This is a genomic window from Pseudomonas sp. ANT_J12 (assembly GCF_008370045.1).
Classification (GTDB): Bacteria; Pseudomonadota; Gammaproteobacteria; order Pseudomonadales; family Pseudomonadaceae; genus Aquipseudomonas.
Genome location: NZ_VOBN01000017.1, coordinates 57,672 through 112,292, shown reverse-complemented (window position 1 = coordinate 112,292; position 54,621 = coordinate 57,672). Strand labels below are relative to the sequence as shown.

The window sequence follows — 54,621 nt, the reverse complement described above, 5'->3', positions numbered from 1 at the left end:
GTTGCTTACATGAAGCATTTGCTGGACTCCAACACGCTGATTGAAGCTAAAAATCGTTACTACGGCATGTCCATCTGCCCGGGCTATTGGTCTTGGCTGATTCATCAGCACCAAGCACTGGAGATCGCCAGTATCGTCCAGGTGCGAGACGAGTTATCGAAAGGTAACGATGAACTGACTCAGTGGGTGAAAGAGAATGCTGAAATTTTCGATGAGGCCAGTGATGCCAATACGCAGGCTGCCTTCGCAAGCATCGCATCGAAAATGGCTGAACAAATCCCGCTTATGAAACCCGGCGCACTAGAGGACTTTCTTGCAGGCGCTGACCCGTGGCTCATAGCCAAGGCCATGTCGACAGGAGCAGTGGTCGTGACGCATGAAGCCTATAACCCGCAAATCAAACGCAAATTCACTATTCCAAATGTTTGTGAAGTATTTGGAGTTCCCTACATGAACACCTTTGAGTTATTGAACAAGCTTGAAGCCCGGTTTGTGATGCATTCCTGAAGGAGGTTTACTCCACCGATCTGACGCAACGTTCACAGAGGCTCCGTCGCCATTATTTTTGTAGGACAACCCTCAACCACTCTTCAGAAAATATCCACAAGGCCGATGGCTAGGCTGCATCCCGCTTTCTTTCCCTGCCTATCGGTGCCTTCCCATGTTCAACAAACGCTTGAAGCAGGAGCTGTCCGCTCTTCGCGAAGAACTCTCCAGCCTCCTGCAAGTGAAGGACAGCCTGGAAAGCGAGATGATGGTCCTGACCCTCGATCCTGATGGGCGGGTGCAATCGGTCAATCAGAATTTTCTTGGCGAGATGCTCTACAAGAGCAATGACCTGATCGGGCGGCACATCGAAGACATCGTGCCGACGCATGTGAAGTCCGACGAATTCCATCGGCGCTTCAAAAATGCGCTGACTCGCGGTGAGCATTTCGCCGGTACCGTGCGTTTGTCGCGCGGCAATGGTGCCGAGGCGTGGCTGCGCTCAATCCTGCAGCCGGTGCGCTCGGCGGACGGGCGGATCAAGCATTTCTCGATTTACTCCAGTGACCTGACCCGCACCATCGAAGCGTCTCGCGAACACGAGAACCTGATCGGTGCGCTGGTGCGTTCGACGGCGGTGATCGAGTTCGACCTCAACGGCAATGTGCTGAGCGCCAACGAGCGCTTCCTTAACGGCATGGGTTACAGCCTGGCGCAGATCCAGGGCAAACATCACCGCACCTTCTGTACACCTGAGGAGTACAACAGTGCCGAGTATCAGAATTTCTGGCGCCGTCTGAACAATGGCGAGTTTATCGCCGACCGTTTCAAACGCATCGACAGTCACGGTCGCGAGGTCTGGCTGGAGGCGTCCTACAACCCGGTGGTCGACGCCAACAACAAACTCTACAAAGTGGTGAAGTTCGCCACGGTGATTACCGATCAGATCAATCAGGAGCAAGCCGTCGCCGAGGCCGCCAACATTGCCTACAGCACGTCGCTGCAAACCGATAACTGCGCCCAGCGCGGCACGGCGGTGGTGACTCAGGCGGTGGACGTGATGCGCGACCTGGCCAAACACATGCAAACCGCCGGTGAGGGCATCGAAGCGCTGAACGAGCAATCGTTGGTGATCGGCACCATCGTCAAGACCATCAGCGGCATTGCCGAGCAAACCAACTTGTTGGCGCTCAACGCGGCCATCGAAGCGGCGCGGGCCGGTGAGCAGGGCCGAGGGTTTGCGGTGGTGGCGGACGAGGTCCGGCAACTGGCGTCACGCACCAGCCAGGCCACCGATGAAATTGTCGGCGTGGTGCGGCAGAACCAGGACATGGCGCGCAATGCCGTCAGCCTGATGACCGACGGCAAAGTCCAGGCAGAACAAGGTCTGGCGCTGGCGGCGGAGGCGGGCACGGTCATCGTCGAGATTCGCGACGGCGCGCAGAAAGTGGTGAACGCGGTGGGCCAGTTTGCCAATCAATTGGCGACTTGATGTTTGCCCGGGGGATCCCGCTACAATCGGCGCTTTTCCCAGGAGCAGACACCCATGACCGTTTCCCATCGCCGTCCGGTTCCGTTGTCCAAGGCCTATCGCCTGCTCAATCACGGGCCGACCGTGCTGGTCAGCGCGGCCCACGACGGCCAGCGCAATATCATGGCCGCGGCTTGGGCCATGCCGCTGGACTTTGAACCGCCGAAAATCGCGGTGGTGCTGGACAAGTCCACCTGGACCCGACAACTGCTGGAAGCCTCGGGGACATTCGTGGTGAACGTGCCCTGTGCCGCGCAGGCCGATATCGTGCAAACCGTGGGCTCGACGTCGGGCCTGGAATTGAAGCAAGGCCAAGGCCAGGACAAGTTCCAGGCCTATGGCTTGCAGACCTTCAGCGGCGAGCTGATCGATGCGCCGATGCTGGAAGGTTGCGTCGCATGGCTGGAATGCCGGCTGCTGCCGGAGCCGCACAATCATCAGCAATACGACCTGTTTCTGGCCGAAGTGATTGCCGCCCAGGCCGATGAGCGTGTATTCAGCGACGGCCGCTGGCACTTCGAGGGGCACGATGCGTTGCGCACCTTGCACCATGTCGCCGGTGGGCACTTCTTGAAGATCGGTGACCCGGTGGATGGCAAGGCCCTGAGCGAGTCTGACTAAGTCCCCCGGATCGGCGAGGGTGCAAACTCTGCGCGCAACAATGAAAGTTGCAGCAAATCGTGATGTTCCCCCAGCCAGAAACCCGCCTGGCGCAGGCAACCTTCCTGGACGAAACCCAAGCGTTCGAGCAGCTTCAAACACGCTTGGTTGTCCGGGTGGACCGTGGCTTCGATCCGATTGAGCTGCATCTGTGCAAACCCCCAAACCAGCGTGGCTTGCAGCGCTTCGGACATGATGCCCTTGCCCCAGGCCGATTGCCCCAGCGCAAAACCCAGTGAGCAGCTTTTCCAGGGTTTGTTCCATTTGAACAGGCCGCAATTGCCGAGCAATTCATTCTGCTCCCGGGACTGGATGCCCCAGCGGATACCGGGATTGGGCAGCGTGCGCGACTCGGCGAATGTCTCGACCAAGGCCTGGGCCTGGGCGATGTCGGTCATCGGGTCCATGCCAAACCAGCGCATCGCCTGTTCATCGCCGTGAATCGCCAGCACCGTAGGGGCATCGGCCGTTACGATTTCGCGTAACAGCAGGCGCGGTGTTTCGAGGGTCGGGAAGTCGCTCATGTAATGTCCTTATTCGTCGACCGGGAAGTCGGTCAAGTGATCGCGACGGCCACAGTCTGCGCATTGGCGCTGTTTTTCAAATCCACAGATCATTCACCGCCGTGCGTTCGCCGCCTTCGCTGCCGGTGTTCACCACGCCCTTGGGTTCGATCAGCAGCAGTTTCACTTCCTGTTCCGCCGACGGCTTGTGCTCGACGCCTTTGGGCACGACGTACATTTCACCAGCCGAAATCAGCACATGACCATCGCGAAAGTCGATGCGCAATTGCCCTTCGAGGACGATGAAGGTTTCGTCGGTGTCCAGGTGATCGTGCCAGATGAAATCCCCCAGCAGCTTTACCACTTTGAACTGATAGTCGTTCATTTCAGCGATGACCCGGGGTGACCAGTGTTGGTCGATCAGCTCGATTTTCTGCAGGAAGTTCAGGCTTTTTAACGTGTTCATCGAGGGGTACTCCAGATTGATTCCGGGCCCACGATAACCAGCCTGTCGATGTGAATTCTTGAACGATTGTGCGTGCTTCAGCGCCGATGCATTTTCATCCAGCGCGCCGGTGACAGGCCGTAGGTTTTGCTGAATTGGCGGGTCATGTGGCTCTGATCGGTGAAGCCGGCGGTGAGGGCGGCGCTGACCAGCGACTGGCTCTGGATCAGCAACGCGCGGACCAGGTCCAGGCGCCGCATGGTCAGGTAGCGATAAGGGCTGGTGCCGAACAACAGGCGGAAATCCCGCGACAGACTCCAGCGATCCCGCCCGCTGTGCTGCGCCAGTTCCTCCAGGGTCACGGTGCGATCAAGGGCGCCGTGCATGAACTCCCGGGCCCGCTCCGCGGCCACATAGTCGAAGCCCTGGCGTTTGCCAGGTGTGCCGGAAACGGTGCTCAGGGCGTGCGCCAGATCGAACAGTGCGTCCTGTTCCTCCAGTGGGTCGAGCGGGTCGTCCAGGCTGCGCATCAGCACATCGGTGGCCGCGAACAAGCGTGGATCGGTGGACAGGCCAGTCTTGATGAACGGCAACGGCTGACCGCCGAGTATCTGCTGGATCAGCGCCGGTTCGATGTACATCATTCGGTAATGAAAGCCGCTGTCGGTGCCGGCCTCGCCATTGTGGATCTCGTCCGGGTGCAGCACCAAAGTCCCACCCGGCAGACTGTGCCGCCAGCCGCCTCGGTACTGAAAGCGCTGCACCCCGGCCAGGGTGCGGCCGATGGCGTAGGTGTCATGACGATGCAGCTCGTAGCCGTGGCCGGCAAAATACGCCTCGATACGCTCCAGCCCGCCAACGTTGGGCGCGCGGTGAAGCCAGTCGTTGGGGAGCGTGTGCTTGGCCATGGTGCTGTTGTCTTGTACTCGGTTCAGAGCACGTTAACCCAGGAACAAGGGTCTGTCTGCTGACCGATACATCACAACGACAAGTAGAAAAGCGCGACAAAATGTTGCAAGGTGCAAAATCCTCCGATGCCATGAAGGCGATTCTTCCAATGGAACTGAGCCACCTGAGTTACGCCGCGCCGTTATTGTCTCTGGCCCTTTTGTGGACGGTCGCCGTTATCACGCCGGGCCCCAACTTCTTCAACATCGCACAATTGTCGGCCAGTTGTTCCCGACGGCACGGCGTAGTCTCCGCGTTGGGCGTCGCCACGGGCACGGTGTTGTGGGGCTTGGCCGGAGGCCTGGGCATCAAGTCGCTGTTCAGTGCGGCGCCAACGCTTTATCTGACGTTCAAGATTGCCGGTGGCTGTTACCTGATCTATCTGGGGTTGAAGCAGTTCAAGCGCAAACCGGCGCGGGTGCCGGGTGCAAGCGACTCGCTGGACGGGGCAGGGTGTACGCTGCTGTCGGCCTATGGGCGGGGCTTTTTGGGCAACATGACCAATCCCAAGTCGGCGCTGTTCGTCGCGACGATCTTCGCCACGGCCATGCCAGCCTCACCGCCACCGATGTTGCTGGCGCTGGCGGTGTTGACCATGGCAAGCCTGTCGTTCAGTTGGTATTGCAGCGTGGCGCTACTGTTTGCCAGTCGCCGGGTCGCCGGCGTTTATGAGCGTTCGCGCAAATGGCTGGACCGTTTTGCCGGCAGTTGCTACCTGCTGTTCGGCGCGCATTTGGTGGCCAGTCGCTGATCAGGTCAGCGCAGTGGCCACCGGTTGATCGGCCATGGTGGACCCGCGATTCAACGTCTCGGGCATCGCCACCACGAGCAACACCAGCGCTGCTCCCGCTATCGCCGCCAAGGTGAGGAATGCCGCGCTGTACCCCGCTTGCTGAACCACCAGCCCGGCCAAGCCATTGCTCAGTGCGGCGCCCAGGCCGAACACCGTCGACAGCGCGCCCAGGCTCACATTGAAGCGTCCGGTGCCTTGGGTCAGGTCCTTGATCACCACCGGAAACAAGGCGCCGAAGATCCCGGCACCGACGCCGTCCAGCAACTGCACCGCCACCAGCCAGTACGGATCATCCGACAGGGTATACAGCACCCCGCGCAAGGGCAGGATCAGGAAGCCGGCGAGCAGCAACGGTTTGCGCCCCCAGACATCGGCCTTCCATCCCACCAGCAGCGCCACCGGCACCATGACCAATTGCGCGGCGACGATGCAGGCGGATGTCAGCGGTGTGGCCATCTGCAGATTCACCAGGGACAGTTTCTGGCTCACCAGCGGCAGCATCGCCGCATTCGCCAGGTGGAACAGCCCGCAGCAGATACCGAACACCAGTAGCGGCCGGTTGTGCAGTAAGGCATTCAGGCCGGAAGGCTGTTCGCCATGGGCCGGGCCCTGCGGGTCGAAGCCTCGGGCAACGTCGTGATCGATGGCTTGGGGCGAGATGAAGCTGATGGCAATCACGCTGGCCAGGGCCATTACCGCCATCAGGTAAAACACCGCCACTGGACCAAACAAATAGGCAAAACCACCGGCCAGCAACGCCGCGACAGCATTGCCCGCGTGATTGAAAGTTTCATTGCGCCCGGTGCGACGGGTAAAGGCCCGTGGCCCGGTGATGCCCAGTGAAATGGCAGAGATGGCCGGGGCGAACACCGAGGCCGCGACGGCGCTCAAGGCTTGGGTCATCGCCACCAGGGTGAACGACGTAATGAACGGCAACAGCAGACAACTCACCGTCACCATCAGCGCCGCCACGATGATTACCCCGCGTTTGCGGCGAGTGCGGTCGATCAGCGCTCCGGCAGGCGTCTGGGTCAGCAACGCGGCGATCCCGGCCAGGGTCATTACCAGGCCGATGCTGGCCGGGTCCCAGTGGTGCACCGCGAGCAAATAGATCGCCAGGTACGGCCCGAGCCCGTCGCGCACATCGGCGAGAAAGAAGTTGAGCCCGTCCAGGGAGAGGCTGTTGCGACGATCGGTCGGAGCGTTCAAGGGCGGCCTCTGTATGGCGGGATGCGTATTAGCAATGACCCGTCGAGGTTGCACGAAGTTTCAGCCTTTAACTCATCGGCGTTACCGTGGTATCAAACAGCACATTCACCATGAGGCCAGGCAATGAGCAAGCTGCGGGTAGGAATTATTTTTGGCGGCCGTTCGGCGGAGCATGAAGTGTCGCTGCAATCGGCGAAAAACATTGTCGATGCACTGGACCGTTCGCGCTTCGAACCGGTGCTGATCGGCATCGACAAACAGGGGCACTGGCACCTCAACGACCCCTCCAACTTCCTGCTCAATCAGGAAAACCCGGCGCTGATCGCCCTCAATCAATCCAATCGCGAACTGGCGGTGGTGCCGGGCAAGGCCAGTCAGCAATTGGTGGAAACCTCGAGCCAGGAACTGCTGGGCCACGTCGATGTGATCTTCCCGATCGTCCACGGCACCCTCGGCGAAGACGGCTGCCTGCAAGGCTTGCTGCGCATGGCGGATTTGCCGTTTGTCGGCTCCGATGTGTTGGGTTCTGCGGTGTGCATGGACAAGGACATCAGCAAGCGCCTGCTGCGTGACGCCGGGATCGCGGTCACGCCCTTTGTGACGTTGAACCGCGCCAGTGCCAAGCGCACCGGGTTCGCTGAAGTACAAGGCAAACTGGGCCTGCCGCTGTTCGTCAAACCGGCGAACCAGGGTTCTTCGGTGGGCGTGAGCAAAGTGACCAACGAAGCCGAATACACGGCGGCGGTCGAACTGGCCTTGGGCTTTGATGAAAAAATACTGATCGAATCTGCCGTCAGCGGTCGCGAGATTGAATGCGCGGTGCTGGGCAATGATCAGCCGATCGCCAGTGGCTGTGGCGAGATCGTCGTGAGCAGCGGCTTCTATTCCTACGACAGCAAATACATCGACGACCAGGCCGCCCAGGTGGTGGTTCCGGCCAACATCAGCGTCGAAGCGAGCGAACGTATTCGCGCCCTGGCCGTCGAGGCCTTCCAGGTGCTGGGCTGTTCTGGCCTGGCGCGGGTCGATGTGTTCCTGACCGACAGTGGCGAAGTGCTGATCAACGAGATCAACTCGCTGCCCGGCTTCACCCGCATCAGCATGTACCCCAAGCTGTGGCAGGCCACGGGCATGACTTACAGCGAACTGGTCAGCCGCCTGATCGACCTGGCGCTGGAAAAGCATCAGGCGCGGCAGGCGCTGAAGATCAGCCGCTAGGCTTGGTAACGATTCACTCCGCGACATCCGCCTCTCGGCGCGCAACTGTCTGGCAGGCAATATCAAAAAGGCCTACCTCCCGGTAAGCCTTTTCTCATTCCTGCGTATGACTCAATCCCCCAACGCTTCCCCCTCACGCCGCGGATCGGCCCCACCTTCCAACGAAGCCTTTCCCTGCGCATCCTTGGCCCGAACAATCGCCTGAGTCCCGCTGGTCATGTCGATTTCATTCACCACATGCCCCTTGTCTTTCAGCGCCTGAATCAACGCCGGGCTGAACTGCCCTTGTTCCAGTTCGGTCGGGCCGTTGCGGCTGCCGAAGTTGGGCAGGCTGATGGCGGTTTGTGGGTCGAGGTTCCAGTCGAGCAGACCGATGGTGGATTTGGCGACGTATTCGATGATTTGCGAGCCGCCAGGGGAGCCGACGGTGGCGAGGAATTCGCCGCTCTGGCGGTCGAAGATCAGGGTAGGGGCCATGGAAGAACGCGGGCGTTTGCCGGGTTCGACGCGGTTGGCGACTTTCTGCCCGTTCTCTTCGGGGATGAACGAAAAGTCGGTCATCTGGTTATTGAGCATGAAGCCCTGGACCATGAGGTGCGAGCCGAACGCCGATTCGACGGTGGTGGTCATGGACACTGCGCCGCCTTCGTCATCGACGGCGACCACTTGCGAGGTGGAGATGCGCAGTGGCGAGCGGTCCGGCGCGTAAGCGACTTGAATGCCCGGCGGCGTGCCGGGTTTGGCCGTGCCCATGCTGCGATCGCCGATCAGGGCGGCGCGGCTGGCCAGGTAAGCGGGATCTACCAGGCCGTTGACCGGCACGGGCACGAAGTCGGTGTCGGCCACGTATTGCGCGCGGTCGGCGTAGGCCAGGCGTTCGGCTTCAGAGATCAGGTGCACGGCTTCGGGGGCGGGTTCGATGCCGGCGGGTTTATCGGTCTTGTGGGGTTTGAGCGGCGCCAGGGCCAGGCGCGGGTCGCGGGTTTCCAGGGCTTGCAGGGTGCCGAGGATCTGCGCCACGGCAATCCCGCCGGACGACGGTGGCGGCATGCCGCAGACTTGCCAGCGTTTGTAGTCGGTGCACAGCGGCGCGCGCTCCTTGGCCTTGTAGCCTTGAAGATCGTTCAGCGACAGGCTGCCCGGGTTTTTATGCCCCTGGACTTTGGCGACGATTTCTTCGGCAACCGGCCCTTTGTACAACGCATCCGGCCCTTCTTTGGCGATGCGTTTCAGCACGGCGGCCAGCGGCGGGTTTTTCAGCAATGTCCCCACCGCTTTCGGGCTGCCATCGGCATTCAGAAAGTACGCCATCATGTCCGGCGACCGCTGCATCGACGAGTCGGAAGCAATCAGCTGATGCAAACGCGGCGAGATGGCAAAGCCGTGTTCCGCGAGTTTTATCGCCGGTTCGAACAGCTTCGCCCAGGGCAGGCGTCCGTGTTTCTGATGCGCCAGCTCAAGCGCTCGCAACACCCCGGGCGTCCCCACTGAACGGCCACCGATCTGCGCCTGGGTGAACGGCATCGGCGTGCCATCGGCTTGCAGGAAAAGTTTCTCGGTGGCGCCAGACGGAGCGGTTTCCCGACCGTCATACGTGCGCACGGCTTTCCCGTCCCACAGCACAATCAACGCGCCGCCACCGATACCTGAGGATTGCGGTTCCACCAGGGTCAACACGGCTTGCATCGCAATGGCCGCATCGATGGCCGAGCCGCCCTGACGCAACATCTCCCGCCCGGCCTCGGCCGCCAATGGGTTGGCCGCTGCCGCCATGTGCCTGGAGGCGTGCCGGGTTTGCAGGTCGGTGCGATAACCCGAGGCAACTTCTGGCGCGATGGGCAGCGTCGAAGCCGGAGGGGCATTGCACGCGGCGAGGGTCAGCGCGGTGGCGATCAGCGACAAAGCTGGCAGGCGATAGCGGCTCAAGTGGAAGGCTGGGAACACGTGGGGCACTCCGTCCGTGGGATAAAAGATCCGGGGACTTTATCGGCCGACAGGGTGCGACGCAAACCGCGTCCGACCGCCACAACACTTTTGCCCTTCATCAGTCGGTGAATTTTCTGTAGGGTCGAGAGCAACACAGCGGCCAGAAAACCAACAAGAGGCACACATGCAGACCGAGTTTCCTACCCAGCCGAGTTACCGTGGGCAACGTGAACAATTCCTCGCGGCGGCCACGGCGGCCGGCGCGACCTTGACCGAGTATCCGCATCCGCTCAAAGGGCCGTTCGGCGAGCCGTTGAGCACCGATGTGGCGGTGCTGGGCGATCCGCGCGCCAAACGGCTGCTGATCGCGCTGAGCGGCACCCACGGGGTCGAAGGCTTCTATGGCTCGGGCTGTCAGATCAAATGGTTGCAGGATTTGGGTAAGCGTTCGCTACCGGCGGATGTCGCGGTGGTGATGATCCATCTGATCAACCCGTGGGGCACGGCGTGGTTGCGTCGGGTCAATGAAGACAACATCGATCTGAACCGCAATCACCTGAACTTCGAACGTCCTTTGCCGGATAACCAGGCCTATGGGTTGCTGCATCAAATCTATGCCTGCGCTGAGTTGCACGGCCCCGAGCGTGATCGGGCGGATGCCTTGCTTGAGGCGCAGATCAAAGAGCACGGCTGGCCGGCGGTGATGTCGATCGTCGAGGGTGGCCAGCACAGTCATCCCGATGGATTGTTCTTTGGCGGCCTGGCGCCGAGCTGGTCGAACCGCACGCTGCACCGGATCATTCAGCAACACATCGCCCACGCCGAGGTCGCCCTGTGTTTCGACTTGCACACGGGCGCCGGTGAATACGGTCATCCGATGCTGCTGACCATTACCGAAGCGGCCTATCCGGCGCTGGACGATGCCCAGGCGATTTACGGCCCATGGCTCTACACCTTGCACACTGGCGCCAACACCACGAGCGAAACCGGAGTGGCCGCGACTGCGACGGGTTACACCTCGCAAGCGCTGCTTAATGCTTTGCCTGACGTGCGATTGATGCCGTTTGTGATCGAGTGCGGGACGTATCCGGGGGCCGACGTTCATCGGCATTTGCGCGATGACCACTGGCTGCACCTGCATGGCAATCCGAGTGATGCGGTGGGGCGCGGGATCAAGCTCAATTTACTGGAGCAGTTCTATCCGGCTGACAGCGACTGGCAGGCCATGGTCTGGCTGCGTACCTGGCAAATTTGGGAGCGGGGCTTGTCCGCGTTGTCGACGCTGCGTGCCTGACCGGGCGCAGCACTTTTCTCGAGGCATAAAAAAACGGCCTACCTTTCGGTAAGCCGTTTTTAGTACTTGGTGGCTACACAGGGACTTGAACCCCGGACCCCAGCATTATGAATGCTATGCTCTAACCAACTGAGCTATGTAGCCAAGTGGCGCGCATTATTCACCGGTAATGCAGATGCGTCAAGCGCAAATCTAAAATATTTCTCTACACTTTCAACCGCTTATCGTCCTGAGCCGAAAAACCGGGGCAGGGCAGGGTGTCAGCTGAGCTGAAATCTCCCGGTATTCGCGCTCAAGGCCTTGCTGCCCTGGCTTAAGGTATCTGCCGCAAGGTTCACGGCCCGCGCGCCTTCCAGCAACCTGACGGCCGCCTGATCGACCTGCTGGATGTTGCCGCTGACCTCATCGGCGGTGCTCGCTTGCTCTTCGACAGCGGTGGCGATTTGCGCCAGGGTGTCGGTGACGCTTTGCACGGCGCTGGCGATTTCCCCCAGGCGTGCGCCGAGGCCCGTGACGGCTTCAGCGTCGGTCTGAGCCTGGCCGCAAGCGGCTTCCATCAGGGTCACTGCTTCATTCACCGTGCTGCGCAGGCTGTCGACGGTGCTGGCGATCTGCGCGGTGGACGATTGCGTGCGCTGGGACAGACTGCGTACCTCATCGGCCACCACGGCAAAGCCGCGACCTTGCTCTCCGGCGCGAGCCGCCTCGATGGCTGCGTTGAGCGCCAGCAGGTTGGTCTGCTCGGCAACGCCGCGAATGGTGTCGACCACCAATTGAATCTGCTGCCCCTGCTCACTGACCCGACCCAAGGCTGCCGCCGTGTCGTTGAGCCGCTGATTGAGCTGCTGAATGCTCGCCGTGGTGCGTTGGCTGTCGCGGCTGCTGTCGGCGGCGATTCGCTGGGTATGCTGGGCGCTGCCGGACGCCTGTTCACAACTCTGGGCGACCCCTTGGGAGGTGGCGGCCAGTTGCGTGGCAGCAGCGGCAATCTGGCTGATCTGGATTTGCTGGGCCTCGACTTCGCCCAAGGCGCCGCTGGAATGATCGTTGAGGGTGCGCACGGCGTTGCTCAACTGCAAAGTCTCGTGATCGACCCCGAGCAAACTGTTGCGCAGTTGCACCACCGCGACGTTCAGCGCGGTGCTGATTGCCGCCAATTCGTCGCGACCTTGCACCGGCACTTGCAGGCTCAGGTTGCCGTCACGCAAGGCTTCGGCCAGCACGGTGATACCGCTGGCGCTGCGCCGGATCGAGGCCTGCAAACACACGAACAGGTACAGCGCGGCCAACAGCAGGCAACCAAAGATCGCCGCCACCAGGATGAACTGGCGAATGGCCGAGGTGTGGTAGTAATCCAGGCGTTGATCCAGCGACACCAGGGATTGCTGGCGCAGGGAGGCGAGGTCGGTCAGCAGCGCGTCGAGGTTGTGTTCGAAGTCGTCCGGCTTGAGGTTGATGCTGCCGCCGAACACACCGTCGTCGAGGACCTTCAAGGTCCCATCGAGATGCTTGAGGCTGTCATGGTATTGCCCGGCCCAGGTTTGCAGGGCGCTGGGCAGGCGGGCTTCCAGCAGGCTAGCCGTTTTGACAAGCTGTTCGCGGGCATCGCCGATGCGTCCGCGCAAGTCCCGCAGTTGCAGACGGCTTTGCAGCGTGAACTGCCCGGACACCACTGACGCCTGGCCAACCGCTGCAAGGCGTCCGACCCGTTCAATCAGGTCCGGCGCGTGTTGGGTGGAGATCTGCGTCAGCAAATAGGTTTCCAGCCAGGGCGCCAGGGTCAAGCGATTGTCCATGGCGATCTGTTCGCGCAAGGCTTGCAGGGCGCTCAAGGCGTTGGTGAAGCGATCGTAACCGTCCGGCCACCAGCCGACGCCGCTGAGGCTTTTCGAGTCCAGGCCATTGAGGGCGGTTTGCAGGGCTTGATAGCGGGCCAGGGTTTCACCTTCGGCGCCTTCGGTTTTCAGCGCGTTGCCCAGGTCCGTGGTGGCTTGGGCGACGGCGGGTTGCACGGCGTCGAACGCGCCCATGGCGGCGATGGTGGCGGGGGTTGGCTGGCGATTGGTTTCGGTGGCGCGCCAGCGCGCGGCGCGGTCACGCTGGGCGGCGAGCAGGTTATCCAGCGCATCCAGGGCCAGCAGTTGACGAACCCCGGCACGTTCGCCGGAAATGAGCTGCAGTTTGTCCCGATAATCCTGACCGATCATCCACAGACTGCCGCCCAACGGCAGGATAAACAGCAGAAACAGCAGCTGAAATTTGCGCGCGAAGCCAAAACGCCCCAGCAGCCCGATCCCCGGTGATAAAAAAGCCTGCATGCCCCATGACTCCTCTGGACACCACGCACCATTGGCGTGCGTCGTGATCGTTGCGACCGCGACTTGTGCCCTTTTAAAAGGCCTCGAAAGTTCACCCTCGCCAGCTCTGTAGGCCGACTCTGTAGCGAAACTTCCCATTCTCGATCCCCTTTGTAAGGGGGCCGCGTTGAAGGGGAGAAACAAGGCAAGATTCAGACCATGGCGTTGCGCTATCACCCACTCTTCGATGAACGTCGAGGTCGTTAGCAGGCTAAGGGGATAGCGTTGTTGCACTGAAAAATGGCACATTGGCGCACCTGCCCGTGTGCACCCATCTGTAGTACGGAAATTCCCATGGCTATCAGCAATGCCCAGACCGGCGCAACGCCGGCATCCGCGACGCCGCAAAGCAGTCCCTTAGTCATGCGCATCATCGGCGCGGTGGCGCTGGCGCATTTGATCAACGACCTGATTCAGTCGGTGCTGCCGTCGATTTACCCAATGCTCAAGGCCAATTATGGCCTGACGTTTACCCAGGTCGGCCTGATCACCCTGACGTTCCAGTTGACCGCCTCGCTGTTGCAGCCGTGGGTCGGTTACTACACGGATCGCCATCCCAAGCCGTGGCTGTTGCCGGCCGGGACGGTCTGCACATTGATCGGCATTTTGATGATGTCGCAGGTGGGCAGCTTCCCGATGATCCTGCTGGCGGCGGGATTGATCGGCATCGGCTCTTCAACCTTTCACCCGGAAGCTTCTCGCGTGGCGCGACTGGCTTCGGGCGGGCGTTTCGGCCTGGCGCAATCGACCTTCCAGGTCGGTGGTAACGCCGGTTCGGCGTTCGGTCCGTTGCTGGCGGCGGCGATCATCATTCCTTACGGTCAGGGCCACGTTGCGTGGTTCGGCTTGTTCGCGGTGTTTGCGCTGTTCGTGCTCTATCGCATCAGCCGCTGGTACGCCAATCACTTGAACCTGTTCAAGCTCAAGCAGGGTCAGGCGGCGACTCACGGCTTGTCGAAAAACCGAGTGATCGGCGCGCTGGTGGTCCTGGGCTTGCTGGTGTTCTCCAAGTATTTCTACATGGCCAGTTTCACCAGTTACTTCACCTTCTACCTGATCGAGAAGTTCGACCTGTCGGTGGCCAGTTCGCAGCTGCACTTGTTTTTGTTCCTGGGCGCGGTGGCGGCGGGGACCTTCTTCGGTGGGCCGATTGGCGACAAGATCGGGCGTAAGGCCGTGATCTGGTTCTCGATCCTCGGCGTGGCGCCTTTCACCTTGATCCTGCCTCATGTTGACCTGTTCTGGACCAGCATCCTCAGCGTGGTCATCGGCTTCATCCTGGCCTCGGCGTTTTCCGCGATCGTGGTGTACGCGCAGGAATTGGTGCCGGGCAATGTCGGGATGATTGCCGGGGTGTTCTTCGGCCTGATGTTCGGTTTTGGCGGGATTGGCGCGGCGTTGCTGGGGCATCTGGCGGATGTCCACGGGATTGAATACGTGTACTTCCTGTGTTCGTTCCTGCCGCTGTTTGGGGTGTTGGCGATCTTCTTGCCGCGCACCAAAAAGGCCTGACAATACGCGGACCCGTAGGAGCAAGGCTTGCCCGCGAAGCTTTTAGCGTCAGTGATGACGCCTTCGCGGGCAAGCCTCGCTCCTACAGGTTTGGTGGTGTTGCCCGGATTCCAGGCACAAAAAAGCCGCGTATCAAACGCGGCTTTTTGTTGCGTAGCGGTTTTTACACGTTGAAACGGAAGTGCATCACGTCGCCGTCTTTCACGATGTAGTCCTTGCCTTCCAGACGCCATTTCCCGGCTTCTTTGGTGCCGGCTTCGCCCTTGTACTGGATGAAGTCGTCGTAGGCGATAACTTCGGCGCGGATGAAGCCTTTTTCGAAGTCGGTGTGGATTACGCCGGCGGCCTGGGGTGCGGTGGCACCGACGCGGACGGTCCAGGCGCGGACTTCTTCGACACCGGCGGTGAAGTAGGTCTGCAGGTGCAGCATCTCGTAGCCGGCGCGGATCACGCGGTTCAGGCCAGGCTCTTCAAGACCCAGGGCTTCGAGGAACATGTCTTTCTCTTCGCCGTCTTCCAGCTCGGCAATTTCGGCTTCGATCTTGTTGCAGACCGGAACCACCATGGCGCCTTCTTCTTCGGCGATGGCTTTGACGATATCCAGCAGCGGGTTGTTCTCGAAACCGTCTTCAGCGACGTTGGCGATGTACATGACCGGCTTGGTGGTCAGCAGGTGGAAACCACGAATCACGGCCTTGTCGTCGACACCCATGGTCTTCATCAGGGTGCGCGCAGGCTTGCCGAGGGTGAAGTGAGCGATCAATTGTTCCAGCAGGCCTTTCTGGACCACCGCGTCCTTGTCGCCACCCTTGGCGTTGCGCGCGACTTTCTGCAGTTGCTTCTCGCAGCTGTCGAGGTCGGCGAAGATCAGTTCCAGGTCGATGATCTCGATGTCGCGTTTCGGGTCGACGCTGTTGGAGACGTGAATCACGTTCTCGTCTTCGAAGCAGCGGACCACGTGGGCGATGGCATCGGTTTCACGGATGTTGGCCAGGAACTTGTTGCCCAGGCCTTCACCTTTCGACGCGCCGGCCACCAGGCCTGCGATGTCGACGAATTCCATGGTGGTCGGCAGGATGCGCTTGGGGTTAACGATGGCCGCCAGGGCTTCCAGACGCGGATCCGGCATCGGCACGATACCGGTGTTCGGCTCGATGGTGCAGAAGGGGAAGTTCTCGGCCGCGATCCCGGATTTGGTCAGGGCGTTGAATAGGGTGGACTTGCCGACGTTAGGCAGGCCGACGATGCCGCAATTGAATCCCATGGTGTTTTCCCCGAGGAGTGAGTCAGGCCTTCTGGCTGTGCAGGTTTTTCATCGCGCGGTTCCATTCCCCGGCGAGGATATCCGGCAGCACGCCGAGGGCAAAGTCGATGCTGGCATCGAGTTTTTCCTGTTCGGCGCGTGGCGCACGACCCAGGACGAAATTTGAAACCATACTGGCAACGCCCGGGTGGCCAATGCCAAGCCGCAAGCGGTGAAAGGTATTCTGATTGCCCAGTTGCGCGATGATGTCGCGCAACCCGTTGTGACCGCCATGGCCGCCGCCCTGCTTGAGCTTGGCGACGCCCGGAGGCAAGTCGAGTTCGTCATGCGCCACGAGGATTTCTTCAGGCGTGATGCGGAAGAAGCCGGCGAGTGCCGCCACGGCCTGGCCGCTGCGGTTCATGTACGTGGTGGGAATCAGCAGACGAACATCCTGACCCTGGTGCGAATAGCGCCCGGTCAGGCCGAAATATTTGCGATCGGCCACAAGGTTCACACCTTGCGCGTTCGCGATGCGCTCAACAAAAAGGGCCCCTGCGTTATGCCGGGTCTGTTCGTATTCAGCGCCTGGATTTCCCAGGCCAACGATCAGTTTGATGGCAGTCACGATAGGGGCCCTTCCTTGGAGTGGTGGATAACATCGCCGCAATCCGGGAGTGCGGCGAAAGTGGACGACAAGTGCTCATTTACCATTATGTAAACTCCGCGTTCTCGCCCGCTTTCTCGCTACGTTCCAGTCCGCGATGTTACTTGATCACTCCGGCTTCACAGAGTGAATTACTCTGCTGCGCCTTCTTCGGTAGCTTCTGGAGCAACACGTGGAGCGTGGACGTTGGCAACAGCCTTGTCATCACCGTGTGCCAGAGCAACAAACTCAACGCCTTTAGGGGCTTTGAGGTCGGACAAGTGAATGATCGAACCGATTTCAGCGTCAGTCAGATCGACTTCGATGAACTCAGGCAGATCTTTCGGCAGGCAGGTCACTTCGATCTCAGCAACAACGTGCGAAACTTCGCCGCCTTTCTTGATCGGGGCTTCTTCACCAACAAAGTGTACAGGCACAACAGCGGTCAGTTTCTGGCCAGCGACTACGCGTACGAAGTCAGCGTGCAGCACGTGGCCTTTAGCCGGGTGGCGCTGCAGGGCTTTGATGATGACGTTTTGCTTTTTGCCGCCAACGTTCAGCTCGATGATGTGGCTGTAAGCCGCTTCGTTTTCGAGCAGTTTGGCAACTTCTTTAGCCAGCATGCTGATGGATTCAGGGGCTTTTTCGCCACCGTAAACTACAGCTGGTACCAGGCTTGCGAGACGACGCAGGCGGCGGCTCGCACCTTTCCCCAGGTCGGAACGCACTTCAGCATTCAGAGTAAAATCGTTCATGTTGTATCTCCAAAATAACCACATTCGCCCCAGCGGTTGCGACCAGCGCTAAAGGCGATATGGGCAAAAAAGCCCCGCCCCGACAGGAATGCCGGGGCGGGGCGCTTTTCGTCAACGAGACATTCGAGAAGGGCAGGGCCCTTAACGGAACATCGCACTGATCGATTCTTCATTGCTGATGCGGCGGACCGCCTCGGCAACTACCGGCGCGATATCCAGTTGACGGATACGCGAGCAGGCTTGAGCAGCAGCGGACAACGGGATGGTGTTAGTCACCACCAGTTCGTCCAGCATGGAATTTTCGATGTTTTCGATCGCCCGACCGGACAGCACAGGGTGTGTGCAGTAGGCGAAAACCTTGGCAGCGCCATGCTCTTTCAGGGCCTTGGCCGCGTGGCACAGAGTGCCGGCGGTATCGACCATGTCATCGACCAGAATACAGGTACGCCCTTCGACATCACCGATGATATGCATCACTTCAGAGTGATTGGCTTTCTCACGGCGTTTGTCGATGATCCCGAGATCCACGCCCAGGGATTTGGCAACAGCACGTGCACGCACGACGCCACCAATGTCCGGGGACACGATCATCAGGTTTTCGAAGCGCTGATCTTCAATGTCATCCACCAATACCGGGGAGCCGTAGATGTTATCTACCGGAATATCGAAGAAACCCTGGATTTGGTCAGCATGCAGATCAACCGTGAGAACACGATCGATGCCGACTACGGTAAGCATGTCAGCAACGACTTTCGCGCTGATAGCCACACGTGCGGAACGCGGACGGCGATCCTGACGGGCATAACCAAAGTAAGGAATAACAGCAGTGATACGAGTAGCCGAGGAGCGGCGGAAGGCATCAGCCATCACTACCAGTTCCATCAGGTTATCGTTGGTCGGAGCGCAAGTCGGCTGAATAATGAAGACATCTTTACCGCGGACGTTTTCATTGATCTCGGCAGTAATTTCACCGTCGGAGAACTTACCGACAGAGATGTCACCGAGAGGGATATGCAGCTGACGTACAACACGCCGAGCCAGATCGGGGTTAGCGTTCCCCGTAAAGACCATCATCTTGGACACGCGCAGTACCTGAAGGCTGAGGGTAACCTGGATGAGTATAGGAAAATGGCAGGGGCGGCTGGATTCGAACCAACGCATGGCAGGATCAAAACCTGCTGCCTTACCGCTTGGCGACGCCCCTGTATCTGTTGCAACGATTACCCAGTAATCGATTCCTTTAAAGCAGATTTTGCAGCTTGCGATGCAACATCGAAACGTTGCTTCCCTTTGCTACAAACCCTGTAAGGGTCTCTGTAAGAAGGGCCGAGACTTTATCAGCTTCAGCTTTGCTTGGGAAGCCCCCAAACACACAACTTCCAGTGCCAGTAAGTTTTGCTTCGGTAAATTTACCTAACAAATTCAACGCGTTACGTACCTCTGGATAACGCCTTGCTACTACTGGCAAGCAGTCATTTCGACTGTTTCCCTTGGGAACGGGGCGCACTTTAATGGGAGAAGAGTTACGTGTCAACAAAGGATCTGAAAAAATTTCTGCTGTACTTACAGATACTTGCGGCACGAGCACCAGATACCACGGTTCTTCGGGGTCTACAGGGGTCAGTTTCTCCCCGACACCCTCGGCAAAAGCCGCGTGACCTCGCACGAAAACCGGGACGTCAGCGCCCAGTGTCAGGCCCAGCACAGCCAGTCGATCTTCATCCCAGCCCAGCTGCCACAGGTGATTGAGGCCGAGCAACGTGGTCGCGGCATTGGAGCTGCCGCCACCAATGCCGCCACCCATGGGCAGGATTTTTTCGATCCAGATATCGATGCCAAGTGCACAACCCGATTGCGCCTGAAGTTTTTTCGCGGCACGCACAATCAGATTGCTGTCGTGGGGCACGCCGTCGAATTCGGTGTGCAAACGAATCACACCGTCGTCGCGCACGGCGAAGGTGATTTCATCACCGTAATCGAGAAACTGAAAAATCGTCTGCAACTCGTGATAGCCGTCTTCACGGCGCCCGAGAATGTGCAGCATCAGATTGAGTTTGGCCGGCGAGGGCAGCGTCAAGCGCGCAGCAGTCATGTTCACTGCCCCAGTTTGCGTGGTTGCCATTCCTTGATCACCAGCGTGACATCAAGGTCGGTGCCGTGCAGTTTGATCCGCTCGGGCAGCCAATAGCCGTTTTGTTCGGCGTAGCTCAGGTATTCGACCTGCCAGCCATCCTGTTCAAGGTTGGCCAGGCGGCTGTCGGCGTCCAGGGTCAGGCGACTCTTGCTGTCCGGGGCCGGGAGCCCGCGAACCCACCAGGCCAGATTGGACACCGGCAGTTTCCAGCCCAGCTGTTCTTCCAGCAGGGCTTCAGGCGTCGTAGCGTCGTAGCGGCCCTGATTGGCGACTTCCAGCGACACTTTGCCCGGGCGGCCGGTCAAGCGAGCAGCGCCGCGACCCAGGGGGCCGGAGAGGCGGATGTCGTAGTAATCCTGTCGCTGCAGCCAGAACAGCGTGCCGCTGCCCGAATCCTTGGGGGCGCGAATGCCGATCTTGCCGTTGATCTGCCAGCCGTCGAGGGCAGTCATCTGCTGTTTGTAGGTGTTCCACTGGGCCGGATTACCCTGGCCCTGGACCGATTCACGGGCACCGAAACCGGCGCAACCGGCGAGCAGGGCGATGAAGCTGAAGACGATAACGTGGTGCAAAAACATAATCTTAAAGAGTCTCTGATCCGGTCAGGCGCTTGATGGTGCCGCGCAGGGTAGGGCTGTCGGGTTGGTCCTTGAGGAACTTGCCCCAGATTTGCTTGGCTTCCCGCTGCTTGCCGTTGGCCCACAGGACTTCGCCCAGGTGCGCCGCGACTTCTTGATCGGGGAAACGCTCCAGGGCCTGGCGCAGCAAACGCTCGGCTTCATCGAGATTGCCCAGGCGGAAATTCACCCAGCCGAGGCTGTCGAGGACCGCCGGGTCTTCCGGATTGAGCTGGTGCGCGTGTTCGATCAGGGCCTTGGCTTCTTCATAACGGGTGGTGCGGTCGGACAGGGTGTAGCCGAGGGCGTTCAGCGCCATGGCATTGTCCGGGTCGCGCTTGATGATCAGGCGCAAGTCTTTTTCCATCTGCGCCAGGTCATTGCGTTTTTCCGCGAGCATGGCCCGGGTGTAGAGCAAATTCAGGTCGTCCGGGTATTGCAGCAAGGCTTTGTGCAGCACGCCCCAGGCTTTGTCGCCCTGGTTGTTGGCCGACAGGGTTTCGGCTTCGATCAGGTACAACTGAATCGCGTAATCGGGTTGGGCGTCGCGCTCGGCCACCAGTTTGCTCTGGGCTTCGGCGGTCTTGCCGTTGTTCATCAGGATATCGGCCTGACGCAATTGCGCCGGCAGGTAATCGTTGCCGGGGCCAACCTGGGCGTACTCGATCAATGCGCCTTGCGGGTCGTTGCGCTCTTCAGCGATACGGCCGAGGTTCAGGTGCGCCGAATCCACGTGGCTTTCCCGGGCGATCAAGTCTTCCAGGTAACCCTTGGCCTCGTCCCAGGCCTTGGCTTCCAGGCACACGAGCGCCAGGGAGTAACGCAATTCGTCGTCTTCCGGGTACTGCTGAACCAGGCTGGAGAACTCGACCTTGGCGTCGTCCATGCGGTCCTGCTCGACCAACATCCGCGCGTAAGTCAGGCGCAGGCGTTTGTCGTCCGGGTATTTCTTGATGCTTTTTTGCAGCAGCGGCAGGGCTTCATCGCCACGGTTGAGCGTTTGCAGCAGGCGCGCGCGCAGCAGGATCGGGGCGATTTCGCCGGCGTCCGGCGGATTGTCTTCGAGCAGGGTCAGCGCGCCTTTCGAGTCGCCGTCCTGTTGCATCAACAACGCCTTGCCGAAAATCAGCTGGCTGTTCTTCGGATGGCGCTGCAACAAACGGTCAAAACTTTTCATCAGGCCGTTGCGCGTGTCCTGGTCGGTGTCAGCCGCAGACAGGGCGAGAAAGTCGAAATGCGTATCGCCCTTGCCCAGCAGGACTTTCTCCATATAGACCATGGAGTCGTCGTAACGCCCGGCACGCGCCAGTTGCACGGCGGCGGCCCGTTGAGCTTCGAGGTCGTCCGGGGCGTTTCTCGCCCAGATCAGCGCGGTATCCAGGGCCGCCTGATCGGCGCCCAGGTATTCGGCGATGCGGAAGGCCCGTTCGGAGATGCCCGGATCCTGAGTGTTGATGGCCTGGGTCACGTAGTTGTCCAGCGCAATGTCGAAACGATTGCGTTGGCCAGCCAGTTCGGCACTCAACAGACTGAAGATGGTTTCTTCACTGAAGGAGCTATAGACCTTGGGCTTTTCAGGGGCCGGAGTGCTGTCTTCAGTCGGCGGCGTGCCGTCCGACGAAACGGGCGCCATAGCCTGGCAGCCGCTGAGGAAGACAAAAGCGAGGAGCAACGCGGAAGATCTATTCATATAGGAGAAGGACGACTAACCTGCGGTCGGATCATCATGACACAAGCCTTCGGCCAAACATAACCGAGTCTCAATTGATGCCTTTATAGAGGCAAGTGATTGGGACAATAGTCGGCGGTAGTTGTTCTGTCAGTGTCGAAGTAGGACAATTGCCGGCTTCACGTCACTATCAGCGACCTTGAATGGCCTTTCTTGCACTCGGTATTAACCACAAGACTGCTTCAGTAGACGTCCGCGAGCGCGTGGCCTTTACCCCTGAGCAGTTGGTGGAGGCCTTGCAACAGCTCTGCCGACTCACCGACAGCCGCGAAGCTGCGATCCTTTCCACCTGCAATCGCAGTGAGCTTTATATAGAGCAGGACCACCTTTCGGCGGACATCATCCTGCGCTGGCTGGCCGATTATCACCATTTGAGCCTCGATGAGCTGCGCGCGAGCGCTTATGTGCACGAAGATGATGCGGCAGTTCGTCACATGATGCGGGTCGCCTCCGGACTCGATTCCCTGGTGTTGGGCGAACCGCAGATTCTTGGCCAGATGAAATCGGCCTACGCCGTGGCGCGTGAGGCGGGCACCATCGGTCCGCTGCTCGGCAGGCTGTTCCAGGCGACGTTCAACGCCGCCAAGCAAGTGCGCACCGACACCGCCATCGGTGAAAACCCGGTGTCCGTGGCGTTTGCCGCGGTCAGCCTGGCCAAGCAGATTTTCAGCGACTTGCAACGCAGCCAGGCCTTGCTGATCGGCGCCGGCGAGACCATCACCCTGGTCGCCCGCCATCTGCACGAATTGGGCGTGAAGCGCATCGTCGTCGCCAACCGCACGCTGGAACGCGCGAGCATCCTCGCCGAACAGTTCGGCGCCCACGCGGTGTTGCTGTCGGACATCCCGGCCGAGCTGGTGCGCAGCGACATCGTCATCAGCTCCACCGCCAGCCAATTGCCGATCCTGGGTAAAGGCGCGGTGGAAAGTGCCCTGAAGCTGCGCAAGCACAAGCCGATCTTCATGGTGGACATCGCCGTCCCCCGGGACATCGAGCCTGAAGTCGGCGAGCTGGACGACGTCTACCTGTATAGCGTCGACGATCTGCACGAAGTGGTCGCCGAAAACCTCAAGAGCCGCCAAGGCGCTGCCCAGGCGGCGGAAGAGATGGTGGCGATCGGCGCCGACGACTTCATGGTGCGCCTGCGCGAACTGGCGGCGGTGGATGTGCTCAAGGCCTATCGTCAGCAAAGCGAGCGCATGCGTGACGAAGAATTGCAAAAGGCCCAGCGCATGCTGGCCAACGGCAGCAGCGCCGAAGACGTGTTGGTGCAACTGGCGCGCGGCCTGACTAATAAATTGCTGCACGCCCCCAGCGTGCAGTTGAAAAAGTTGACTGCCGAAGGCCGCCTCGATGCGCTGGCCATGGCCCAGGAACTCTTTGCCCTCGGTGAGGGCTCGTCGGATAGCTCGGATAAAAGACCGCAATGAAAGCGTCACTGCTCAATAAGCTGGACATCCTCCAGGACCGTTTCGAGGAATTGACCGCTCTGCTTGGCGATGGCGAAGTCATTTCCGACCAGACCAAATTCCGCGCCTATTCCAAGGAATACGCGGAAGTCGAACCGATTGTCGAAACCTATAAACAGCTGCTCAAAGTGCAAGGCGACCTCGAAGGCGCCCAGGCACTGCTCAAGGACAGCGACCCGGACATGCGCGAAATGGCCGTGGAAGAAGTGCGCGAAGCCAAAGAGCAACTGATCGAAATCGAAGGCCGGCTGCAACGCATGTTGCTGCCCAAGGACCCGAACGACGGGCGCAACGTGTTCCTCGAAATCCGCGCCGGCACCGGCGGCGACGAGGCGGCGATTTTCTCCGGCGACCTGTTCCGCATGTACTCGCGGTACGCCGAGCGGCGTGGCTGGCGGGTGGAGATCCTCTCGGAGAACATCGGCGAGCACGGCGGCTTCAAGGAAGTCATCGCCCGGGTCGAAGGCGACAGCGTCTACGGCAAGCTGAAATTCGAATCCGGCGCCCACCGCGTGCAACGGGTGCCGGCCACCGAATCCCAGGGCCGCATCCACACCTCGGCCTGCACCGTGGCCGTGTTGCCCGAGCCGGACGAGCAGGAAGCGATCGAGATCAACCCGTCCGACCTGCGCATCGACACTTACAAGTCGTCCGGGGCCGGCGGCCAGCACGTCAACAAGACCGACTCGGCGATTCGCATCACGCACTTGCCCACCGGTATTGTCGTGGAGTGCCAGGAAGAACGTTCCCAGCACAAGAACCGCGCCCGGGCGATGTCCTGGCTGTCGGCCAAGCTCAACGACCAGCAGACCACCGCCGCGGCGAATGCCATCGCCAGCGAGCGTAAACTGCTGGTGGGGTCGGGTGATCGCTCCGAGCGCATCCGCACCTACAACTTTGCCCAGGGCCGGGTCACCGACCACCGGGTCAACCTGACGCTGTATTCCCTCGACGAAATCCTCGCCGGTGGCGTCGATGCAGTGATCGAGCCGTTGTTGGCCGAATACCAGGCCGACCAATTGGCGGCGATAGGTGAATAAATGACGATCATTGCCAGTTTATTGCGTGCAGCAGACCTACCCGACTCGCCGACGGCGCGCCTGGATGCCGAACTGTTGCTGGCGGCGGCGTTGGGCAAGTCCCGCAGCTTCCTGCACACCTGGCCCGAGCGCATCGTGCCGAGCGAAGCGGCGCTGACCTTTGCCAGCTATTTGCAGCGCCGTCGTGGCGGTGAGCCGGTGGCGTACATCCTCGGCCAGCAGGGTTTCTGGAAGCTTGACCTGGAAGTCGCGCCACACACGCTGATCCCGCGCCCGGACACCGAATTGCTGGTGGAAACCGCGCTGGACCTGTTGCCCGCGACTCCGGCCAAGGTCCTCGACCTCGGCACCGGCAGCGGCGCCATTGCGTTGGCCCTGGCCAGCGAACGGCCAGCGTGGCACGTCACCGCCGTGGATCGCGTGATCGAAGCCGTGGCATTGGCCGAGCGCAATCGCCAGCGTCTGCACCTGAACAACGCCACGGTGCTGAGCAGCCATTGGTTCAGCGCTCTGGAAGGCCAGCGTTTTCAACTGATCATCAGCAACCCGCCGTACATTGCCTCGGCCGATCCGCATCTGGTGGAAGGCGATGTGCGTTTCGAGCCGGCCAGTGCTCTGGTCGCCGGTGTCGACGGGCTCGACGATCTGCGTTTGATCGTCGCCCAGTCCCCGGACTACCTCGACGCCGGCGGCTGGTTGATGCTTGAACACGGTTACGACCAAGCCGACGCGGTGCGCGATTTGCTGCTGACCCGCGGTTTTGAACACGTCCACAGCCGCACCGATCTGGGCGGTCATGAACGCATCAGCCTGGGGCGCCTGCCGTGCTGAATGATCAGGAGTTGTTGCGCTACAGCCGACAGATTTTGTTGCAACACGTCGACATCGACGGCCAATTACGGCTGAAACAAAGCCGTGTGCTGATCGTCGGCCTCGGCGGCCTTGGCTCGCCGGTGGCGTTGTACCTGGCGGCGGCCGGTGTCGGTGAGTTGCATCTGGCGGACTTCGACACGGTCGACCTGACCAACCTGCAACGCCAGATCATTCACGACACCGACAGCGTCGGCGTGAGCAAGGTCGATTCGGCGATTCGCCGATTGAGCGCAATCAATCCCGAGATTCATCTGGTCGCCCATCGTGCGGCGCTGGATGAAGATTCCCTGGCCGCAGCGGTTGCTGCAGTGGATCTGGTGCTGGACTGTTCCGACAATTTCTCCACCCGCGAGGCGGTCAACGCTGCGTGTGTGGCTGCGCGCAAACCCTTGGTCAGCGGCGCGGCAATTCGCCTGGAAGGGCAGTTGTCGGTGTTTGATCCGCGACGTGCTGAAAGTCCGTGCTACCACTGTTTATACGGGCACGGCAGCGAAGCCGAATTGACGTGCAGCGAAGCCGGGGTGATCGGCCCGCTGGTGGGCCTGGTCGGTAGCTTGCAAGCCCTCGAAGCCCTGAAGTTGCTGGCCGGTTTCGGCGAGCCGCTGGTAGGGCGCTTGTTGTTGATCGACGCCTTGGGCACGCGCTTTCGCGAGTTGCGGGTCAAGCGTGATCCGGGTTGCAGCGTCTGTGGTACGGCCCATGCGTGAAGCGCCGATTGGCGTGTTCGACTCCGGCGTCGGTGGGCTTTCGGTGCTGGCCGAGATCCAGCGTTTGCTGCCCAACGAGTCGCTGCTGTACGTCGCCGATTGCGGGAATATCCCCTACGGCGAGAAAACCCCGGAATTCATCCAGCAACGCTGCAGCGCCATCGCCGGTTTTTTCCAGCAGCAGGGCGCCAAGGCGTTGGTGCTGGCTTGCAACACGGCCACCGTCGCTGGCGTGGCCAATCTGCGTCGCGATTATCCCGATTGGCCCATTGTCGGTATGGAGCCGGCGGTTAAACCCGCCGCCGCGGCCACCCGCAGTGGCGTGGTCGGCGTCCTCGCCACCACCGGCACCTTGCAGAGTGCCAAGTTTGCGGCGTTGCTCGACCGCTTTGCCACGGATGTGCGGGTGATCACCCAGCCTTGTCCCGGGCTGGTGGAGCTGATTGAAAGCGGCGATTTGCACAGCGCGACCCTGCGCCAACTGCTCCAGGGCTACGTCGAACCGCTGCTGGCGGCAGGCGCCGACACGATAATCCTAGGCTGCACGCATTACCCCTTTCTAAAGCCGATGCTTAGGCAGATGATCCCAGAGACTATCAGCCTGATCGACACGGGCGCCGCGGTGGCGCGGCAACTGCAACGTCTGTTGGCCGAGCGCGAATTGCTCGCTGAGGGACCCGTTCGCGCCGCGCAATTCTGGACGAGTGCCGATCCGGAACATTTCAGAAATATCCTGCCGGTATTGTGGAATTCGGCTGGCATTGTGCAAAGCTTCAAGGACTAGAAAAAAAGCCGGGGCATGCGAGTAATTGGGGTGAACTTCTGATTAAGCGTCGACTTCTATAGCTCTGTCTGTGAGCAACAAAAAAGAAACCATACGAAATCGTTCGGAAAAGGATGTTTCTAATGAAGCGACTATTCTGTTTGGCCGCGATTGCGGCCGCGTTGATGGGGCAAAGTTTGACCGCACAGGCGGCGGGCGTGGAGTTCGGGGTCGGTCAGACCAGCGATTCGACCATGACCTACCGGTTGGGCATGCAATTGGACTGGGACAAGAGCTGGCTGCAAAGTGACGTCGGTCGAGTGACTGGTTACTGGAGTGGCGCTTATACCTATTGGGACGGCGACAAGACCTCCAGCACCAGCAGCGTTTCCTTCGCGCCTGTATTTGTCTACGAGTTTGCCGGGCAAACCGTCAAGCCGTATGTGGAGGCGGGGATCGGTGTCGCGTTGTTCTCCAATACCCGGCTGGAAGACAACAACATTGGCCAGGCCTTTCAATTCGAAGACCGTTTCGGCTTCGGCCTGCGCTTTGCCGGCGGACATGAAGTCGGGATTCGGGCGACGCACTATTCCAATGCCGGTCTGAACAGCAACAACGACGGTGTGGAAAGCTACTCGCTGCACTACACGATGCCGTTGTAAGGTCAAAAGCTTCGCGGGCAAGTCGGATCGCCGCCCGCTCGCTCCTACAGGTTTTGCGTCGTTCGCGATATTGCGTATGACACGAACCTGTAGGAGCGAGGCTTGCCCGCGAAGGCGTAATTTCAGTCGATGCAGTTTTACCGGTAAACCGACACAATCCCCTGCCGCTCTTCCATGCACTCCGGCGACCCCGTCTCGAACTCGCGACAAATCAGCGGGCGTTTTTCGTAGATGGTGCACATCATCGTGTTGCGATCCAGCGCCGCGCACCAGCCGTCATCCAGACGCAACATGACTTCCCCGCCCCAGTCATCGGTATCGATAAAACGTTCGGGCACGCCGGTTTCGGTGATCAGCATGACTTCGAGCTGGCAGCAGCAGGCCGAGCACGTCGAGCAAGTGACCGCCGGTTCGGCGATTTGCGTGTGGGGGATGGTTTTCATGGGGCGCAGTGTAAGGCAGTGGGCCGTCGCTGTGTGAAAGGCCTGACGGACGCTCAGTCGCGGTCTTCCGCCGCCAGCCGCTGGGCCATGAAGTGCAGCGTCGGAAACAGCAGCGCCCAGAGCAGTCCGATGCCCAGCAGCGTGGGCAGTTGGCCGTAGGGAAACTGCACCCCCGCCAGTTGGCTGCCCGCGTAATACGACAACGGTCCGCCGACCGCGCCCAACACGCTGGCCAGCCACCACGGATTGGCGCTCCACAGCAGGCAGTGGCGCAAGGTGGTCGCCAGCAGCGCCCACAACAGCATCAGCCACAGCGGAATCAATGGTGCGACGTCGGTGAAATCGAACACGCCCAGCCAGCGCAATGAACTGTCTACCGTGGTGCCCAATAACACCACGCTGAGGATCAATCGGCCTTCATCGCCCCAACGACTTATCCACAGCAGATGAATCACCAGTACCGCCAATGCCACCAACAGCCACAGACTGTTGCCGCCCACCACGCAGGCGAACCAGCCGAGTTGAAACAGCGCGGCATTGGCCAGACGTTCAAGCATCGAATCGGCCGAGCAGGGGCGCCGGCATCGCAGCCGGTTTGGCCAGCAGCAATTGTGCGGTGCCGATGGTGCGCTCCAGGAAGCCGCCCTCGCAGTAGCACAGGTAAAACTCCCATAACCGCAGGAACGCATCGTCGTAGCCCAATTCGCTCAAGCGGCCGTGGGCGTGGCGAAAATTCTCATGCCACAGGCGCAGGGTCCGGGCGTAGTGCAGGCCGAAGTCCTCCATGTGCAGCAGGTTCATGTCGGTATCGCGACTGACGATCTCCAGCATCTTCTGCACGCAGGGCAACGCACCGCCGGGGAAGATGTAGCGCTGGATAAAGTCGACGCTGTTCCTGGCCTGTTCGTAGCGCTGCTCGCGGATGGTGATCGCCTGCAACAGCATCAAGCCGTTGCTCTTGAGCAGGTGCGCGCATTGCTTGAAATAGGTCGGCAGGAAGCGATGGCCGACGGCTTCGATCATCTCGATGGAAACCAGTTTGTCGTACTGACCGGTGAGGTCGCGGTAATCCGACAGCAGCAAAGTGACCTGGTCTTGCAAACCCAGGGCTTCGATCCGTTGTGCGGTGAAGGCGTACTGTTCTTTTGACAGTGTGGTGGTGGTGACTTTGCAGCCGTAATGCTGCGCGGCGTAGAGCGCCATGCTGCCCCAACCGGTGCCGATTTCCAGCAAGTGATCGCTCGGCTTGAGGTCGAGTTTCTGACAAATCCGTTCGAGCTTGTTTAACTGCGCCTGTTCCAGGGTGTCATCGGGGCTGAGGAATTGCGCCGCCGAATACATCATCGTCGGGTCGAGAAACTGTTCGAACAGGTCGTTGCCCAGGTCGTAATGCGCCGCGATATTTTTCTGCGAACCCTTGCGCGTATTGCGATTGAGCCAGTGCAGGCCCTGCACGAAAGGTCGGCCGAGTTTGGCCAGGCCACCTTCCAGTGCATCCAGCACCTCAAGATTGCTGACGAACACCCGGACCACCGCCGTCAGGTCCGGCGAGGTCCAGTAACCGTGGATGAACGCTTCACCGGCACCAATCGAACCGTTGCTCGCCACCAGCCCCCAGACCGCCGCATCCAGGACATGAATCTCGCCCAGCAGATGGCCGCCGGGCGTGCCGAAGACGTGCCGTTCGCCGTCCTCGATCACCACCAATTGCCCGTGCTTAAGGTGCGCCAGTTGCCGCAGGACACCGCGACGCAGCAGCGAGCCGGACCAGCCGTTGGTGCTGAGCAGGTTGGCTTTGGCCGTAACGCTAGAGGATTTCATGGCGGCGATCCTGTGGGATATCGATGGCGGTCTGGACGCTGCCATCGGCAGCCTGATGAGCAAAAATCGGTGTACGTTTGAGCAACAGGCGCACGGCCTGCCAATAGATCGCCAGGCAGGTTTTCGCGGTCATCCACGGAAAGCGCCGCAAGTAACGGTGCAGGCTGTAGCGGTCCAGCGATTCACGTTGCAGGTTGAGCGTGGCGTCGAACAGTTTCAGTTCGCCTTGCCAGTCCGCCATGTGCACGCCGAGCTTTTGCGCGGCAGGGCTGAAGCTCATGCGGTATTCCAGATCCCGCGGCAGAAACGGCGAGACATGAAACGCCTTGGCCACGGCGAAATGCTGATGCTGACTCTGTAGCCCTTCGACGGCTCGGGCCGGCAGCACGTAGTGATAACGCTCGCGCCACGGGGTGTTGGTGACTTCGCAGAGAATCGCCGCCAGTTGGCCATCGGCTTCGTGGCAATAGAAAAAACTCACCGGGTTGAACGCCAGGCCCCAACTGCGGGGCTGGGTCAGCAGGCAGATCGCGCCTTGGGGCTCATGGCCGAGCACCTGGCCGACCTGCTGGCGTACCGCGTCGATCAAACGCTGGCCGGTGCCGGTGAAGGCTTTCAGGTAGTCGCTTTCGCGGAACGAAAAAGGCGCGAAGCGGCTATCGCCCGACAACGGCGACAAACCGAGCACGGCCTCCTGTTCGTCGAGGTCCAGGTACAGCAGGCCGATCCGATAGCGGAATTGATGGGCTCTTGGAGCAAACCGCCGATGGGCGATCCAGCCGCTGTAGAGGGCGCTGTTCACAAGGTTTCACCCAACGATCGGGCCACGCGCAAGGCACTGACCACCCCGTCTTCGTGAAAGCCGTTGGCCCAGTAGGCGCCGCAATAATACGTGTGCTGCGCGCCGTTCAACTCTTCCCAGCGTCCTTGCGCGGCCACGGCCTTGAGGCTGAATTGCGGGTGGGCATAGGTGTATTTGGCGAGCACCTTGAACGGGCTGATGCCGGCGCTCTGGTTGAGGCTGACGCAGAACGTGGTGTCGCTCTGGATCCCTTGCAGGATGTTCATGTCATAGGTGACGGTGGCTCGCGTGTGCCCGGCGGCCCCGAGCCGGTAATTCCAACTGGCCCAGGCGAGCTTTTGCTTGGGCAGCAGGTGTGTATCGGTGTGCAGCACGATTTCGTTGTCGGCGTAGGGCAGGGCGCCGAGGATCGACTGTTCGGCAGCGCTCGGCTCGGCCAGCAGTTGCAACGCCTGATCGCTGTGGCAGGCGAACACCACTTTGTCGAAGCGCTCGCTGCCGGCGGGGCTGTGGATAACCACACCGTCGGCCTCGCGTTCGACGCGGGTCACTGGGCAGTTGAGGCGAATTTTGTCTTTAAAGGAGGCGGTCAGCGGCGCGATGTAGGCGCTGGAACCCCCCTCGATCACGCACCATTGCGGACGATTGCCGACGGACAACAAACCGTGGTGCTTGAAGAACCGCACAAAGAACTGCAACGGGAAACCGAGCATGTCGGCCATGGACATCGACCAGATCGCCGCGCCCATCGGCACGATGTAATGCAGGATAAAGCGCTCGCCGTAGCCGCCGGCCTTCAAGTACTGATCGAGGGTGGTGTCGGCGGCGATCCGGTGTTCGTCGAGATCGCGCAGGGCCTCTTTGTTGAAGCGCAGGATGTCGCGCAACATGCCCCAGAACCCCGGCGACAGCAGGTTGCGCCGCTGAGCGAACAGGCTGTTGAAGTTATTGCCGTTGTACTCAAGACCCGAATCCGGGTCGGTGACCGAGAAACTCATCTCGGTGGGTTTGAACCCCACGCCGAGTTGCCCCAGCAGGCGGATGAAGTTTGGGTAGGTCCAGTCGTTGAACACAATGAACCCGGTGTCCACGGCGTAACGCTGGCCGTCGACGGTCACCTCGATCGTGTGGGTATGCCCACCGATCCAGTCGCCGGCTTCGAACAGGGTGATCTCGTGGCTGCGATTGAGCAGGTAGGCGCTGGTCAGGCCCGAGATACCGCTGCCGATAATGGCGATGTTCACGGCTGATCCTTGATCGGCGGGTTGCTGCGTACCATGCGCTTGCCGATCGCCAGTTTCACCCGCGCCGGCATTTTCGACAGGGGCCACAGGGCCGCCATGAACAACGCCGGGAAGGCAATTTCCAGTGGCCGATTCTTGAGCTTGGCGAAGATATGCCGCGCCGCTTTATCCACAGGCCAGCTGAGCGGCATCGGAAAGTCGTTCTTCTCGGTCAGCGGCGTGTCGACAAACCCTGGGCTGACCACGGTGACTTCAATACCTTCTGGTGCCAGGTCGATGCGCAAGGATTCGAACAGATAACGCAACCCGGCCTTCGAGGCGCCATAGGCTTCGGCCCGTGGCAAGGGCAGGTAGGTCACCGAACTGGCAACGCCCACCAGATGCGGCGCGGTGCCCTTGCGCAGCAACGGCAAGGCGGCTTCGATGCAATAGCTGCTGGCGAGCAGATTGGTGCGCACCACATGCTCGACAATCGACGCATCGAATTGCTTGGCATCCACGTATTCGCAGGTGCCGGCGTTGAGGATCACCGTGTCCAGCGAGCCCCAGTCCTCGGCGATCCGTTCGCCGATTTCGCGCACGGTCTGGCTGTTGGTCAGGTCCCCGGCGACCACCAGCACTTGCCCTGGATAACGCTGGGACAGGATTTTCAGTGGCACCAGCGAGCGCGAACTGACCGCCAGGTGCGCCCCGGTTTTCAATATTTCTTCGGCCAGCGCGGCACCAATACCGCTGCTGGCTCCCGTTAACCAGTATCGACGTGGAGTTGTAAAGCTCATCCCATTCTCCTTTTCAGCCAGGCAATCGCCCGGCCCAATACGGGTAAATGTTCATAAAGCAGTGCCCCGGCATCGAAATAATCCCGATGGCGATAAACCTTGTCGCGCCACAGCAGATGCGAGCAGCCATCGACCCGAATCACTCGGCCACCGGCCAGGCGCGGATGGCGGTAGCTCATGACCCAGCGCAAGTAACCTTCGCCTTCGCTGATCTGGTCGAAGCCGTGAAAGTCGAAATGCAGTTCGCTGACATTGGCGTAGAGCTCTTCAAAGTAACTGCGCAGTTGCACCAGGCCCTGCACTTCGTGCAGCGGATCGGTGAATTGCACGTCGTGGGTGTAGAGCTGATTGAGGCGTTGCAGGTTGTCCTTGTCCAGGTCCGCAAATTGCCGGGCAAAGCGCTGCAAGAATTCACTCATAGCCACCTCCAGCCGCCTGCCGCGACGGCAGGTTCTTGAACGCTGTCAGTGCGCGTTGGCGTGAAGTACTCAGGTTGACGATGGGCGATGGATAATCGGCGACGCCAAACAAACCGCCAACGTTGGCCGGGTTGTGCACTTCTTTTTTATTCAGCCCGGCCAGTTCCGGCAGCCAGTGCTTGATGAACACGCCTTCGGCATCGAATTTTTCCGATTGGCTCAGGGGGTTGAAGATGCGGAAGTAGGGCGCCGAATCGGTGCCAGTGGACGAGCTCCACTGCCAGCCGCCGTTGTTCGCCGCCAGATCGCCGTCGATCAGGTGCTGCATGAAAAAGCGCTCGCCCTCACGCCAGTCGATCAGCAGGTTCTTGGTCAGGAACATCGCCACCACCATGCGCAGGCGATTGTGCATCCAGCCGGTTTCCAGCAGTTGGCGCATGGCCGCGTCGATGATCGGCAGGCCGGTGCGGGCTTCTTTCCACGCGGCCAGTTCATCCGGGGCATCGCGCCAGGCCAGGGCTTCGGTTTCCGGGCGGAAGGCGCGGTGACGCGAGACCCGTGGGTAGCCCACGAGGATGTGTTTATAGAATTCGCGCCACAGCAGTTCGTTGATCCAGGTGACCGCGCCGACCTTGCCGCTTTCGAATTCGCCCTGATTGCTTTGCAGGGCGGTGTGCAGGCATTGGCGGGGGGAAATCACCCCGGCGGCGAGATAGGCCGAAAGTTGACTGGTGCCGGGCTTGGCCGGGAAATCGCGTTCGCTCTTGTAGTAGTCGATTTGTGCATCGGCGAAGGTGTCGAGGCGACGTCGGGCTTCGGCTTCACCGGCGGGCCAGAGCTTGATCAAGCGCTCGGCGGGTGTTGGGAACCCTTCGATGCAGGAAGGGACCTGATCGCTGTCGATGCTCAACGCCGCCTGAATGCCGGGGGCGCTCACAAGTTTGGGGAATGAGTGGCGCAAGCGGTCGTAGCAGACTTTGCGGAACTGGCTGAACACCTGGAAATACGTGCCGGTCTTGGTCAGCACCGTGCCTGGCGTGAACAGCAGTTGATCGAGGTAACTGAAAAAGTCGATGCCCTCGGCCTTCAGAGCCTGGCCCACAGCCTGATCACGGCGGGTTTCGTTGATGCCGTATTCCTCGTTGACGTGCACTGCGTCAACCTTTAACTCCCGACACAAATGGAGCAGCACCTTGGGCGCGTCGTCCCAGTGCGGCGCGCTGCGGATCAGCAGGGGAATATTGAGCTTGCCCAGGGCATCGCGCAGTTCGGCCAGGTTACGCAGCCAGAAATCCACTTTGCACGATGCGTCGTCATGCGCGCGCCACTGCTCCGGGCTCAGCAGGTACACCGCCACACTCGGGCCGCGGGCTGCGGCGGCCGAGAGGGCGGTGTTGTCGTGTAGTCGCAAGTCGCTGCGCAGCCAAATCAATTGCATGGTGGTGTCCGTGCTTAACATCTAAATAAGCCCACGCTGAACGAGAACCTGATGGGCCGACAAGGGATCTTCGGCCAGGAACAAATCAGCAATTTCAGTAGTTTTTACGGACAACTCGGCGTGGTGGATGCACACCGTTGGTCCGGCAATCATTTTTGGGCAACTGACGCCATTCAAAAGTTTCGGCAACTGCGCCAGGTTCATGGCTTTGCTGGAATACAGCAGTACGCCTCGGGCTTGCAGGTGTTCGACCGCCAGTGCGAGTTCGCCGGCCGGGAGTGGCCAATCGAACACTTCCACCGGGCAATCGGCGCTGCTGATCAGCCACGCGGTGAGCCACACGTGAGGTTCGAGTGGCAGGTCCGAGTGATTGATCAACAGCAGCGGTGCGGCGTGCAGCTGACGATTGTTATGGTAGATGCGCGCGCCAAATTTGCTGCGTAACCAGGAATAAAAGAACACACGCTCCATCTGCGCACCAAACTGGCCTTGCCAGCGTTGCTCCAGTTCGCTCAATAACGGCAGCAGCAACTGCTCACACAGGGTACGGGGCGGGTACAGCGCCATGGCCTGGTTGACGGTGTCATCGAGGGGGCGTTCGGCCAGTTGCGTGACTGCTTGCAGCAGCGTGTTGCGCAACAACTGCCAGTCGTTTTCCACCGTTTCGGTAAAGGCCTGTGGCGTGTCGAGCAGTTGCTTGACCTGGCTGACGGCCACGCCGCGATTGAGCCAGGTCAGAATCGTCAGGATCCGTTGCACATGCTCGGCCGAGAACAACCGATGGCCCTTGGGTGTACGTTGCGGCACGATCAGGCCGTAGCGCCGTTCCCAGGCGCGCAGGGTGATGGCGTTGACGCCGGTCTGGCGCGCGACTTCACGAATCGGCAGCCAGCCTTCGTCCAGGGCTTTCTTGAAGTCGGCGCCGAGGTCTTCGCTGGCACTGGTGTCGAGTGGGCTTTTCATTTAGATCGCATTTCGCAGGCTGAGGTTTTCCGGGTGCGGTTGCAGGTAAACCTGTTGCGCGATGTACGGATCCGGGTGTTGGCGAAAGAAGTGCTTGAGCAACGTCAGCGGCACCACCAGCGGCACGATGCCGTGGCGGTATTGGCCGATGACGTGTTGCATTTCCTGCTTGTCTTCAGCGCTGATGGCCTGTTTGAGATAACCGCTGATGTGTTGCAGGACGTTGGTGTGGGTGCGGCGTGTGGCGCATTTTTTCAGCGCCTCCATCAGCTCGCTGAAATAACGTGGGCCGAGGGCTTTCGGATCGGTCTGGCCCATGTTGCCCAGCAGGTTGCCGAGGGTTTTGTACTGCACCGGGTTGTGGGCCATCAGCAGGTATTTGTAGCGCGAGTGGAAGTCGATCAGGCCGCGGCGGGTCAGGCCTTGCTGGAGCAACTGCTGCCAGGCGCTGTAGGCAAAGACTCGGGTGAGGAAGTTTTCCCGCAGCACCGGATCGTTGAGCCGGCCGTCTTCTTCCACGGGCAAATCCGGATGCTGTTCGCAAAAAGCCCGGGCGTAGATGCCGCGACCGCCGCCGTCCACCGGGGCGCCGTTGGCGTGGTAAACCTTGACCCGCAACAGCCCACAGGACGGCGATTTTTGCATGAAGATATAGCCGCAGATATCACCCAGCTCGGCCGCCATTTGCTGGCCGTAGGCGGCGAGGGGTTGGGTGACGTTGATCTCGGGATTGACGGTGCCGATAGCTTCGGGACGGTCGGGATCGCCCACGAGCCGGATCGGCTCCCGGGGAATGCCGAGGCCAATCGCGACTTCCGGGCACACCGGGACGAAATCGAAATAGTCAGTGAGGGTACGACTGCACAGCCGCGACTCCTTGTGCCCGCCGTTGAAGCGCACCTCGGCGCCCATCAGGCAGGCGCTGATCGCTATTTTCGGTTTGGCGGTGGCGTTGGACATCGAAGCACCTCGAATCTAAACCTGTACAGAGCATGAACTCTGTACAACATAATCTTCATCATAGATTCGAAGCTGTACAAGTCAAATTATTTGTATAGGTTTTTTCGAGGGCTCGATCGTTCCCACGCTCTGCGTGGGAATGCAGCCCGTGACGCGCCGCGTCACTGGACACGGAGCGTCCCCAGAGGCATTCCCACGCGGAGCGCGGGAACGATCAGTTCCAGCCCAACAGCCAAGTGTTGCTGTCTTTCAAGGTTTGCCAATCGATGCGCTCACTGCGCTGGGTCAACACCGCCTGCAACTCAACTTCCAGCACCGTGCCATCCTCATCGCGGAACAGCTGCGTCACCAGAAAATGTTTTTCGCGGTTTTTCGGTTGGGCTGCTGTCCATTTCGACAGCAGCAATTTAGCGGGATTGAGGCGGTTCACTGCAGGTGCGCATGCAAGCGGCGGGCGGCTTCCTGGCCACTGAGCCAGGCCCCTTCGACGCGACCGGAGAGGCACCAGTCGCCACACACATACAGGCCCAGGTCGGCATCCGCCAAGACGCCCCATTCATGGCTGCTGGCGGGGCGGGCATAGAGCCAGCGGTGGGCAAGGCTGAAGGTCGGCGCCGGCATCGCACTGTGCAGCAGCTCGGCGAACGCCCCGTGCAGTTGCTCGATCACGGCTTCCTTGGGCAGGTCGATGTGTTGTCGGCTCCAGGTGCTGGTGGCGTGTAGCACCCAAGTGTCCAAAGTGTTGTCGCGCCCCGGTTTGCTGCGGTTGCGGGCCAGCCAGTCGAGCGGGCTGTCCTGCACGAAGCAACCTTCCATGGGCGTATCCAGCGGGGTGTCGAAGGCGAGGGCGATGGCCCAGGTCGGGTCCATTTTGACCCCGGCCGCAGCCCCCGCGAGCTTCGGCGCGGAGGCCAGCAGCGCGGTGGCCTGAGGCGCCGGCGTCGCAATCACTACGTGACTGAACGGACCATGGGTGAAGCCTTCGGCGTCCTGTAGATGCCAATGCTCTTCACCGCGATAGACCTCGGTGATGCGGCAGGCGAAATGCACTTCCAGGTCGCCGAGCAGGGCGCGGGTAATCGCGCTCATGCGCGGCGTGCCGACCCAGCGCGTCTGTTCATCCGGCGACAGGTTGAGCTGGCCGCCCTGGAACGTGTAGAGCTGCGGCGTCCACTCTGCGACCCAGCCGTTGGCTTGCCAGCGCTGCACTTCGGTGACGAAGCGTCGGTCACGGGCCGTGAAATACTGCGCACCCATGTCCAGAGCACCGGCGTCACTGCGCTTGCTCGACATGCGTCCGCCGCTGCCACGGCTTTTATCGAAAAGTTGAACGACATGCCCGGCCTCCGTCAGGGCCTGGGCGGCTGAGAGCCCGGCGATGCCGGTGCCGATGATTGCGATAGGTACAGTCATAGGGGCCTCGTTTACCTTTCTGTACAGACTACGCCGTGGTTTAAACCTGTACAATATTGTTTTTTGGTATAACTTTTAGCGTTCTCGTTCTGACAGCTTGGCCTATTGTTAAACACAGACACTGCCTGATACCAAAGATCCCTGCTTATAAAAATAGACTAGTGATCAAGGTAAAACGCCACGCGAGGAAGAAGTCATGCACATATTGCTGACCGGCGGTACTGGTTTGATAGGACGTCAGCTCTGCCGTCACTGGTTGAGTCAGGGGCATCGCCTGACGGTGTGGAGTCGTTCTCCAGAAAAAGTCGCGAAAATCTGCGGTGCTCAAGCTCGCGGCATTGCCCGTCTCGAAGACCTCGGCGAGGAACCGCTCGATGCCATCATCAACCTGGCGGGCGCTCCGATAGGTGATCGTTGGTGGACGACCCGGCGCAAGGCGCTGTTGTGGAGCAGCCGCATCAGCCTGACCGAAAGCCTGCTGGCCTGGCTCGAAACCCGCGAGCAAAAACCTCAGATACTGATCTCCGGCTCAGCGGTGGGTTGGTACGGCGATGGCGGCGAGCGCGAGTTGACTGAAGACTCGCCGCCGGTGATCGATGATTTCGCCAGCCAGTTGTGCATCGCCTGGGAGGAAACCGCCCAGCGTGCCGAGGCCTTGGGCATTCGGGTGATCCTGGTGCGCACCGGGTTGGTGGTGTCGGCCGAGGGCGGCTTTTTGTCGCGGCTGTTGCTGCCGTTCAAACTGGGGCTGGGCGGGCCGATCGGCAACGGTCGGCAGTGGATGCCGTGGATTCATATCAAGGATCAAATCGCCCTGATTGATTTTCTTCTGCATCGCATTGATGCCAGCGGTCCATATAATGCCTGCGCGCCCAAACCGGTGCGCAATCGCGAATTCGCCAAGACGCTGGGCAGCGTGTTACACCGCCCGGCGTTCATGCCCATGCCGGCGCTGGCATTGAAGGTCGGCCTGGGCGAGATGTCGTTGCTGTTGCTGGGCGGCCAGAAGGCTGTGCCGGCGCGCTTGCTGGAAGCGGGTTTCAAGTTCCAGTTCACTGATTTACGCGCGGCCCTGGACGATCTGTCCAGCCGCCTCTGAAATAGGACGTTGCATGACCGATCACGCGTTGCTTCTGGTCAACCTGGGCTCGCCGGCCTCCACTTCGGTGGCGGATGTGCGCAGCTACCTCAATCAATTTCTGATGGACCCGTATGTGATCGACCTGCCATGGCCGGTGCGACGCTTGCTGGTGTCGCTGATCCTGTTCAAACGTCCGGAGCAGTCGGCCCACGCCTACGCGTCGATCTGGTGGGAGGAGGGCTCGCCACTGGTGGTGCTCAGCAAACGTCTGCAACAGGCCATGACCGCCCAATGGACCCATGGCCCCGTCGAGCTGGCGATGCGTTATGGCGAGCCGTCGATCGAATCGAAGCTGCTGCAACTGACCGCTCAGGGCCACAGGCGCATCACCCTCGCGCCCCTTTACCCACAGTTCGCCGACAGCACCGTGACCACGGTGATCGAGGAAGCCAAACGGGTGGTGCGCGAGAAAAAGCTCGATGTGCAGCTCTCGATTCTGCAACCGTTCTACGATCAGCCGGAATACCTCGATGCGCTGGTGGCCAGTGCCAGGCCGTATCTGGAGCAGGATTACGATCACCTGCTGCTGAGTTTCCACGGTTTGCCGGAACGGCATCTGACCAAGCTCGACCCGACCGGCCAGCATTGCTTCAAGAACGAAGACTGCTGCAAGAATGCCTCACCGGCGGTATTGGCGACGTGCTACCGCGCCCAGTGCCTGCGCACGGCGGACGAATTTGCCAAGCGCATGGGCTTGCCGGATGGCAAGTGGTCGGTATCGTTCCAGTCGCGTCTGGGGCGAGCGAAGTGGATCGAACCCTACACCGAAGCACGCCTCGACGAGTTGGGCAAACGTGGCGCGAAGAGGATTCTGGTGATGTGCCCGGCGTTCGTCGCCGATTGCATCGAGACCCTGGAAGAGATCGGGGATCGTGGGCTGGAGCAATTCCGCGAAGCGGGAGGGGAGGAGCTGGTGCTGGTGCCGTGCCTCAACGATGACCCGCAGTGGGCGAAGGCGTTGAATGCGTTGTGCGAGCGGGCGCCGTTGGCCCTGTAAACGTCACGCAGAATGTGAGACAGGCTTGTTGTGGCGAGGGGGCTTGCCCCCGTTCGACTGCGCAGCAGTCGTAAATTCAGCAAACGCGGTACATCTAATGTTTCGCGGTTGTAGGGTTTAGGGCCGCTTCGCGACCCAACGGGGGCAAGCTCCCTCGCCACAGGGATTGAGGCGTCTGTTACAACAACGGCTCATCCGCCTTCTTGTGCTTCCAGCTGTCATTACCCGGCAGCAACAGGTTCAGCGCAATCGCCACCACCGCGCACAGCGCGATGCCTTTGAGGCCGAAGTCGTCTGGCCCTGTGCCGGTGCCGACCAGCACACCGCCAATCCCGAACACCAACGTCACCGAGACAATCACCAGGTTACGCGCCTCGCCCAGGTCGATCTTGTGGCGAATCAGCGTGTTCATGCCCACCGCCGCAATCGAGCCGAACAACAGGCACAGAATCCCGCCCATCACCGGCACCGGAATGCTTTGCAGCAATGCGCCGAACTTGCCGACAAACGCCAGGCTGATGGCAAAGATCGCCGCCCAGGTCATGATTTTCGGGTTGTAGTTCTTGGTCAGCATCACCGCGCCCGTCACTTCGGCGTAGGTGGTGTTGGGCGGGCCGCCGAACAGGCCGGCCGCGGTGGTGGCAATGCCATCGCCGAGCAGGGTGCGGTGCAGGCCGGGTTTCTTCAGGTAATCGCGACCGGTCACGCTACCGACCGCAATCACGCCGCCGATGTGCTCGATGGCCGGGGCCAGCGCCACCGGGACGATAAACAGAATCGCCTGCCAGTTGAATTCCGGCGCGGTGAAGTGCGGAATCGCGAACCACGGGGCAGCGGCAATCTTTGCGGTATCCACGACACCGAAATAGAACGCCATGCCAAACCCCACCAGCACGCCAGAGATGATCGGCACCAGGCGGAAAATGCCTTTACCGAATACCGCGACGATCAGGGTGGTCAGCAGCGCCGGCATCGAGATCAGCATCGCGGTCTGGTAATGAATCAGCTCCGAGCCGTCGCCCGCCTTACCCATCGCCATGTTGGCGGCAATCGGCGCCATGGCCAGGCCGATGGAGATGATCACCGGACCAATCACCACCGGTGGCAGCAAACGGTCAATGAACCCGGTGCCTTTGATCTTCACGGCCAGGCCCAGGAAGGTGTAGACGAAACCCGCCGCCATCACGCCGCCCATGGTCGCCGCGAGGCCGAACTGGCCCTTGGCGAGAATGATCGGGGTGATAAAGGCAAAACTCGACGCCAGGAACACCGGCACCTGACGCCCGGTGACGATCTGGAACAGGATCGTCCCCAGGCCGGCGGTGAACAGCGCCACGTTTGGATCAAGGCCGGTAATCAGCGGCATCAACACCAGGGCGCCGAACGCCACGAACAGCATCTGTGCACCCGACAGCACCGTGCGCCAGAGCGGATCGTTGAACTCTTCCTGCATGCTCAAGCGTCCTTCTGCTTGGTGCCGAAGATCTTGTCACCGGCATCGCCCAGGCCCGGGATGATGTAACCGTGCTCGTTCAAACGTTCATCAATGGAGGCGGTGTAGATCATCACGTCCGGGTGCGCCTTCTCGACGGCAGCGATGCCTTCAGGGGCGGCAACCAGCACCATCGCGCGGATGTCGCGGCAACCGGCCTTTTTCAGCAGGTCGATGGTGGCGACCATGGAACTGCCGGTGGCGAGCATCGGGTCGATGATCATCGCCAGGCGTTCGTTGATTTCCGGAACCAGTTTTTCCAGGTAGGTGTGGGCCTGCAGGGTTTCTTCGTTGCGGGCCACGCCCACGGCGCTGACTTTGGCACCCGGGATCAGGCTCAGCACGCCTTCGAGCATGCCGATACCGGCGCGCAGGATCGGCACCACGGTAATTTTCTTGCCGGCGATTTTCTCGACCGACACGGTGCCGGCCCAACCTTCGATATCGTAGGTTTCAAGCGGCAGGTCTTTGGTGGCTTCATAGGTCAGCAGGGCACCGACTTCCTGAGCAAGCTCACGGAAATTCTTGGTGCTGATGTCTGCGCGGCGCATAAGGCCAAGTTTATGACGGATCAGCGGATGGCGGATCTCTTGGATGGGCATGGGGAAAGCTCCGGCGGCGGGCAAAAAAACCGGCCTAGATTAATCTATCCGAGGGTGTTGTCCTATAGACATAAGGTACGTTAGTCCACAAACGCTTGATCTGGACGGGCGGGATGCGTACCTTTGCCCGCTTTTCCTGAATCCGCCACCCCTTGGAGAGCGACATGCCTGCTGATCTCGAGCATATCCGTCAAATCATGCGAGAGGCTGACTGCCTGTACACCGAAGCTGAAGTCGAGGCGGCCATCGCCCGCGTCGGTGCACACATCAACGAACAGCTGGCTGAGACCAACCCGGTGGTGTTCTGTGTGATGAACGGCGGCCTGATTTTCGCCGGCAAGCTGCTCACCCATCTGCACTTCCCGCTGGAAGCGTCCTACCTGCACGCCACCCGCTATCGCAACGAAACCAGCGGCGGCGACCTGTTCTGGAAAGCCAAGCCGGAAGTCTCGTTCCTCGACCGCGACGTGCTGATCATCGACGATATCCTCGATGAAGGTCACACCCTGGGCGCGATCATCGACTACTGCAAACACGCTGGCGCGCGCAAAGTGCACACCGCCGTGCTGATCGACAAGGACCACGACCGCAAGGCTCGCCCGGACCTGAAAGCCGATTTTGTTGGTCTGCCGTGCATCGACCGTTACATCTTCGGTTATGGCATGGACTACAAAGGCTACTGGCGCAACGCCAATGGGATTTTTGCCGTTAAAGGAATGTAAACAATGGCTACGCCGAGCTTTCTGGATCAAGCACTGTTCGCGGATTTGGCTGAGAAAGCGGCGGGCAACCCACGTGGTCGGCAGCATCACAACTTTCATCAGATGGAGGAACCCTGCCACCGGATGGCGGTAGGGTTGCAGCCGAGCACGTACATTCCGCCTCACCGGCACCAGAGCGCCGACAAGGCTGAAACCCTGGTGGTGTTGCGAGGTCGTCTCGGCCTGCTGATTTTTGATGAGTCTGGCCAGGTTACCGATAAGTGCGTCCTGCAGGCCGGTGGCGATTGCCTGGGGGTGGACTTGCCGGCAGGCATTTATCACGGTCTGGTGGTGCTGGAAGCTGATAGCGTGATGTTCGAGTGCAAGGCTGGCCCTTTCCGTCCGGTCGGTGAAGGTGATCTGGCCCACTGGGCTCCGCGTGAAGGCGAGACGGGTGTGGCCGAGTATCAAGCCTGGATGCGCGCGCAGTTCGATTGATCTCCACCCCGTGTAGGCGCGAGGCTTGCCCGCGATATAGGTGTGTCAGTCAAACCAGTTATCGACTGACACACCGCCTTCACGCGGGCAAGCCTCCCTCCTACAGAGGCGGCGGCACAGCTTCACCTCCGTCAGCCGTGATAAAGTGCCCGGCCTCGCCTCCGGAGCCCGTCATGAGCCTTTTGATCCGCAGCTGCGCCGCCCTGTTGCTGACCCTCAGCCTGCCTCTGGTCGCCGCCCCGGCGCCGATGCACGCGCAGTTCCTGCCACCGGACGACCTGACCCTGCGCGACGCCGAACCGGAGCAGCAACAACTGCTGCAGGTCACCGATTATTCGGTGGTGGTGGGTAGCCAACGCCAGTCGACCCAACAACCGATCCCGGTGACGTCACCGCTGCTGATCCGCCTCAAGGGCAAATCCCTGAACAAGGGCGCGACCATCAGCCAGGTGATGGTCAATTTCGATGGCGAAAGCAAAAGCCTGAAAAAGCCGATCTACGACGAGAAGAGCAAAACCCTGACGCTCTACTACCCGCTGGCTCAATACCGGGTGGTGATCGATTTGCTGCGCAACGACACGGTGTATTGCCAGTTCCTCAGTTACGCCAACGGCCATGTCTGGGCCGATCTGCACACCGGCAGCGTGCGTTCGCGTTGAGCCTGGCCTCAATCGAGGGGTAAACTGCCCGCCCCGTGAAATGTCTGCGAGCTGGAGTCGGCAATGCGTAAAGATAAGAAGCAAGTGATTGGTGACGAGATCGGCGATGAGCAAATCAAACTGTTCCTCGATTTTGAACCGGTCGACGCCATTTCCCCGTCCCTGCACAAACTGATCAAGGCCTATCGCGGCCTGCGCATCGACGACTTCGAGCGCTTCCTGACGTTTTTCGTCGAGGCAGGGTTTGACCTGGACGGCAAGGATGAGCATGGCAATGATTTTGTTGCGGTGATCAAGGATCAGCGTAATGCGGCTGAGTACATCGAGTTGATCGCCAAGGCTCGCGGTTGAATCGCGGACACCTGTGCCCGTAGGAGTAAAGCTTGCTCGCGATAGCGCTCTGAAGGACGCCATCGCGGGCAAGCCATGCTCCTACAGATAGGCGCATAAAAAAACGCCCCGCTCTCACTGAGAACGGGGCGTTTTTTGTGGGGCCGAATCAAGCGTAGCTTTCGGTCTCGTTACTGGCTTCAACCAGTTCCAGCGCGACGTTGTTGTGCGCGTTGATCTTGCGATACAGCGCCGCGTCGGTTTCCAGGACTTTTTCCCGAGCCGGGAAGATTTCCGCCAGTTTGGCCGCCCATTCGCCGGAGGCTTTGTTCGGGAAGCACTTCTCGATCAGCTCAAGCATGATCGAAACCGTCACCGAAGCACCAGGGGAAGCACCGAGCAATGCAGCAAGGGAACCGTCCTTGGCCGCGACCAGTTCGGTACCGAACTGCAGAACGCCGCCCTTTTTCGGGTCTTTCTTGATGATCTGCACCCGTTGGCCGGCCACTTCCAGGCGCCAGTCTTCGGCCTTCGCTTCAGGGTAGAAGCGACGCAGGGATTCCAGGCGCTGCTCCATCGACTGCATCACTTCGCTGACCAGGTACTTGGTCAAGTCCATGTTGTTTTTCGCCACGGCCAGCATCGGGCCGATGTTGCCGGCACGAACCGACAGCGGCAGGTCCATGAAGGAGCCGTGCTTGAGGAACTTGGTGGTGAAACCGGCGTATGGCCCGAACAACAGGGACTTGTTGCCATCGACCACGCGGGTGTCCAGGTGCGGCACCGACATCGGCGGCGAACCCACGGCGGCCTGGCTGTAGACCTTGGCCTGGTGGTGCTTGACCACTTCCGGGTTGTCGCAACGCAGCCACTGGCCGCTGATCGGGAAGCCGCCGAAGCCTTTGCTTTCCTCGATGCCCGACGCTTGCAGCAACGGCAATGCCGCGCCGCCCGCGCCGAGGAAGACGAATTTGGCGTCGACTTCACGGGTGTTGCCGCTGTTGACGTCCTTGATGCTGACGGTCCAGCCATTGGCGTTACGCTTCAGGCCGGTGACGCGCTTGCAGTACTTGACCTGGGCATCCGGTGCGCTGGTCAGGTGCTTGAGCAATTGATTGGTCAGGGCGCCGAAGTTGACGTCGGTGCCATTCATCACGCGGGTGGCGGCCAGGACTTCGTCGGGCGAGCGGCCCGGCATCATCAGGGGCATCCACTCGGCCATCTTGGCCTTGTCTTCGGTGTATTCCATATCGGAAAAGGCGTGGTGCTTGCTCAGCACGTTGAAGCGTGACTTGAGGAACGACACGCCGCTGTCGCCTTGCACGAAGCTCAGGTGCGGCACCGGGCTGATGAAGGTCTTGCACGAGCCGAAGGTGCCTTTCTTGGTCAGGTACGACCAGAACTGCTTCGACACTTCGAACTGGGTGTTGATGTGCACGGCTTTCTTGATGTCGACGGTGCCGTCGGCGGCCTGCGGCGTGTAGTTGAGCTCACACAGCCCGGCGTGACCGGTCCCGGCGTTGTTCCACGGGTTGGAACTCTCCGCGGCACCCGAATCCATCAGCTCGACGACTTCCAGCTTGATCGCGGGGTCGAGCTCTTTGAGCAGTACAGCGAGGGTGGCACTCATGATGCCGGCCCCTACGAGTACTACGTCGACTGCTTCGTTATGCGCCATTTAACGCGTCTCCAAAATCTGCAGCACCAAATTGTCGGCATGGCTGCCAGGCGTTCAGGGCGAGTCAGTGATGCCCCAGGTACCCATGGCAGTGTCGCCATGTCCGAATCTTCGCAATTTTTCGCAACTTCGACGGACGCTACCGGCCGGGCCTATGAGTGATATGAACTCATTTCAGCACACGACTGGCAATTCGACTTATGGTCGAGACATCCGTTTGTGCAACCAAATCCGTAGCGGACAGGCTTCAGGCTCCGGTATTTGAGGCGTACCCGGTCCTGTGTCGTTGGGCTGTTTCAGACGCTAATGGTGCATGTTCAGACGCAAAACTATTCATTTGCTCGCCACACTCTTGTGAAGTTGTGAAAACCCGTTTTTTTCACGCTCTTTTGAAGACGTGAACCTCAAAAAAGGGCTGTCCCAGCCTGGCACCGTGCCCGGATGGATTGCCGCCATGGGATACATGACAGGCAAAACGGGCAAACAGCTCAGTGACCGAGCGTAATGACAGCTCTGCAGATTCGCGAAAAGTGGGGGTTTTGCTCAGGGAACAGCAAGCGCGCCAGCTTCACTCGATCTGTGTGGGCGGCTCTCTGTGGGCGGTGCGGGGTGCCAATACCGGGGCATTGACGGTGCTGCGAGGCCCGATCAGGAGACGTCCTTATAATCGGGGGGAGATTGTATCTAAGAAACGCAGGGAAATGGTCGTGAATAATGACTTTTATTAGGCGTCTGGTCAGATGGACAACAGCGCCTGTACCCGTGAACGAGGTTGATGCTGGCGCACGCGGGCGCTCGGGGGCAGGGGATGGTGCAACCAGTTGAGGCGGATTTCTTCGATTTCGACCCAGCCATCACCCATGGGTTGGAGACTGCACTGCTTGAACGCCTGGCAATGGCCATTGCGGTCGAGCAGGGCGAAGCTGCGGTGCAACGGACGTGGCGCGAACAACGAGATCAGATAACGCATGGCGGAGTACCTTGTGGGGTGACTGCTGTGAAGGTTGCCAGCAGGCCGTGACGCCAACGTGTATGGACGGTTACAGGTGTGTGACAGGAACCGGCTCGTGCGGGGTTTGTCAGAGATTTCAACAATCGTTGCGAGACCCTAGTTCGCGACGATGGCCCACCGCTATACTGCCGGCCTGTTTGTGCCTGATTCTGGAGAGAAGAGCATGTTGCAACGCCTGTTGTTCGGTTTGATCACTGTGACCAGTTTGACCCTGGTTGGCTGCGCCCACAGCCCGCAACAACTGAACCCGGAGCCAAAGCTGACCACTCAGTTGGCGCCGGTTGGCCATGGCCAGCAGGTTGTGGTGCGAGTGGTGGACGGCCGTCCATCGCCAACCCTGGGCACCCGTGGCGGTCTGTACCCCGAGACCAGCGCGATCACCGTGCAGGGCGCGCAGATTCTGCCGAAGTTGCAGGCCCAGGCCGAGGCGGCCGTGCGTTTGCTGGGCTTCACCCCGGTGTCCAATGGCATGAATGCGCCGCAACTGACCGTGACCCTGGCGGAGCTGAAATATCAGTCGCCTAAAGAAGGCATGTACGTGACCGAAGCCACCATCGGCGCGACCTTCCGCTCCGACGTGCAGAACGCCAACCGTCGTTACAGCGGTCGTTACGGCGCTTCCCTGGACCAGCGTTTCGGCATGGCGCCGAATCAGGAAACCAACACCAAGCTGGTCAGCGATGTGTTGAGCGATGCCCTGACGCGTCTGTTCAAGGACCCGACCGTGGGTCAGATTCTCGGCGAATAACCTTTCGCGAGAGACAAAAAAGCCCGGTGCCAGTGATGGTCCCGGGCTTTTTCATGTCCGCCGATTTCTGTGGACGAATACAAAAACCCATGTAGGAGCGAGCGGTGCGACGATTCGACTTGCCCGCGAAGGCGGTGTGTCAGTCAACATTGATGTTGAATGTGCCGCCGCCTTCGCGGGCAAGCCTCGCTCCTACAAAGGTTCGGTGGGGTCAGGCGGCTTGGGAGTAGAAATCCAGCACACTCACCCCGGTCAGCAAATCCGTTTCCGGCAAATCCGCATGTTGATGCCCGCCGAGGGCGCAATACACCAGCCAGTGGCGGTCCTGGACGTTGAAGGCGAGGCTGCCGACGAGATTCTGCTGTTCGTCGCTTTGCGCGATAAGGTAGAGGCGGTCCTGGTTTTCGGCGTGCAGCATGCTGTGCTCTGTGTCGGTTTCGAGGGGCGACAGACTGGCGTATTCAGATGACGACGCCGTGACACAAGACAGCAATCGGCCCAATGGTTCGTTATTTGTCGCACGCTTTCGGTAGAATCCGCGCCGCGGTCGTCGGTCCGACGTCTGCCACGTTAGTTTTGCCCGAGGTCCGTGATGTCGTTGCATTTGATTTCGTTGTTCACCAACCATCCCGCCAAGTTGATCAACCTGCTGGCCTTGCTGATTGCCTTCCCCGGCTGCTGGCTGCTGCATGCTACCCGTCGCCGCGAACAGCGTGCGCTGGCGGTGCTGGAGGCGCATGCCCAGAGCCGTCGTGTCGATGACGCGATGTTGATGCTCGATGGCGCCACCCAGCGCATGAACCGGTTTTTCTATCGCTTCGGGTTTGCCTGTCTGGGTGTGGCGTTGGTCGTGTCGTGGATCAGTACCCGCTTCTGAATCTCTGACACGAGACCTGTGGCGAGGGGGCTTGCCCCCGTTGGGCTGCGAAGCAGCCCCAAAGGTCACCGCGTTCAGTCTGGCACACCGCAAGCACCGATTTTGCGACTGCTGCGCAGCCGAACGGGGGCAAGCCCCCTCGCCACAGTTGGTATAAGGCCAAAAAAACGGCGCCCCGAAGGCGCCGTTGTCGTGTCCGGTCAAGCTGCTTAAAGCGGCAACCCAGCCTTCACCCGATACTGATTGCGCACCGGCGTCGCATATTGCAACACCAGGAACGGACGATGTTCCTCAGGGCAAGCCTCCAGCCGGCGCTGCCATTCTTCCTGAGCCTTGGCCAGTTCATCCGCCGCAAACACCTCGGCGGCTTTGGGCACCTGAAGCTGCGGATCCGCATCCTTCCACTGCGCATAAGCCAGGTAGTGCACCGGGAACAACCGGTAACCGCCGAGGATCTGCTTGTCCATCTCGATCGCCAATTGCTTGGTGTCGTCGAACAGCTCGGTGATCGGCGCGGCGAAATTCACGTGGACCCGGCCCTTGTAGCCGGTGATGCCCTTGGCGATGCTCACATCGTCCTCGCCCGGCACTTTGCTGTAGCTGCCAGTAGTGGCGCGGATGAACAGTTCGCGGGCCTTGGCCTGGTCGCACGGGTCGTATTCGTAGCTGATCGACACCGGGGTCACGTTCAGCGACTGGATGACCTCGCCGAACGGCTCGTCCTTGCGGCTCATGTGAAACATCTTGAGGATCGCCGACTCGGTACGGTCGTCGCCATCCTTGGCCCGGCCTTCGGCCTGGGCGATCCAGATCGAGGCGCAATCGTTGCGGATCGAGTGGTTGATGTAGGCCGACAGCAACTGGTAAGCCGCCATCTTCTCGCGGCGACCGGTGATCGAGCGGTGCACGATGAAGCTCTTGTTCAGGCGCATCAGATCGCTGACAAACGGCTTTTGCAGCAGGTTGTCACCGATGGCGATGCGCGGGGTCGGCAGGCCGGCGTGGTACACGGCATAGTTGACGAAGGCCGGGTCCATCACGATATCGCGGTGATTGGCGATAAACAGGTAGGCGCTGCCGGACTTGAACTGCTCGACGCCGGTGTAGGTGACACCGTCGGTGGCGCGCTCGATGGTGTGGTCGACGTACACCTCGACCTTGTCCTGCAAAGTGGCCACCGAGTTGACGCCGGCGAACTCACGGCGCAGCCGATGAGCTATAAGAGGTTTGAGCATCCAGCCGAAAGCACCGGCGTAACGCGGGAAGCGAAAGTGAATGAGGATATCTAGAAGCGCCTTGTCGCCGAGCAGCCGCGCCAGCACCGCTGGGACTTCGCTGTCGTCGTAAGGTCGGATGGCATCGAATTCGCCCATCATGCTCTCTTGTTAGAAACGGCTAGGGTAAGTAAAGGTTTTGATCGAAAACCAACGGGGCACGGTCTGAAAAGGTAGTCAGACAAAAATAGCCCTGCAAATAGACCGGCGATTATACGCACAAGTCACCTGGGAGACCGCGATGCTGGAAACCGAGCGCTACGAATGTCCGTATTGTGGTGAAGAGGCCGAGGCCGTGCTGGATTTGTCCGGCGGCGATCAGACCTATATCGAGGATTGTCCGGTGTGTTGCAGACCGATCACGTTTGTCCTGCAAACCGACGGTCAGGAATGGTTGCTCGAAGTTCATAGCGAGAACGAATGAAAGGGGCGCCCGATGCAGCGAATCTACGAACCGGAAAACCTGATGGAAGGCGAGTTGCTGCAAGGCATGCTCGCCAGCGAGGGCATCGAAGCGCATCTGGTGGGGCGGGATTTGCTCGGTGGCAGCGGTGAATTGCCGATTTACGGTTTGTTGGGTTTGTCCGTGGATAACGATCAGGCCGAGTACGCCCGGGAACTGATCACCGCCTACAATGCCGCGTTGCCGATGCCCGGTGATGAACCGGAAAGTTTTCCCGGCACGCTGGTCTGTTAGGCTGACGGTCGTTTTATCAAGAGTCGTGTTGCCCCATGTGTGGACGTTATGCCCTGTTTCGCTGGAACCCCGCCTTCGCGGCCCTGCCTGGCTTCCCCGCCGATCAGCAGGCCCAGTGGAATATTTCCCCCAACGATTCGGTGTTGATGCTGCGTGCCGGTGCCGACGGTCAGCGTGAGTTGGCTCGCGCCCGCTGGGGCCTGACGCCGCCGTGGCTGACCGATTTGTCCCGCACCCCGGCCCATGCCCGGGCCGAAACCGTGGCCGAACAGCCGATGTTTCGCCAGGCGCTGCGCGAGCGCCGTTGCCTGTTGCCGGCCAATGGTTTCTACGAATGGCGCGGCACCCAACGCAAGCGCCCCTATTGGCTGACACCGGGGGAGGGCTCGGCGCTGTTTTTCGCGGCGATCTGGGAGGCGTATCCAGTGCAGGAGCAGATATGGCTGAGCACGGCGGTGATCACCCAGCCGGCGGCGAGTCAGCGCCGGCCGTTGATTCTCGATGAGGCGGGGCAGGCCGCGTGGCTTGATCCCGAGACGCCTTTGCATGTGTTGCAGGGATTGCTGGCCAGTGAGCCCGCAGCGTTGCGCGAGCGGGTGTTGGCGAATCTGGTAAATGATCCGAAGCTCAACGGGCCGGAGTGTTTGACGCCGGGATAGTGATCGCTCCCACGCGGAGCGTGGGAACGATCATGAACGATCACCTCAGACCTTGAACTGATTGATCAACCGCCGCTGCTGTTCCGCCAACTTGGTCAGGTCCGCACTGGCCGCACTCGACTCATCCGCCCCGCCGGCCACTTCGTTGGCCACTTGCCCGATGTTGATCACGTTGCGGTTGATGTCATCCGCTACCGCACTCTGTTCCTCGGCTGCGCTGGCGATCTGGGTGTTCATGTCGTTGATCACCGACACCGCCTGAGTAATCGTCTCCAGCGCTTCAGCCGCTTTCGCCGCATGCTGCACGCTTTCATCTGTACGGTTCTGGCTGTCTTCCATGACCCGCACCACATCGCGGGTGCCTTGTTGCAGTTGCTGGATCATGGTCTGGATTTCTTCGGTGGCCTTCTGGGTCTTCTGTGCCAGGTTGCGCACTTCATCGGCCACCACGGCAAAACCACGGCCCTGTTCCCCGGCGCGCGCAGCTTCGATCGCTGCGTTCAAGGCCAGCAGGTTGGTCTGCTCGGCAATCCCGCGAATCGCGGTAAGGATCGCGTTGATGTTCTCGCTGTCCTTGGCCAGGGTCTGCACCACGGCCACCGCTTTACCGATTTCCACCGCCAGCACGCCAATCGAATTCGAGGTGTCGCGCACGATCTGCATGCCTTGCGCTGCCGCTTTGTCCGCATGGCTGGCCGCCTGCGCTGCCGATGTGGCGTTGCGTGCCACGTCCTGGGCGGTGGCGGTCATTTCGTGTACTGCCGTGGCTACCTGATCGATCTCGGCCATCTGCTTGTGCACGCCAATGTTGGTGCGGATGGCGATGTCGGCGGTGTGTTCCGATGAATCGCTGACGCTCTGCACCGACGTCACCACCTGGGTGATCATCGCCTGCAACTTGGCCAGGAAGGTGTTGAAGCCCTTGGCAATCGAGCCCAGTTCGTCGGCGCGGTCGCTGCTCAGGCGGCGCGTGAGATCGCCTTCGCCCTGGGCGATGTCGTCGAGCATGGCCACCATTTGCTTGAGCGGACGGGCGATGCCGTGGCCCACCAGCCAGATCACCAGCAAGCCGATACCCGCAATCAGCAAGCCGACCATCGCCATGCCGAAGGTGTCGGACTTGCGCTGTTTATCCAGGTCGCCCTGGAGTTTTTGCAGGTCGGCCATCACCGCGTTCAGCGGCAATTGCAGCATCAGGGTCCAGCGGGCGTCGGTCTGGCCGATGCCGAACGGCAGGTACAATTCGATCCGGCCATTGGCCTTGTCGACGGTGTAGGTCACTTCGCCGCGCTTGAGATTCGCCATGTTGGCAATCTGCTGGCTGTCGAGGATGTCGCTGACCTTCTCGCCGAATTTGCTCGGGTCCTTGGTGTAGGCGACGATCCGGCCATTGCCGCCGATCAGCGCCATCACGCCCGAGCCGCCGTACAGTTTCTGGTTGGCGCCCAGGAGCATTTCCTGGATGAAGTTCACCGACAGGTCGGCGCCGACGATGCCCTGGAAGGCGCCGTTGAGCATGATCGGTTCAATAAAGGAGGCGAGCATGACGATTTTGTCGCCGACCTTGTAGGGCGCCGGATCGATCACGCAGGATTTCTTGGTTTCTTTCGAGCACAGGTAGTACTCGCTGGCGCGCACGCCGGTGGACAGGGTTTTCTGGTCGTCGACGTCCACCAGTTTGTCCAGGCCCAGGCTGCCGTCCTCGTTGCGGAACCACCACGGCAGGAAACGTCCGTTGGCGGCGTCGATACCGACCACCTTGGTATCGACGTAGGCCACATCGTTATGGTCCAGGGCGTTTTTTTCCCAGCCGATGTAGGTGCCGAGGATCTTCGGGTTCTTGGCGACGTTTTGCTTGATCAGGCTGATCAACTGCTCACGGCTGATGTTCACCTGGGGTTGGCCATCGGCGCCCGGGGTGCCGATCAGCTCGTTGACTCGCACCAGGCCGCCGGCAATCAGCAGCGGCGCCTCGAGCTCGCGCTGGATCTGGCTGACCTGGGTTTGCGCCAGGGAAGTGAGGCGCTGCTCGATGACTTGCTCGAACTGCGCCTGGGTCCGTTCCTGGACCATGTCTTGCGTCCGGGCGCCGGAAAACAGCGCGTACAGCACCAGGGCCGCGACGACACTGAGGACGATGGCGCCGGCGAGGGCGGCTACGGAAAACTGGATCGACTTGAATTTCATGGGTGCTCCGCACGCAAGAGGACGTCTGCGCTGTTGTATCGGCCGGGGCATCGGGGTCCATGAGCGGGGGCGTGGCGAAATGACTGTTTTGACGTGCTGGAGGTCGTAAATGAAGCGTGGCGGGCGTGGCCTGCGCGAGTTTGTGAATTTTTTTAGGCGGCGCAGAAAATATTGTCGGAAAAGTCTGTGCTACACGTCTGTTGTATCTGGCGCCGATACAATTCACCGCCTACGATACGCGGCATGTTTTCAGGGAGCTCTATTGATGAACAAGACATTGGTTGCAAGTGCATTGAGCGCGGGTCTGTTGCTCGCCGGTTGTCAGTCGGTCAACACCACCAGCGGCGGAGCCGTCGGGGTTGAACGCAAGCAGTACATGTTCAGCATGCTGTCGAGCCAGGAAGTCGACCAGATGTATGCCCAGTCCTATCAGAAGACAGTAGGCGAGGCGACGAGCAAAGGGGTATTGGACAAGACCAGTACCGATGCCAAGCGCATCCAGGCCATTGCCAACCGGCTGATTGCCCAGGCGCCGAACTTCCGTCCGGATTCGGCCCAGTGGAAGTGGGAAGTCAACCTGATCAAGAGCGACGAGCTCAACGCCAACTGCGGTCCTGGCGGCAAGATCATTTTCTACACCGGGCTGATCGACAGCCTGAAACTCACCGACGATGAAATCGCCGCGGTCATGGGCCATGAAATCGCCCACGCCCTGCGCGAGCACGGTCGTGAAGCGATGTCCAAGGCCTATGGCATGGAAATGGCCAAGCAGGGCGCCGGTGCCTTGTTCGGTCTGGGGCAGGACAGCCTGGCCCTGGCCGACACCGTGGCCAACTACGGCATGACCTTGCCGAACAGCCGCGCCAATGAAAACGAAGCCGACCTGATCGGCCTGGAACTGGCGGCCCGCGCTGGCTACAACCCGAACGCAGCGATCACCTTGTGGAACAAGATGAGCAAGGCGTCGGAAGGTTCACCACCGGAATTCATGAGCACTCACCCGGCGTCGACCAGTCGGATTGCTTCGTTGCAGGCAGCGATTCCGAAGGTTATGCCGTTGTACGAGAAAGCCTCGAAGTCCTGATGTTCATGAGGTGAGTCTTGTGGCGAGGGGGCTTGCCCCCGTTGGGCTGCGAAGCAGCCCTTCTTTATGCTCCCACCACCATTCTTCAGTTACACCTCATTCTGCGGTTTTGCGACTGCTACGCAGTCGAACGGGGGCAAGCCCCCTCGCCACAGTTTTTGGCTTGGCCGAATGAATGCGTCA

Annotated in this window: 59 protein-coding genes, 2 tRNA genes and 2 pseudogenes (2 of these 63 running past the window's edge); 27 read left to right on the top strand and 36 right to left on the bottom strand. The window is 60.4% G+C overall.

Translation table 11 applies throughout. The annotated features are described in order from the left end of the window. The 5 genes and pseudogenes from FQ192_RS26445 to FQ192_RS26430 form a co-directional block, all read left to right on the top strand. Positions 1-13, top strand: partial view of an XRE family transcriptional regulator gene (locus tag FQ192_RS26445; RefSeq protein WP_149661161.1) — the 3' portion only. 1,124 nt of this gene lie to the left of the window's left edge; the window shows 13 of its 1,137 coding nt (coding positions 1,125-1,137); its start codon lies off the left edge, out of view; the stop codon is at positions 11-13. Further along, positions 10-507 (top strand): DUF4411 family protein, encoded by a 498-nt coding sequence (locus tag FQ192_RS26440; protein WP_149661160.1) that lies wholly within the window; start codon positions 10-12, stop codon positions 505-507. The genes FQ192_RS26445 and FQ192_RS26440 overlap by 4 nt, the downstream gene beginning before the upstream one ends. Positions 508-661: 154 nt before the next feature. After that, a pseudogene (locus FQ192_RS35165) lies at positions 662-1,390 on the top strand (PAS domain-containing protein); the annotation flags it as partial. A gap of 156 nt (positions 1,391-1,546) precedes the next feature. Next, on the top strand, positions 1,547-1,978 hold the full coding sequence (locus FQ192_RS35160) for a methyl-accepting chemotaxis protein (RefSeq protein ID WP_372242365.1): 432 nt from the start codon (positions 1,547-1,549) through the stop codon (positions 1,976-1,978). Between the two features lie 54 nt (positions 1,979-2,032). Continuing rightward, the gene (locus tag FQ192_RS26430) at positions 2,033-2,638 is read left to right on the top strand and encodes a flavin reductase family protein (RefSeq protein WP_149661158.1); all 606 of its coding nucleotides are present in this window, start codon (positions 2,033-2,035) and stop codon (positions 2,636-2,638) included. Here the strand turns inward: FQ192_RS26430 and FQ192_RS26425 are convergent. From FQ192_RS26425 to FQ192_RS26415, 3 genes are all read right to left on the bottom strand, one after another. After that, positions 2,635-3,201 (bottom strand): GNAT family N-acetyltransferase, encoded by a 567-nt coding sequence (locus FQ192_RS26425; protein WP_149661157.1) that lies wholly within the window; start codon positions 3,199-3,201, stop codon positions 2,635-2,637. The genes FQ192_RS26430 and FQ192_RS26425 overlap by 4 nt on opposite strands. Positions 3,202-3,277: 76 nt before the next feature. Beyond that, complete coding sequence (locus tag FQ192_RS26420; protein WP_149661156.1) at positions 3,278-3,646, bottom strand: cupin domain-containing protein; 369 nt, start codon at positions 3,644-3,646, stop codon at positions 3,278-3,280. 77 nt (positions 3,647-3,723) lie between these two features. Then, the gene (locus FQ192_RS26415; protein ID WP_149661155.1) at positions 3,724-4,533 is read right to left on the bottom strand and encodes an AraC family transcriptional regulator; all 810 of its coding nucleotides are present in this window, start codon (positions 4,531-4,533) and stop codon (positions 3,724-3,726) included. 149 nt (positions 4,534-4,682) lie between these two features. Between FQ192_RS26415 and FQ192_RS26410 the strand changes: the two genes are divergently transcribed. Next, positions 4,683-5,324 carry a LysE family translocator gene (locus tag FQ192_RS26410; protein ID WP_149661180.1) on the top strand — a complete coding sequence of 214 codons (642 nt, stop codon included), beginning with the start codon at positions 4,683-4,685 and terminating at the stop codon, positions 5,322-5,324. Here FQ192_RS26410 and FQ192_RS26405 read toward each other — a convergent pair whose 3' ends face one another. Further along, the gene (locus tag FQ192_RS26405; RefSeq protein ID WP_149661154.1) at positions 5,325-6,575 is read right to left on the bottom strand and encodes an MFS transporter; all 1,251 of its coding nucleotides are present in this window, start codon (positions 6,573-6,575) and stop codon (positions 5,325-5,327) included. Positions 6,576-6,698: 123 nt separating this feature from the next. Between FQ192_RS26405 and ddlA the strand changes: the two genes are divergently transcribed. Further along, complete coding sequence (gene ddlA / locus FQ192_RS26400) at positions 6,699-7,793, top strand: D-alanine--D-alanine ligase (RefSeq protein ID WP_149661153.1); 1,095 nt, start codon at positions 6,699-6,701, stop codon at positions 7,791-7,793. A 111-nt stretch (positions 7,794-7,904) separates the two neighbouring features. Here the strand turns inward: ddlA and ggt are convergent, their stop codons facing one another. Beyond that, positions 7,905-9,737, bottom strand: a complete 1,833-nt coding sequence (gene ggt / locus FQ192_RS26395; protein WP_149661152.1) for a gamma-glutamyltransferase — start codon at positions 9,735-9,737, stop codon at positions 7,905-7,907. A gap of 166 nt (positions 9,738-9,903) precedes the next feature. Here ggt and FQ192_RS26390 point away from each other — a divergent pair, with 166 nt between their 5' ends. Beyond that, the gene (locus FQ192_RS26390; protein ID WP_149661151.1) at positions 9,904-11,013 is read left to right on the top strand and encodes a DUF2817 domain-containing protein; all 1,110 of its coding nucleotides are present in this window, start codon (positions 9,904-9,906) and stop codon (positions 11,011-11,013) included. Between the two features lie 67 nt (positions 11,014-11,080). On the opposite strand, the gene FQ192_RS26385 is transcribed toward FQ192_RS26390, so the two are convergent. After that, a tRNA-Met gene (locus FQ192_RS26385) sits at positions 11,081-11,157 on the bottom strand. A 116-nt stretch (positions 11,158-11,273) separates the two neighbouring features. After that, positions 11,274-13,331 (bottom strand): methyl-accepting chemotaxis protein, encoded by a 2,058-nt coding sequence (locus tag FQ192_RS26380; RefSeq protein ID WP_149661150.1) that lies wholly within the window; start codon positions 13,329-13,331, stop codon positions 11,274-11,276. A 333-nt stretch (positions 13,332-13,664) separates the two neighbouring features. Between FQ192_RS26380 and FQ192_RS26375 the strand changes: the two genes are divergently transcribed. Further along, positions 13,665-14,882: an MFS transporter gene (locus tag FQ192_RS26375; RefSeq protein ID WP_149661149.1), complete on the top strand. Its 1,218-nt coding sequence runs from the start codon at positions 13,665-13,667 to the stop codon at positions 14,880-14,882. Positions 14,883-15,045: 163 nt separating this feature from the next. Here FQ192_RS26375 and ychF read toward each other — a convergent pair whose 3' ends face one another. The 8 genes from ychF to FQ192_RS26335 all read right to left on the bottom strand — a co-directional run bounded on the left by ychF (position 15,046) and on the right by FQ192_RS26335 (position 21,967). Beyond that, positions 15,046-16,146, bottom strand: coding sequence for a redox-regulated ATPase YchF (gene ychF, locus FQ192_RS26370; protein WP_149661148.1), 1,101 nt, complete (start codon positions 16,144-16,146; stop codon positions 15,046-15,048). A 22-nt stretch (positions 16,147-16,168) separates the two neighbouring features. Next, positions 16,169-16,753 carry an aminoacyl-tRNA hydrolase gene (pth, locus tag FQ192_RS26365; protein WP_008153430.1) on the bottom strand — a complete coding sequence of 195 codons (585 nt, stop codon included), beginning with the start codon at positions 16,751-16,753 and terminating at the stop codon, positions 16,169-16,171. Positions 16,754-16,923: 170 nt separating this feature from the next. Next, on the bottom strand, positions 16,924-17,526 hold the full coding sequence (locus tag FQ192_RS26360) for a 50S ribosomal protein L25/general stress protein Ctc (RefSeq protein WP_149661147.1): 603 nt from the start codon (positions 17,524-17,526) through the stop codon (positions 16,924-16,926). 141 nt (positions 17,527-17,667) lie between these two features. Then, on the bottom strand, positions 17,668-18,609 hold the full coding sequence (locus FQ192_RS26355) for a ribose-phosphate pyrophosphokinase (RefSeq protein WP_003208392.1): 942 nt from the start codon (positions 18,607-18,609) through the stop codon (positions 17,668-17,670). Positions 18,610-18,655: 46 nt separating this feature from the next. Then, positions 18,656-18,730 (bottom strand) — tRNA-Gln (locus FQ192_RS26350). Positions 18,731-18,766: 36 nt separating this feature from the next. Next, the gene (gene ispE, locus FQ192_RS26345; RefSeq protein ID WP_149661179.1) at positions 18,767-19,618 is read right to left on the bottom strand and encodes a 4-(cytidine 5'-diphospho)-2-C-methyl-D-erythritol kinase; all 852 of its coding nucleotides are present in this window, start codon (positions 19,616-19,618) and stop codon (positions 18,767-18,769) included. A gap of 2 nt (positions 19,619-19,620) precedes the next feature. After that, positions 19,621-20,238 (bottom strand): lipoprotein insertase outer membrane protein LolB, encoded by a 618-nt coding sequence (gene lolB, locus FQ192_RS26340; protein ID WP_149661146.1) that lies wholly within the window; start codon positions 20,236-20,238, stop codon positions 19,621-19,623. A 4-nt stretch (positions 20,239-20,242) separates the two neighbouring features. Continuing rightward, positions 20,243-21,967, bottom strand: a complete 1,725-nt coding sequence (locus tag FQ192_RS26335; protein WP_149661145.1) for a tetratricopeptide repeat protein — start codon at positions 21,965-21,967, stop codon at positions 20,243-20,245. A 182-nt stretch (positions 21,968-22,149) separates the two neighbouring features. Here FQ192_RS26335 and hemA point away from each other — a divergent pair, with 182 nt between their 5' ends. The 6 genes from hemA (at position 22,150) to FQ192_RS26305 (ending at position 27,520) form a co-directional block, all read left to right on the top strand. Then, complete coding sequence (gene hemA, locus FQ192_RS26330) at positions 22,150-23,436, top strand: glutamyl-tRNA reductase (RefSeq protein WP_149661144.1); 1,287 nt, start codon at positions 22,150-22,152, stop codon at positions 23,434-23,436. Next, positions 23,433-24,515, top strand: a complete 1,083-nt coding sequence (prfA, locus tag FQ192_RS26325) for a peptide chain release factor 1 (protein ID WP_149661143.1) — start codon at positions 23,433-23,435, stop codon at positions 24,513-24,515. The genes hemA and prfA overlap by 4 nt, the downstream gene beginning before the upstream one ends. Next, positions 24,516-25,346, top strand: a complete 831-nt coding sequence (prmC, locus tag FQ192_RS26320; RefSeq protein WP_149661142.1) for a peptide chain release factor N(5)-glutamine methyltransferase — start codon at positions 24,516-24,518, stop codon at positions 25,344-25,346. It abuts the gene before it with no gap. Then, entirely contained in the window at positions 25,340-26,095 is a 756-nt protein-coding gene (locus FQ192_RS26315; protein WP_149661141.1) for a molybdopterin-synthase adenylyltransferase MoeB, read from the top strand. The genes prmC and FQ192_RS26315 overlap by 7 nt, the downstream gene beginning before the upstream one ends. Then, entirely contained in the window at positions 26,088-26,879 is a 792-nt protein-coding gene (gene murI, locus FQ192_RS26310) for a glutamate racemase (protein WP_149661140.1), read from the top strand. Before FQ192_RS26315 ends, murI begins: the two co-directional genes overlap by 8 nt. Positions 26,880-27,001: 122 nt before the next feature. Further along, positions 27,002-27,520, top strand: a complete 519-nt coding sequence (locus FQ192_RS26305; RefSeq protein WP_149661139.1) for an acyloxyacyl hydrolase — start codon at positions 27,002-27,004, stop codon at positions 27,518-27,520. Between the two features lie 137 nt (positions 27,521-27,657). Here FQ192_RS26305 and FQ192_RS26300 read toward each other — a convergent pair whose 3' ends face one another. From FQ192_RS26300 to FQ192_RS26245, 12 genes are all read right to left on the bottom strand, one after another. Then, positions 27,658-27,963 (bottom strand): YkgJ family cysteine cluster protein, encoded by a 306-nt coding sequence (locus tag FQ192_RS26300; RefSeq protein WP_149661138.1) that lies wholly within the window; start codon positions 27,961-27,963, stop codon positions 27,658-27,660. A gap of 53 nt (positions 27,964-28,016) precedes the next feature. Beyond that, positions 28,017-28,520 (bottom strand): DUF2878 domain-containing protein, encoded by a 504-nt coding sequence (locus tag FQ192_RS26295; RefSeq protein ID WP_149661137.1) that lies wholly within the window; start codon positions 28,518-28,520, stop codon positions 28,017-28,019. Continuing rightward, positions 28,513-29,784 (bottom strand): cyclopropane-fatty-acyl-phospholipid synthase family protein, encoded by a 1,272-nt coding sequence (locus FQ192_RS26290; protein ID WP_149661136.1) that lies wholly within the window; start codon positions 29,782-29,784, stop codon positions 28,513-28,515. Before FQ192_RS26290 ends, FQ192_RS26295 begins: the two co-directional genes overlap by 8 nt. Next, complete coding sequence (locus FQ192_RS26285; RefSeq protein WP_149661135.1) at positions 29,771-30,586, bottom strand: DUF1365 domain-containing protein; 816 nt, start codon at positions 30,584-30,586, stop codon at positions 29,771-29,773. Before FQ192_RS26285 ends, FQ192_RS26290 begins: the two co-directional genes overlap by 14 nt. Further along, positions 30,583-31,830, bottom strand: coding sequence for an NAD(P)/FAD-dependent oxidoreductase (locus tag FQ192_RS26280; protein WP_149661134.1), 1,248 nt, complete (start codon positions 31,828-31,830; stop codon positions 30,583-30,585). Before FQ192_RS26280 ends, FQ192_RS26285 begins: the two co-directional genes overlap by 4 nt. Beyond that, a complete protein-coding gene (locus FQ192_RS26275) occupies positions 31,827-32,609 on the bottom strand; it encodes an SDR family oxidoreductase (protein ID WP_149661133.1) in 783 nt (260 codons plus the stop codon). Before FQ192_RS26275 ends, FQ192_RS26280 begins: the two co-directional genes overlap by 4 nt. Then, positions 32,606-33,028: a nuclear transport factor 2 family protein gene (locus FQ192_RS26270; protein ID WP_149661132.1), complete on the bottom strand. Its 423-nt coding sequence runs from the start codon at positions 33,026-33,028 to the stop codon at positions 32,606-32,608. The genes FQ192_RS26275 and FQ192_RS26270 overlap by 4 nt, the downstream gene beginning before the upstream one ends. Next, entirely contained in the window at positions 33,021-34,466 is a 1,446-nt protein-coding gene (gene phrB, locus FQ192_RS26265; RefSeq protein WP_149661131.1) for a deoxyribodipyrimidine photo-lyase, read from the bottom strand. Before phrB ends, FQ192_RS26270 begins: the two co-directional genes overlap by 8 nt. A 21-nt stretch (positions 34,467-34,487) precedes the next feature. After that, positions 34,488-35,429 carry a MerR family transcriptional regulator gene (locus FQ192_RS26260; RefSeq protein WP_149661130.1) on the bottom strand — a complete coding sequence of 314 codons (942 nt, stop codon included), beginning with the start codon at positions 35,427-35,429 and terminating at the stop codon, positions 34,488-34,490. Beyond that, a complete protein-coding gene (locus FQ192_RS26255) occupies positions 35,430-36,389 on the bottom strand; it encodes a 2-thiouracil desulfurase family protein (protein ID WP_149661129.1) in 960 nt (319 codons plus the stop codon). A 214-nt stretch (positions 36,390-36,603) separates the two neighbouring features. Next, entirely contained in the window at positions 36,604-36,819 is a 216-nt protein-coding gene (locus FQ192_RS26250) for a TIGR02450 family Trp-rich protein (protein ID WP_149661128.1), read from the bottom strand. Further along, positions 36,816-37,802 carry an NAD(P)/FAD-dependent oxidoreductase gene (locus FQ192_RS26245; RefSeq protein ID WP_149661127.1) on the bottom strand — a complete coding sequence of 329 codons (987 nt, stop codon included), beginning with the start codon at positions 37,800-37,802 and terminating at the stop codon, positions 36,816-36,818. Before FQ192_RS26245 ends, FQ192_RS26250 begins: the two co-directional genes overlap by 4 nt. 196 nt (positions 37,803-37,998) lie before the next feature. On the opposite strand from FQ192_RS26245, the gene FQ192_RS26240 reads away from it, so the two are divergent. Together FQ192_RS26240 and hemH are read left to right on the top strand one after the other, a co-directional pair. Further along, on the top strand, positions 37,999-38,901 hold the full coding sequence (locus FQ192_RS26240) for a TIGR01777 family oxidoreductase (protein ID WP_149661126.1): 903 nt from the start codon (positions 37,999-38,001) through the stop codon (positions 38,899-38,901). 13 nt (positions 38,902-38,914) lie between these two features. Continuing rightward, positions 38,915-39,940 carry a ferrochelatase gene (gene hemH / locus FQ192_RS26235; RefSeq protein WP_149661125.1) on the top strand — a complete coding sequence of 342 codons (1,026 nt, stop codon included), beginning with the start codon at positions 38,915-38,917 and terminating at the stop codon, positions 39,938-39,940. Positions 39,941-40,118: 178 nt separating this feature from the next. On the opposite strand, the gene FQ192_RS26230 is transcribed toward hemH, so the two are convergent. Continuing rightward, entirely contained in the window at positions 40,119-41,393 is a 1,275-nt protein-coding gene (locus tag FQ192_RS26230) for a uracil-xanthine permease family protein (RefSeq protein ID WP_133840270.1), read from the bottom strand. A gap of 2 nt (positions 41,394-41,395) precedes the next feature. After that, positions 41,396-42,034, bottom strand: coding sequence for a uracil phosphoribosyltransferase (gene upp / locus FQ192_RS26225; RefSeq protein WP_123410117.1), 639 nt, complete (start codon positions 42,032-42,034; stop codon positions 41,396-41,398). Between the two features lie 164 nt (positions 42,035-42,198). Between upp and FQ192_RS26220 the strand changes: the two genes are divergently transcribed. The 4 genes from FQ192_RS26220 (at position 42,199) to FQ192_RS26205 (ending at position 44,243) form a co-directional block, all read left to right on the top strand. Next, positions 42,199-42,756 carry a hypoxanthine-guanine phosphoribosyltransferase gene (locus FQ192_RS26220; protein WP_123509212.1) on the top strand — a complete coding sequence of 186 codons (558 nt, stop codon included), beginning with the start codon at positions 42,199-42,201 and terminating at the stop codon, positions 42,754-42,756. Positions 42,757-42,759: 3 nt separating this feature from the next. Further along, complete coding sequence (locus tag FQ192_RS26215; RefSeq protein WP_149661124.1) at positions 42,760-43,233, top strand: WbuC family cupin fold metalloprotein; 474 nt, start codon at positions 42,760-42,762, stop codon at positions 43,231-43,233. A gap of 173 nt (positions 43,234-43,406) precedes the next feature. Next, positions 43,407-43,892 carry a hypothetical protein gene (locus tag FQ192_RS26210; protein ID WP_149661123.1) on the top strand — a complete coding sequence of 162 codons (486 nt, stop codon included), beginning with the start codon at positions 43,407-43,409 and terminating at the stop codon, positions 43,890-43,892. Positions 43,893-43,955: 63 nt separating this feature from the next. Then, positions 43,956-44,243, top strand: a complete 288-nt coding sequence (locus FQ192_RS26205) for a PA4642 family protein (protein WP_149661122.1) — start codon at positions 43,956-43,958, stop codon at positions 44,241-44,243. Positions 44,244-44,391: 148 nt separating this feature from the next. On the opposite strand, the gene mqo is transcribed toward FQ192_RS26205, so the two are convergent. Both mqo and FQ192_RS26195 read right to left on the bottom strand, forming a co-directional pair. Continuing rightward, positions 44,392-45,900 (bottom strand): malate dehydrogenase (quinone), encoded by a 1,509-nt coding sequence (mqo, locus tag FQ192_RS26200; protein WP_149661121.1) that lies wholly within the window; start codon positions 45,898-45,900, stop codon positions 44,392-44,394. 736 nt (positions 45,901-46,636) lie between these two features. Beyond that, on the bottom strand, positions 46,637-46,870 hold the full coding sequence (locus FQ192_RS26195) for a hypothetical protein (RefSeq protein ID WP_054045638.1): 234 nt from the start codon (positions 46,868-46,870) through the stop codon (positions 46,637-46,639). Positions 46,871-47,075: 205 nt separating this feature from the next. Between FQ192_RS26195 and FQ192_RS26190 the strand changes: the two genes are divergently transcribed. Beyond that, the gene (locus FQ192_RS26190) at positions 47,076-47,660 is read left to right on the top strand and encodes a YajG family lipoprotein (protein ID WP_123410123.1); all 585 of its coding nucleotides are present in this window, start codon (positions 47,076-47,078) and stop codon (positions 47,658-47,660) included. Between the two features lie 211 nt (positions 47,661-47,871). On the opposite strand, the gene FQ192_RS26185 is transcribed toward FQ192_RS26190, so the two are convergent. Next, positions 47,872-48,078 (bottom strand): hypothetical protein, encoded by a 207-nt coding sequence (locus FQ192_RS26185; protein WP_010458215.1) that lies wholly within the window; start codon positions 48,076-48,078, stop codon positions 47,872-47,874. 174 nt (positions 48,079-48,252) lie between these two features. Between FQ192_RS26185 and FQ192_RS26180 the strand changes: the two genes are divergently transcribed. Further along, positions 48,253-48,537: a hypothetical protein gene (locus FQ192_RS26180; RefSeq protein ID WP_149661120.1), complete on the top strand. Its 285-nt coding sequence runs from the start codon at positions 48,253-48,255 to the stop codon at positions 48,535-48,537. 209 nt (positions 48,538-48,746) lie between these two features. Here FQ192_RS26180 and FQ192_RS26170 read toward each other — a convergent pair whose 3' ends face one another. Further along, positions 48,747-49,910: a 1-acyl-sn-glycerol-3-phosphate acyltransferase gene (locus FQ192_RS26170; RefSeq protein WP_178129239.1), complete on the bottom strand. Its 1,164-nt coding sequence runs from the start codon at positions 49,908-49,910 to the stop codon at positions 48,747-48,749. A gap of 142 nt (positions 49,911-50,052) precedes the next feature. Here FQ192_RS26170 and FQ192_RS26165 point away from each other — a divergent pair, with 142 nt between their 5' ends. Genes FQ192_RS26165 through FQ192_RS26155 form a run of 3 tightly spaced genes read left to right on the top strand, consistent with a single transcriptional unit; the run spans position 50,053 to position 51,167 of the window. Continuing rightward, positions 50,053-50,235: a CPXCG motif-containing cysteine-rich protein gene (locus FQ192_RS26165; RefSeq protein WP_008153387.1), complete on the top strand. Its 183-nt coding sequence runs from the start codon at positions 50,053-50,055 to the stop codon at positions 50,233-50,235. Positions 50,236-50,247: 12 nt separating this feature from the next. Beyond that, positions 50,248-50,508 (top strand): putative signal transducing protein, encoded by a 261-nt coding sequence (locus tag FQ192_RS26160; RefSeq protein ID WP_149661117.1) that lies wholly within the window; start codon positions 50,248-50,250, stop codon positions 50,506-50,508. Between the two features lie 35 nt (positions 50,509-50,543). After that, positions 50,544-51,167 (top strand): SOS response-associated peptidase, encoded by a 624-nt coding sequence (locus FQ192_RS26155; RefSeq protein ID WP_133840280.1) that lies wholly within the window; start codon positions 50,544-50,546, stop codon positions 51,165-51,167. Between the two features lie 45 nt (positions 51,168-51,212). On the opposite strand, the gene FQ192_RS35155 is transcribed toward FQ192_RS26155, so the two are convergent. Beyond that, positions 51,213-51,956, bottom strand: a complete 744-nt coding sequence (locus tag FQ192_RS35155) for a methyl-accepting chemotaxis protein (RefSeq protein ID WP_372242364.1) — start codon at positions 51,954-51,956, stop codon at positions 51,213-51,215. 111 nt (positions 51,957-52,067) lie between these two features. Further along, positions 52,068-52,265: pseudogene (locus tag FQ192_RS35150) on the bottom strand (HAMP domain-containing protein); the annotation flags it as partial. Positions 52,266-53,619: 1,354 nt separating this feature from the next. Between FQ192_RS35150 and FQ192_RS26145 the strand changes: the two are divergent. Continuing rightward, a complete protein-coding gene (locus FQ192_RS26145) occupies positions 53,620-54,438 on the top strand; it encodes a M48 family metallopeptidase (RefSeq protein ID WP_133840282.1) in 819 nt (272 codons plus the stop codon). Between the two features lie 180 nt (positions 54,439-54,618). On the opposite strand, the gene FQ192_RS26135 is transcribed toward FQ192_RS26145, so the two are convergent. Beyond that, positions 54,619-54,621, bottom strand: the 3' end of a protein-coding gene (locus FQ192_RS26135; protein WP_149661115.1) for a TMEM165/GDT1 family protein. It continues 582 nt past the right edge of the window; the window shows 3 of its 585 coding nt (coding positions 583-585); its start codon lies beyond the right edge, outside the window; its stop codon occupies positions 54,619-54,621.

What these genes read in the sequence shown, in the direction of transcription:
- FQ192_RS26440 (WP_149661160.1), top strand. Translation starts at nt 10, where the DNA reads ATGAAGCATTTGCTGGACTCCAACACGCTGATTGAAGCTAAAAATCGT.
- FQ192_RS35160 (WP_372242365.1), top strand. Translation starts at nt 1,547, where the DNA reads ATGCGCGACCTGGCCAAACACATGCAAACCGCCGGTGAGGGCATCGAA.
- FQ192_RS26430 (WP_149661158.1), top strand. Translation starts at nt 2,033, where the DNA reads ATGACCGTTTCCCATCGCCGTCCGGTTCCGTTGTCCAAGGCCTATCGC.
- FQ192_RS26425 (WP_149661157.1), bottom strand. Translation starts at nt 3,201, where the DNA reads ATGAGCGACTTCCCGACCCTCGAAACACCGCGCCTGCTGTTACGCGAA.
- FQ192_RS26420 (WP_149661156.1), bottom strand. Translation starts at nt 3,646, where the DNA reads ATGAACACGTTAAAAAGCCTGAACTTCCTGCAGAAAATCGAGCTGATC.
- FQ192_RS26415 (WP_149661155.1), bottom strand. Translation starts at nt 4,533, where the DNA reads ATGGCCAAGCACACGCTCCCCAACGACTGGCTTCACCGCGCGCCCAAC.
- FQ192_RS26410 (WP_149661180.1), top strand. Translation starts at nt 4,683, where the DNA reads ATGGAACTGAGCCACCTGAGTTACGCCGCGCCGTTATTGTCTCTGGCC.
- ddlA (WP_149661153.1), top strand. Translation starts at nt 6,699, where the DNA reads ATGAGCAAGCTGCGGGTAGGAATTATTTTTGGCGGCCGTTCGGCGGAG.
- FQ192_RS26390 (WP_149661151.1), top strand. Translation starts at nt 9,904, where the DNA reads ATGCAGACCGAGTTTCCTACCCAGCCGAGTTACCGTGGGCAACGTGAA.
- FQ192_RS26380 (WP_149661150.1), bottom strand. Translation starts at nt 13,331, where the DNA reads ATGCAGGCTTTTTTATCACCGGGGATCGGGCTGCTGGGGCGTTTTGGC.
- FQ192_RS26375 (WP_149661149.1), top strand. Translation starts at nt 13,665, where the DNA reads ATGGCTATCAGCAATGCCCAGACCGGCGCAACGCCGGCATCCGCGACG.
- ychF (WP_149661148.1), bottom strand. Translation starts at nt 16,146, where the DNA reads ATGGGATTCAATTGCGGCATCGTCGGCCTGCCTAACGTCGGCAAGTCC.
- FQ192_RS26360 (WP_149661147.1), bottom strand. Translation starts at nt 17,526, where the DNA reads ATGAACGATTTTACTCTGAATGCTGAAGTGCGTTCCGACCTGGGGAAA.
- ispE (WP_149661179.1), bottom strand. Translation starts at nt 19,618, where the DNA reads ATGACTGCTGCGCGCTTGACGCTGCCCTCGCCGGCCAAACTCAATCTG.
- lolB (WP_149661146.1), bottom strand. Translation starts at nt 20,238, where the DNA reads ATGTTTTTGCACCACGTTATCGTCTTCAGCTTCATCGCCCTGCTCGCC.
- FQ192_RS26335 (WP_149661145.1), bottom strand. Translation starts at nt 21,967, where the DNA reads ATGAATAGATCTTCCGCGTTGCTCCTCGCTTTTGTCTTCCTCAGCGGC.
- hemA (WP_149661144.1), top strand. Translation starts at nt 22,150, where the DNA reads ATGGCCTTTCTTGCACTCGGTATTAACCACAAGACTGCTTCAGTAGAC.
- prfA (WP_149661143.1), top strand. Translation starts at nt 23,433, where the DNA reads ATGAAAGCGTCACTGCTCAATAAGCTGGACATCCTCCAGGACCGTTTC.
- prmC (WP_149661142.1), top strand. Translation starts at nt 24,516, where the DNA reads ATGACGATCATTGCCAGTTTATTGCGTGCAGCAGACCTACCCGACTCG.
- murI (WP_149661140.1), top strand. Translation starts at nt 26,088, where the DNA reads ATGCGTGAAGCGCCGATTGGCGTGTTCGACTCCGGCGTCGGTGGGCTT.
- FQ192_RS26305 (WP_149661139.1), top strand. Translation starts at nt 27,002, where the DNA reads ATGAAGCGACTATTCTGTTTGGCCGCGATTGCGGCCGCGTTGATGGGG.
- FQ192_RS26300 (WP_149661138.1), bottom strand. Translation starts at nt 27,963, where the DNA reads ATGAAAACCATCCCCCACACGCAAATCGCCGAACCGGCGGTCACTTGC.
- FQ192_RS26295 (WP_149661137.1), bottom strand. Translation starts at nt 28,520, where the DNA reads ATGCTTGAACGTCTGGCCAATGCCGCGCTGTTTCAACTCGGCTGGTTC.
- FQ192_RS26290 (WP_149661136.1), bottom strand. Translation starts at nt 29,784, where the DNA reads ATGAAATCCTCTAGCGTTACGGCCAAAGCCAACCTGCTCAGCACCAAC.
- FQ192_RS26275 (WP_149661133.1), bottom strand. Translation starts at nt 32,609, where the DNA reads ATGAGCTTTACAACTCCACGTCGATACTGGTTAACGGGAGCCAGCAGC.
- FQ192_RS26270 (WP_149661132.1), bottom strand. Translation starts at nt 33,028, where the DNA reads ATGAGTGAATTCTTGCAGCGCTTTGCCCGGCAATTTGCGGACCTGGAC.
- phrB (WP_149661131.1), bottom strand. Translation starts at nt 34,466, where the DNA reads ATGCAATTGATTTGGCTGCGCAGCGACTTGCGACTACACGACAACACC.
- FQ192_RS26260 (WP_149661130.1), bottom strand. Translation starts at nt 35,429, where the DNA reads ATGAAAAGCCCACTCGACACCAGTGCCAGCGAAGACCTCGGCGCCGAC.
- FQ192_RS26255 (WP_149661129.1), bottom strand. Translation starts at nt 36,389, where the DNA reads ATGTCCAACGCCACCGCCAAACCGAAAATAGCGATCAGCGCCTGCCTG.
- FQ192_RS26245 (WP_149661127.1), bottom strand. Translation starts at nt 37,802, where the DNA reads ATGACTGTACCTATCGCAATCATCGGCACCGGCATCGCCGGGCTCTCA.
- FQ192_RS26240 (WP_149661126.1), top strand. Translation starts at nt 37,999, where the DNA reads ATGCACATATTGCTGACCGGCGGTACTGGTTTGATAGGACGTCAGCTC.
- hemH (WP_149661125.1), top strand. Translation starts at nt 38,915, where the DNA reads ATGACCGATCACGCGTTGCTTCTGGTCAACCTGGGCTCGCCGGCCTCC.
- FQ192_RS26230 (WP_133840270.1), bottom strand. Translation starts at nt 41,393, where the DNA reads ATGCAGGAAGAGTTCAACGATCCGCTCTGGCGCACGGTGCTGTCGGGT.
- upp (WP_123410117.1), bottom strand. Translation starts at nt 42,034, where the DNA reads ATGCCCATCCAAGAGATCCGCCATCCGCTGATCCGTCATAAACTTGGC.
- FQ192_RS26220 (WP_123509212.1), top strand. Translation starts at nt 42,199, where the DNA reads ATGCCTGCTGATCTCGAGCATATCCGTCAAATCATGCGAGAGGCTGAC.
- FQ192_RS26215 (WP_149661124.1), top strand. Translation starts at nt 42,760, where the DNA reads ATGGCTACGCCGAGCTTTCTGGATCAAGCACTGTTCGCGGATTTGGCT.
- FQ192_RS26210 (WP_149661123.1), top strand. Translation starts at nt 43,407, where the DNA reads ATGAGCCTTTTGATCCGCAGCTGCGCCGCCCTGTTGCTGACCCTCAGC.
- FQ192_RS26205 (WP_149661122.1), top strand. Translation starts at nt 43,956, where the DNA reads ATGCGTAAAGATAAGAAGCAAGTGATTGGTGACGAGATCGGCGATGAG.
- mqo (WP_149661121.1), bottom strand. Translation starts at nt 45,900, where the DNA reads ATGGCGCATAACGAAGCAGTCGACGTAGTACTCGTAGGGGCCGGCATC.
- FQ192_RS26195 (WP_054045638.1), bottom strand. Translation starts at nt 46,870, where the DNA reads ATGCGTTATCTGATCTCGTTGTTCGCGCCACGTCCGTTGCACCGCAGC.
- FQ192_RS26190 (WP_123410123.1), top strand. Translation starts at nt 47,076, where the DNA reads ATGTTGCAACGCCTGTTGTTCGGTTTGATCACTGTGACCAGTTTGACC.
- FQ192_RS26185 (WP_010458215.1), bottom strand. Translation starts at nt 48,078, where the DNA reads ATGCTGCACGCCGAAAACCAGGACCGCCTCTACCTTATCGCGCAAAGC.
- FQ192_RS26180 (WP_149661120.1), top strand. Translation starts at nt 48,253, where the DNA reads ATGTCGTTGCATTTGATTTCGTTGTTCACCAACCATCCCGCCAAGTTG.
- FQ192_RS26170 (WP_178129239.1), bottom strand. Translation starts at nt 49,910, where the DNA reads ATGGGCGAATTCGATGCCATCCGACCTTACGACGACAGCGAAGTCCCA.
- FQ192_RS26165 (WP_008153387.1), top strand. Translation starts at nt 50,053, where the DNA reads ATGCTGGAAACCGAGCGCTACGAATGTCCGTATTGTGGTGAAGAGGCC.
- FQ192_RS26160 (WP_149661117.1), top strand. Translation starts at nt 50,248, where the DNA reads ATGCAGCGAATCTACGAACCGGAAAACCTGATGGAAGGCGAGTTGCTG.
- FQ192_RS26155 (WP_133840280.1), top strand. Translation starts at nt 50,544, where the DNA reads ATGTGTGGACGTTATGCCCTGTTTCGCTGGAACCCCGCCTTCGCGGCC.
- FQ192_RS35155 (WP_372242364.1), bottom strand. Translation starts at nt 51,956, where the DNA reads ATGGCCGAGATCGATCAGGTAGCCACGGCAGTACACGAAATGACCGCC.
- FQ192_RS26145 (WP_133840282.1), top strand. Translation starts at nt 53,620, where the DNA reads ATGAACAAGACATTGGTTGCAAGTGCATTGAGCGCGGGTCTGTTGCTC.